The sequence below is a fragment of the Flavobacterium araucananum genome (assembly GCF_002222055.1).
Classification (GTDB): domain Bacteria; phylum Bacteroidota; class Bacteroidia; order Flavobacteriales; family Flavobacteriaceae; genus Flavobacterium; species Flavobacterium araucananum.
In genome coordinates this window covers 57,672-115,206 of sequence record NZ_MUGS01000035.1, presented here as the reverse complement: position 1 = coordinate 115,206, position 57,535 = coordinate 57,672, and the positions used below count along the sequence as shown (strand labels likewise).

The window sequence follows — 57,535 nt, the reverse complement described above, 5'->3', positions numbered from 1 at the left end:
TCTGTAAAAGGTAGATTGCATACGCGTTACGCACCCGTGCGCCGGTCTCTAGTTCCGAAGAACTATACCCCTCGACTTGCATGTGTTAAGCCTGCCGCTAGCGTTCATCCTGAGCCAGGATCAAACTCTTCATCGTATATTGTTTGTTCTAATAAATCAGAACTAAGTATTATGCGACGCTTTCTCTATCGTTTCTTAATTCGAATCTCTCAATTCTATTACTCTTATTCTTTTGTTCCGATTTTCATCGAAACGGCTGTCAATTCAATATGTCTACGAACGTGTCTTCTTATTTTGTGTTTCACTTGTGTTGCAAAGCGGGTGCAAAAGTACAACCTTTATCGAGATCTACAAGGATTATCAAAGAGTTTATACCATTTTTTTTGAAACATTTTCTTAACTTTCTGATAAGAGTATATTTAGATTTTGATACTTAAAATTTAACTGTAATGTTTTTCCTATTTTATTGCTTTTTAAACAAAACACCCACATCAAAAAAGCTCCTTTTTACGAAATTCACAAATGTAATTGTACTGCTATCTAAAAATTTTAAATTGAAATATTCAGAACTACTACTTAGCTTTTTGTGGCAAGATCGTGGCACATGGTCTTTGGAGTAGATACCTTTTTTACCATAAAAAGTTAAGACGATTTTTAAAGGTATTTTACCTGTGTAAGTTTTATTGCATAATCGTGGCGCAATTTGTTTTTAAAAATCAGAACCTCAGCAAACAACTCTCTAAATAGTCTAGGTTCGAATATATTAAAATCACTGCTCTGCAAATATTTAAAACTTAAAGTTCTTCAATTCAGAGATCGGTACTCAAGAGGAGAATATCCGGTTATTTTTTTAAAAGAACGGGTAAAATGCTGTGGATATTTGAATCCTAATTCATAAGCGATCTCATTTACGGACTTGCTTATATCCATGATTTTTTCCTTTGCAAGATCCATAATCTTCAATTGAATATATTCCATTGCCGTTTTTCCGGTTTCTTTTTTAACCATATCACCAAAATAGTTTGGAGAAAGAAATAATTGTTCTGCGCAATACGTGACACTAGGCAGTCCAATTGTTTGGGGTTTGTCTGAATGGAAATACTCTTTTAGTAAATTCTCGAATTTTTCAATATTACTGCGATTGGCATCATTGCGGGTAATGAACTGCCTGTCGTAAAAACGAACACAATAGTCCAGAAACAATTCGATATTTGCTGCAATCAGTTTTTTACTGTGCTTATCTGTTCCCTGCTCTAGTTCGTATTTGATTTTATCAAAACAATCAAGTACAATCTTTCTTTCCTTTTCAGATAAATGTAAAGCTTCTCTGGATTCATACGAAAAAAACGTATAGTCTTCAATATGTTTACCAAGTGATGTTCCGTGAATCAGATCAGGATGAAATAACAATGCAAAACCCTGAGGTCTGTAATCTTTACTAATATTTACATTAATAATTTGGCCGGGCGCAACAAACACTAATGTTCTGTCCTGATAATCGTAAGTATTGCGGCCATACTTAAGATCGCCACACTGAACATCTTTTAAATAAACAGCGTAAAAACCAAAACTCATGCGTGATGCATAAACTTCGGGAAATGTTTCACTAAAATCGATCACACTAACCAGCGGATGCAGATTTTCTTTTTGATAGAATGTATCATGCTCACTTATCGTATCAATTCTTTGTATCTTTTCCATAACCTTTTGCTTTAAAAACAGCATCAAATTTAAAGCAATTTATTCGACCGATTTGTAATTGGAACTCCAAACCTGTAAAAATGGTAGAGGAACCTGTAGATTGTATACGTTTTAATACTCCCAACAGCCTGAACTTTGTACTCTAAATAATTAAAGAAAGAAATTATGGCTATAATGAATAGAAAAGTCGCACTGGTTACAGGTGCAGCATCGGGATTAGGGTATGCAACTGCAGAGGCATTTGCAGCAGCAGGAGCTTCTGTAGCTTTGGCAGATTGGAATGAAAAACAAGTTATAGAAGCTGCTGAAAAATTAGCAGCACAAGGTTACAATACAATTGCAATAAAATGTGATGTATCTGAGGATAAACAGGTAGAAGAAATGGTAAACAAAACGATTACCGCATTTGGACGCCTGGATTATGCTTATAATAATGCCGGAGTTCAAAATGAATTGGCAGAAGCGGCCGACCAGACAATGGAAGATTTTAACCGTGTTACCAGTATTAACTATCAAGGTGTATGGAGTTGCATGAAATACGAACTTCAACACATGCGTAAGCAAGGAAGCGGTGCAATTGTAAACTGCTCTTCTATTGGTGGCATTCGTGCCGGTGCGCAGCGTGGTGTGTATCACGGTGCCAAACATGGTGTAATAGGATTAACTAAAAGCGCTGCTGTAGAATATGCCAGCCAGGGGATCCGAATTAATAGTGTAAGCCCTGGTCTTTTTCAGACTTCAATGTCCGATCAAATGATTGCAGCTGGTCAAAAAGAAGCTCTCGATGGCATGTTAGCAATGGTTCCTATTGGTAGATTAGGACTTCCGGAGGAAATAGCCAGTACTGTTTTATTTCTTTGCAGTGATGCTGCCAGTATGATTGTAGGGCACAATTTGGTTGTAGACGGCGGTTTTACCGTATAATAATGCTATGAAAAAACATCTTATAAAAAGAATACTCAAAACTCTGGCCGTAGTTGTTTTTTTTCAACTGAATGGCTGGGCGCAGAATAAAATGGACAACAATCAAAATTTAGATGCTAAACAACAAAGCATCATCAGTATATCGGCATTAACTGCTACGGGAAATATTGAGCAATTAAAAACTGAATTAAATTCTGGTCTTGATGCCGGATTAACTATTAATGAGATTAAAGATGAGTTGGTACAGCTTTACGCCTATTGTGGTTTTCCAAGAAGCTTAAATGCCATCAACACCTTTATGACTGTCGCTGATGAACGAAAAGCAAACGACAAAAAAGATATTCCGGGTAAAGAAGCAACGCCTATTGTTGACAACCAAAAATACCAAACGGGAAAAAACACTTTGCAAAAATTAACAGGCAGAGAAGAAACAGCACTTTCTGGAGCTAACGCTTTTGCACCTGCTATTGATGTTTTTTTAAAGGAGCATTTATTTGCCGATATTTTTAGCCGGGATGTTCTTAATTATCAGCAGCGGGAACTTATTACAGTTGCAGCATTGGCTGCTATGACCGGTGTTGAGCCTCAATTGCAAGCACATATAGGCATAGCAATGAATACGGGCATCACCGAAATGCAATTATTAGAAGCCTTCACAATTATTGATGAGATAATTTCAAAAAAACAAGGAGATATTGCCCGCTTGGCATTATCAAAAGTGGTACATTAAAATAGTTAAATCTTATAAATTATAGCGGTATACCCTATTGCTGTAGAGATTAAACCTAAACTAATTGAAAAAAAATCGTATGGAGAAAAATAATAATAATCCCTCAAGAAGAGTATTTATAAAACAGACTTCTGCTGCTGGCGCAGGTTTATTACTTGTAGGTCCGTTACAGCTTTTTTCTCAAACAAATAAAACAGAATTTATGAGCCAGAATATAAAAACAAAAGGATTTGCAGGTCATGATACAACCAGTAAATTAACAGCATGGGATTTTGAACGCCGCACGGTTGGAGATAATGATATTCTTATCGAGATAAAATTTTCAGGAATCTGCCATTCGGATATTCATACCATAAGAGGACATTGGGGCAAACAGGTTTATCCGCAAGTTCCCGGGCATGAAATTGCCGGAATTGTAGCTGCTATTGGTAAAAATGTAACGCAATTTAAAGTTGGAGATAAAGCCGGTGTAGGCTGTATGGTTGATAGCTGCATGGAATGCATTAGCTGTAAAAATGGCGAAGAGCACCATTGTGAAACTACGGGAATGGTGGGAACATACGGAGCGCCGGATAAAACATCTCCGTCAGGAATTACACAAGGAGGTTATGCCAATAATATTGTGGTTAAGGAACATTTTGCCATTAAAATTCCTGAAAGTATCAGCCTTCAAAATGCGGCACCTTTGCTTTGTGCAGGTATAACCACTTACTCGCCGCTTATGAAAGCAAATTTCCGTAAAGGAGATAAAGTCGGTGTAGCAGGAATTGGAGGATTAGGACATCTCGCAGTAAAACTTGCTGTCGCTAAAGGTGCTCAGGTATATGCCTTTACCACCAGTGAAAGTAAACGTCAGGATATTTTAAATTTTGGTGCTAAAGAAGTTATTGTAGTAGATTCAATTGACAAACTAAAACCTTATAAAGGGAAACTTGATTACATGATATCGACTATTCCTTATGCTTATGAACTTTCAAATTATGCGGAATGTGTTAAGCCTTATGGCAGTTTTACCCAAGTTGGACAGCCTATAAATGGCGAATTTAAAATAGATAATGCGAAGTTCTTTTTTAGCCGGGTCAATTTTAATGCTTCCTTAATTGGCGGTATTCCAGAGACGCAAGAAGTAATGAACCATTGTGCACAAAATAAGATATATCCACAAATTGAAATAATCAAAGCATCAGAAATTAATGATGCATGGGATAAAGTCCTAAATAAAGAAGCCCGATACCGTTATGTAATTGATATAGCAACACTTTAAAACAAAAAAAGCTATGAATAATAAAGAACAACAAAATACAGCACCAGAAGGATTTGGTCCTGTTGCAGCAGATTATTTTACAGGGACTGCCTGGTTAAAAATGAGGGTTACACCCGATGAAATTACAAACTGCGCAATAGGCGAAGTACTATTCGAACCAAATTGCAGAAACAACTGGCATACTCACCCAAGCAATCAAATACTAATTGTTACTGAAGGTATAGGCTATTATCAGGAAGAAGGTTTGCCTATTCGACAAATAAAAGTGGGCGATGTAATAAATGTACTTCCTGGTATTAAACACTGGCACGGAGCAACACCAAACGGCAGATTTGCTCATTATGCTGTAAGTATAAATACTGAAAAAGGTGTTGTAGACTGGCTTGAACCTGTTACCGATGAACAGTACAACTCGTTTAAATCATAATAATAAATATCAAAATTTAACCCTGAAAATCAGGAGTAAACTGAACGCCACTAAGAGCTTTTTAGCTTTTATTTAGTTATTAGTTTACTCCTTTTTTTAATTATAGTAATTCCATCCTCCTTCGACCAATGATTTAGATCAGTCAATTCCAACTTATTAAATAAAATATTTTCTAAACAGTTATAACTTCCAAATAATTTAAAAACTTATTGCTTTTAAAACCAGATAAAAGTCTAATATTTAAAATTTCACCAAAACAAACCGCTTAATCAGCGGCTTACTTTTTAGATATTGAATGTATTTATAAAGAACCTGCCTTTACAAAAGTCTGCCATCCGCGCATCGTCTCAATAAAACGTTCGCTTAATCCTCCTTGTCTGAGATAATCTGCCATTACAGGCAGCCCGGGGCTATTGTACATGGGGTTTGTTTTTACCTGAAGAGGAAAATCACGCTGCAAAATTGCAGCACGCGCAATAAGGACAAAATCGCAACCCTCGTCCAGAAGTTCTCCGGCACGCTGTGCGCTCATTATTTTTCCTGCTGCGCCAAGACGTACTCCTTTACGAGGAAGCTCTGTAAAAACACTAAGCATGGCTTTTCCTTTAAATGTTCCTTCGCGAACTAATTGTGCTGAATCCCAAAGAGCCAAATCTAAATAATCAATTAATTCGCGATCAAAAATATCAGCTGTAACTTCTCGTAATTCTTCCAAAAGCAGTCCGTAACGTTCAATAGACAATCGCCAGCCAATTTGGAAATCGACACCACAGGCTTTACGAATTCCTTCAATAACTTCAAGGGTAAAACGGGCACGATTCTCCAAATTTCCTCCATATTTATCTGTACGATCGTTCAGATTTGGTGACATATTTTGTGACAGAATCGGGACACTTTTGTCCGCCAAGAAAAACTGAATTATGTTAGAGAACAGTTTTGGGTTAGTTTTCTTTATGAAAATAACCAGCAATGACAGAAAAATTAGCACCGTGTACTTTAGAATTACTGTAGACGGAATTACAAAGGAAGCATTCACCAAACGCAAATGGGAGTATTTAAGGCGGCATCAAAAAACAGAAAGAGCAGTCGGATCTAAAGAAGATGCAAAATCTTTAAACTTCTTTCTTGGTACCTTATGGATCATGCCTGAGTAGCATAATTCAAAAAAATAATTATTTATTTAATAAAACTTTTTAGTAAATTGTATAATAATATAAAAAGCTTCGCCAAGGTGTAAATTTCGTATCAATGCCCCAATATAATAGATCAGGTGTTGAACTAGGCCTCGACCTGCTTACAAAAATCCCTTAAGCTTCGTTTTCGGTTATGACTTATGGAACTTTGTGAATCAAATCCATTGGAATTTTTTGCCCTATTAAAAAAACTAAAAATAACCATAAAATAAAAACTATGAACAAAGAAAACAATGTAAATCAGATTATTGAAAATTTGATTCTATTAGTAACATCCAAAAATTCATCAAACGAATATCAATTAATTACCCAAACAGTTCTAGCTGCAATACAAAATAAAGACAGCTTAATCACTGATATTAAAGCACTAAAAACATCAGACAATAAAAATCTTGTATCTATTATAAACTCAAAGATTGAGGTAAATACAGAGTATTATACCCATATCGTAGAACTTATAGGGAATGCACTGAATCTTATTCTGAATGCTTTATTATACGCAGATGGAGATAAGATAGGTAATGTTATAAATACAATCAGGAACTATATTTTAGTTCTTATTGGTGATTTTAGAAAAAGTCAGGATTATATACAGACATCAGCTTCTTATTCTATTTTTAATCCTGAGCAGAATTTTTGGTTTTTACGTTCGGATACCAATGGTTTACATACGTTCAATACAGATAATAATTATCTTGAAAATACTATCCCGAATGCTTCTGAATCTATATATTCTAATGCTGAAATATATAACAATCCTTACACCAATATTTCGCCCAAATGTGTGATCGCGACTCCTATTCCGGCTGAGAAAATTATTAACGAAAATGAACTGCAAAATTATATAACCGACCTTTTTATGAATATACCTTTTGCGGCTTCCCATAAAGTTGTTTTTGAAGCTCAAATAAAAGTTGAAAACTTAGAAGGTGGATCTAGAGGATGGGGATTCTGGAATACAGATGCTCTACCTATAGTGGGAATGAAAGTAGCTTGGTTTATACAGCAACAGAATCAATCAACTAAAGAAAAACAATTCCAAATTTGGACATTAAATGGTGCAACTATAGATATATATAAAATTCCATTTTCTTTAGATGAAGAATGGCATTCTTATAAAATATCAATGGATAAAAATTCCGTATCTTATTACATCGATAATGAGTTAATACATCATGTACATACAATTTTCCAAAGTCCGATGGCTTTTCATAATTGGGTTGATAATGGTTTTTTCGATATTGCCAATGGGGGGAATAAAGTCCTTCAAAATAGTAGTACTGCCAGAACAAATTATACAAAAGAAATGAAAATTTATACGATAATTTGATCAACAGTGCATCTTATGAATGAAAACAAAAAATTGTGTAAAACCTGCAAATCTTGAGATTTACAGGTTTTTTTCTTTTACAGCAATTTTTTATTTTTTTAATTTATTAGAGTATCTTATCAATTGACTTGGATAAAGCGGAAATTTTTTTTTCTTCAACAAGGCACCTCGAATTCTTGTTTGGTAACCTGACAGTGAGTTTCAGAATTAGAGCACATAAAACAAGATTATAGAAAAAAACAATTTCACAAAAACCATTGAAGTAATTCAATCTTTTTATAAAAAAACAGAGATACCTTGTGTTGCTCAAATAAACACAAAACTTATGAAAAAAATATACTTTTTAATACTGTTCCTTTTGGTATCGGGATCAGTTTCTGCAACTACTTATTACGTGACACCAAACGGTAATGCTTCCAATTCTGGTTCAAGTTTCGCTACCGCCATGAATTTTAAAACCGCGCTCGGTAAAGCCGTTGCCGGCGATGTTGTCTTATTACAAGCCGGAACTTATGCAATTGCGTACACTGCTGGTGCTAAAAACACTATTTCTTTTACAAAATCAGGGACCTCTGCAAATCCTATTAAGGTAGAATGTGTAAACAACGGTAGAGCCATCATAGATTTTTCCTTTCCAGATCAGGAATGGGTACAGGATTCGTATGGTTTTAGCATCACAGGTTCTTATTGGAGTTTTAAAGGAATTGCCATTACAAGAGCAGGCTATCAGGGAGCTTATGTAAAGGGTTCTAATACCACTTTTGAAAATTGTGCTTTTTACAACAATCGGAATACTGGTCTGGAGATTAACGAAGGAGGTTCAAATACAACGGTAAGAAACTGCGATGCGTACAGAAATTACGATCCTAAAAAAAAGGGAAGTATGGCTGATGGTTTTGGACCAAAACAAACACAGGGACCGGGAAATAAATTTATCAACTGCCGTGCCTGGGAAAATTCAGATGACGGATACGATTGTTTTGATAGTACGCAAAAAGTAACTTTCGAAAATTGCTGGGCAATCAGAAATGGAGTAGATGTGTGGAATTATGGAGGATTTACCGGAAACGGAAACGGTTTTAAAGTTGGAGGAAATTCCGTTCCGGCAGATAATGTACTAACCAGATGTGTCGCGATTGGTCATCCCAAAAAAGGATTTGATCAAAATAATAACACTGGAAGTATAACGGTATATAATTGTACAGGTTATGGAAACAACATCAACTTTGGTTTTGGAAATCCGGTGCAATCCGGAAAGAAACATATTTTCAAGAATAATATTTCATTGTCCGGGACAATATCTATTTCAAATGCCACGCAGCAAAACAATTCGTGGAATTTAAGTGTTACAGTAAACACATCTGATTTTACAAGTACAAGTACTTCACTTTCCATTGGAGCCCGACAGTCAAATGGAGATCTTCCTGATAATTTACCATTTAAATTAGTTCAGGGAAGCGATTTGATTGATAAAGGAACTAATGTTAGTCTTTCTTATTCTGGTAGTAATCCTGATTTGGGTTATTCAGAGAGTAATTATTCAACCAGTAAAAAAACAAATACAGAGATAGTTACAGAATCGATAGTAGATGCTTATTCTGGTTCTACATTTAATTACTATCCAAATCCGGTAAAAAATACTCTTACTATAGAATTAGACAATGAAATGGCTAAAGGTTCTGTAATACAGCTGTTTGATCTGTCAGGTAAATTAATTATTGATAAAACAGTAAATGGACAGATACAAAACTTAAACTTAGAAAATCTCCCATCAGGCATCTATATATTTATTCTAACAACTGCTGGAAATAAAATTATTAAGCGTATTATTAAAAGTTAGATGATTTTAAATTTTTCATTATTTTAAGTTTAAAATAGAATTTTTGCACTTGAAACTTATTATAAAGGGAATGATTGTATAAATGAGCCGAGACCTACAACTAATTATCTTCTTCCTTTGAAAATAGGATCAAGAGTGGCAAACTTCTGAAAATTGCCGCCAAAATGCGGCATTGTATTTTTTGCTAATTCCAATACTGTAGCTCCCCCTCTGGATCCCGGTGAAGCAGCTAAAATAAAAACGGGTTTATTGCCAAAAGCCTTGCGCTGGGGAAGAACTGAAATCCAATCGTAAATATTTTTAAAAGCGACCGAAAATCACTGCTGTCTATTTTTTGTGCAAAATCCAAAGCCAGCTGTGGCATTCCGGTTTTTGCTATCTTATCTGTACTGAACACCGGCATTTCGTAATCATTGAGATCCAGAATTTCTACTAAATGATTTTCAAAAAAGGAAGCCGTGTGTGTTATTAATTTTTTATTGATGGAAGAACTGCTGTTACTCTCTGCAAATGCAAGTATTTTCACTTTTTTAATTTTTAGTTTTTAAATCAATTTTATCGTATTTCCCGGCATAAAAGTCCTGATACGCCTGAACGATCTCTTCTGTACTGTTCATAACAAAGGGGCCTTCTGCTACTATTTTCTCTGTATACTCTTCACCGCCAAATAATAATACATCAACAATGGCATGTGAGGTATTTTTTAGTTCAATTTCTCCAGCTTTTCGACTGAATTCAATGAACTCTCCTGCTTGAAACTCGGCATCATTTACTATAAGATTCTGTGTGGTCAAAAAAGCCGCCGCCTCTATTTTATCCGCCAGACTAATAGAAAAGGACTTGCCTGCTTCAAGCTCGATGTGGTACAGAAACTGCTCGGAATAATTAGGGATTTTTGAACTCAGATCCTCATAATTCCCTACAATAACCTTTATGTTCCCACTATTATCAGGTAAAGCTTTTTTGGGCACTTCATTGGCCTGTATAGCCAAATGCTGGGGTTCTTCAGCTTTGTTTTTTGCAGGAAGGTTGATCCAAAATTGAAAACCATGGATAAACTTATTATCTGTTTGAGAATCATAATTTAAATTCTCATCGTGAACTATGCCTGTACCGGCTTTCATCCATTGAATACCACCTGAATGGATTTTCGCATAATTTCCAGCACTGTCAAAATGTTCTTCTTCCCCTTGAAGAATATAAGTTAATGTTGCAATCCCTCTATGTGGATGTGATCCCATTCCAGTTTTATTTACTGTTTCCTTAATAGCAGGTGATAAATAATCCAGGAAGACAAATGGGCCAACTTTGTCCGCATACCTGTTTGGCAGCATTCTATTGATATGCAAAGATCCCATATTCACGGCATTGCCTTTTGTTGAAAAACTTGTTTGCTTTTTCATCGTAATTATGCTTTTAATTTATTGTGAAAAGTATAAGAAACAATCAAAATAACTTGAAAAATTACAGGCATCATAACCACAGAAGCAGTATCGCCAATAGCATAATGTGCAATAAAAGCAGAAATGAAGGTCAGTGTAAATCCGAAATAAGCCAATGCTTTGGTTTTATTAGAAAATATTGGAATTATAAGAACTAAAGCTCCCAGAATTTTTAGAATCCCAAGTTCAATTCTGAAATAATCAGGAAAACCCAGATGTGCAATCGAAGCTTTCATATTTTCATTAGTAAAATAACCCAGTGCACTAAAAAGCATCATACCTGTTATAATTCCTGTCGTTGTCCAATAAATAATTTTGTTTGTTTTCATTTTTACAATTTTTTAAATTTTTACTATTTGTTTGTTAATATCATGGCAAAGTTGCAGCAGAAACCAGTACCCAAACGATGCGATATGATAAAAAAAACCGTTGACAAATGTCAACGGTTTTTCCAGAAGTAAGTTTTTAATAAAAATTATCTTATTGTTTTTTTTCTGATTCGGCTTAAAGTTTCCTTTGTAATTCCCAAAAAAGAGGCTATAATATGCTGAGGAAATCTTTGAATTAGCTCTGGATGGTTTTTCGTAAACTCTTCGTAACGTTTCTCTGCAGAATTGCTGATCGTTGAGCTTAATCTGCGCTGTGAAGCGATAAAACTTTTTTGATCCATTAATCTTGTCATTTCTCCAAATGAAGGTATTTTACCCATCAAATTAAGCATATCTGCCACATTAATTACAAGCATCTCAGTGTCCTCCCAGGCATCAATATTATATTTTGATATTGTAAGCATAACAGCACTTTCACGGTCACATGCCCACCAGTTTTCAATATATAAATGCGTAATATGTTCTACTCCTTTTTCATCTACGCTGTACTGCCTCATGGCACCTTTTGTAATAAAGCCTACATATTTACATACATCTCCCTCTTGCAGAAAGTATTGTTTTTTGCGTAATTTTTTGGGTTGAAAAGCAGCTGTAATTAACTCCTTATCTTCACTCGTTAAAGGTGAAGTAGCATACTGGTTAATGTATGTTATTAATTTTTCATGCATGGATTCGATAATTACATTAAGTCACGTAAGGTATAAAAAAATGTATTCATTATATAGCATCTTCGGCTTGCACACTCCTACCAATTACTTTAAAAGTTCTTATTTCGTTTTAGGTGTTTTCCTGTGCAGCGTGCCCCAATCACTTAATTGAAGACAAATAGGAACGAGTTTTTCTCCAATCTCAGTAAGCTCATACTGCACTCTGGGCGGTACCTCAGGAAAAACGGTTCTAGTGACAATTCCATCATTTTCTAACTCTCTTAATTGAAGGGTAAGCATACGCTCGGTAACTTTTTCAATTTTACGTTTCAATTCTCCATAACGCAATGCACCGCCTGCCAGATTTACCAGAATTAAGATTTTCCATCTCCCCCCGATGAGTTCAACGGCATAGGTCATATCGCAGTCAGACAGGAATCTTCTATTAAGGTTATTAGTTGAATTTTCTTTAATTATACTCATCACGCACTTTTTTGTATGTATCCCACAATTGGCACTTAGTGCTGAACCTGCCAGTTTTCCTGCGTTTGATGTTCTTATGAAAACACCAACTATTAGAGGATATTCTGCAATCGAAGTTTTGGGCAATATTGAAGTGCTGCTGCAAGCCATCACTTTTATAGATAAAGGAGTCACAGAAGGAAAACTCAAACCAATTGTTGATAAAGTTTTTGAATTGGATCAAATTGTTGATGCTCATAACTATTTAGAGTCCAACCAGCAGTTTGGCAAAATTGTGGTACAACTATAATTGTCGTAAAAGACTGTTATAAATACAAGATTAAAAAAAACGATACTAAAAAAGATCAGCGGTTTAAAATAGGATTTAAACCGCTGATCTTTCTATTTACATAAAAAATTATTTTCTAATGAGAAATTACAAGGAGTTCTAGATACTGTTATGGGAAAATGATTTAAACCCTCATTCTTTGAATTACCAGTTTTGAGAAGTTGGACTAATCACAATATCATTGATACTGACATTCTCCGGCTGACTAAAGGCAAATAAAACTGCTTCTGCCACGTCTTGAGACTCAATAGCTCCTTTGTTAAGTTCTGCTGCAATTGCTGCTCCTTCCTTATTGGTTACTTTATCTGCCCATCCGGTATTAATCACTCCGGGGCTTATCAAACTTATCTTGATTCCTTTATGAACAGCTACTTCCTTTCTTAGACTTTCGGTTATAGCTCTTACAAAAAATTTAGTCCCATGATATACACCTGCTCCTTCATTAATATTTATGCCTGCCACAGATCCCATATTAAGTATATGTCCTGATTGCTGTTCGAGTAACTTTGGCAGAACTGCTGCAATCGCGTTTAGGTATCCTTTAATATTGGTATCAATCATCGCGTTCCACTCCTCTATTGCCGCATCTTTCCATTGAGAGAAAAGCATCAAACCTGCATTGTTTACCAGATTATCAATTCTGCCATACTTTTCAATAGCAAATGCTGCCATAGCTTTCATTTGTTCAAAGTTGGTTACATCGGCAATAAATAATTCTGCCTGGCCTCCGTCTTTTTCAATCTCTTGTTTTACCTTTTCAATTTTGTCATCGGCTCTTGCTACCAGGATAATTTTACTTCCGGCCTTTGCGAGTTTTAAAGCTGTAGCAGCTCCAATTCCTGATGAAGCTCCTGTTATAATTGTAACTGATTCATTTAATTTTTTCATCTTCTATTTTTTTGTTTTAAAATAAATTTCGAAAATCCCTAAAAAGATTATTCCGAAAGATAAATTATAGGTTTTTCCTGCAGCTTATCAAACGAGTCAAAAAATACTTTCGAATAAGGCTGTCCGTTATGCAGATCCAGTCCTTCAAGACTTTCCCACTCTTCATTTAGTATAAAGGTATTCTCATCATCAATACTCTGATGAACATCATAGGCGATACAAGCCTTTTCTTTCCTGGATAATTCAGGCAGGCCATATAACATATTTTTTATTTCTTGATGATACTCCTGTTTTGTCTTTACGATTACTGTTAAATAAATACTCATAATAATTTGTGTTTAATTTTAAAAAGCCATTTCATAAGCCTTAGGTGCAGGTATTTCCGAACGAAGTTCTTTTGCTGCTTCCAGAGGGAAATAAGGATTTCTTAAGAGCTCGCGGCCTACAAAAATGAGATCTGCATCACCGTTAATGAGTATTGTCTCTGCTTGTTGTGAACTGGTAATCATTCCTACAGTACCAACCAATAAAGTGTCTTTCACTTCGCGTTTGATAGCACTTGCAAAAGGAAGCTGATAACTTGCTCCAACAGTAATTTTAGCCTCCGGAATGGTTCCTCCTGTTGAAACATCAACAATATCGATTCCTGCTTCTGACAGTTTTGTACTCAACCAGATGGAATCTTCTGATTTCCAGCCTTCTCCACTCCAGTCTGTGGCAGATATACGAACCGCAATTGGTAGATCAGATGGCCAAACTTCTTTTACTTTTTCTATAATCTCAAACAATAATCTGGTACGGTTCTCACGGCTTCCGCCATAATGATCTGTTCTTTTATTTGGAATAGGGGATAAAAATTCATTGAGTAAATAACCATGCGCACTATGAATTTCAATCAATTCAAAACCTGCTTTCAACGCTCTTACTGCTGCATCGACAAAAGCTTGTTTTATGTCCTCAATATCTTCCAGAGTCATTTCCCGCGGAGTCTGATGATCTGATGAAAACGCAATAGCTGAAGGTGCAATGACTTCCCAGCCCTTTTCATCATCTGCCTTTAGAGGACGGCTTTCTCTTCCTGAAGCCCATGTACTTCCTTTTCTTCCTGAGTGTGCTAATTGAATTGCGGCAACACTTCCGCTACTTTTAATAAAGGAAGCAACCTGGGCAAGAAGCGCAATATGTTCGTCTTTCCAGATTCCTAAATCACCTGTTCCAATACGCCCGTCAGCTCTAATGGCTGTGGCTTCCAGCATTACAGTGCCCGCGCCTCCAATAGCTCTTGACCCGTAATGAACCAAGTGCCAATTACTGGCAAAGCCATCTTCGGCCATATACATACACATGGGAGAAGTGACAATTCTATTTCTAAAAGTCACTGATTTTATAGTCAGCGGACTAAATAATTTTGACATATTCAATATTTTTAATTGCAAAGGATCACCGGAAGCAAAAAATTCACTTCCGGTAACACTTGATTGCAATAGTTTTATAAATTATTTATTGTACAGGTGAAATAGTTTGGCAACTACTTTCCACTCCCCGTCAATTTTAATTAATGAATGGTAATCTGTAAAATCTTCGTTGGCCGCATCACTTTCCATTTCTACTCTTACAACTGCTGTAGTAGGTGTTTTATGCAAGACTGTTAAATTGGTTTTAATGTTGGGCGCCGCACCAAATTCCTGTACGTAAGAGTAAAGATTCTCTATACTTCCCTGAGATAAATCATTCGTTAAATGACCGTACATAACGGCATCTTTATGAAATGTTTTTTTTAATTGTTCAACACTTCCTGTTTTCAATCCGTGGACATAACCTTCCACAACGGCTAATACATCTTCATAATCCTGAACCGTATTAATGTTTTTGTTTACTGACATAATTATATTTCTAAAAGTTATGCAGCAAAATTACAACTGAAAGGCAAGAGCGAATTTTCTTTAAAGACCAAATATTTTTTCTATTAAGTCCAATTTAGCATGCAAAAGACAGCATATTTTTTTTAATCCTTTTTAAGTTTAAACCAGATCATTAAAATTGGCATTTATACTTTTGGCAAGATCAGTGGGCTCAATAACAATTTGAAAACCTTTTTTTCCGGCACTTATAATAATGCTGTCTTCTAAAATGGCAAGTTCTTCGATATAGGTCGGAAATATTTTTTTCATTCCTATTGGTGAACAGCCTCCTCTGATATAACCTGTAACAGCCTGTAAATCTTTCATAGCAAGCATTTCACAGCTTTTATTATTTGATGCCCTGGCTATTTTCTTTAAATCTAAATGAGCATTTCCGGGTATAACAGCAACCAAATAAGGATCTTTCTGCCCTTTTAAAACCAGCGTTTTATAAATTTTCTCTGGCGCAACACCAATGGCTTCTGCTACTTCCTGAGCGTTTTGATGATCCGGATCAACCTGATAAGCTCTAAGTTCATAGGAAATATTTAGCCCGTCTAAAATTCTGGCTGCATTGGTTTTGGGAATCATTTATAAAAAGAATATAATGAATTTTTTATCTTAATTGTGTCAAGGCTTCTTTGATAGGAGTTTCTCCATCGTGAATCATCACAACTTTTTTAATGGTCGAATCATTCTCTAAGACAGCCAGCAGCGTATCTACTACATTGGCAATAGAATTAGATCCTGCATTCTTAATGGCAGTAGTAATCTTACCGCTACCGACTTCTTCTTTTAATGCTCCGGGCTGTAAAATGGTATAGTCTAATTTTGTCTGAGTACTCAGGTATAAATCAGCATAATGTTTGGCAATGTTGTAGTCTGTGAGATCCTTAAAAAATGCTTCTTTCCAACGCGTGGGATCTAAAGCAAATACCGAACTTAACATAATATATCTTTTCACGCCTGCTTTTTCAGCTGCCTGCATAGTTTTGACCGCGCCGTGCAGATCGATCTGCAATAAATTTTTCCCACGTGAGCCTGAAACAAAAAATACCGCATCAATATTATCTTTCATAACCTGTGTCATATCTTCTACATCCCACAACAAATCAAAAGAAACTTTTTTTATATTTTTTTGCAAATCTTTTTCTGTACCGGCATCTCTTGATCCTGCCAGAACGGTATAATTGTGATCAGCAAGTTTTTGGACTAACCCAGTACCTACACGACCATTTGATCCTATTACTAATACTCTCATAAGTCTACATTTAAATTGATTTAATTTCTAAATAGCGTTGGTGCCTGCCCATGAAATTCTTTGAATATTCTTGAAAAATGAGATACATTTTCAAAGCCTAAAGTATAACAGATATCCGATACCGGCATTATAGTAGTTTCCAGCATTTCTTTAGCTTTTTCCAATCTTTTTTCACGAATCCACAAGGCGGGTGTCATATTATAAATTCCCTGAAAATCTCTCTTAAAACTAGAAAGGCTTCTTCCTGATAAATAGGCCAATTCTGAAAGTGAAATTGGTGATGCATAATGCTGTTCTACCACATGTGCTATATCTGCTTTTACGGGTTCATGCAATTGAAGAATCTGCAGGAACATATTACGATTACCATCAGCCACATCGTATAACAATTCCATTATTTTCAGGCGCAGCTGCCCGGGATGTACTATCGAATGGTCAAAAAAGTAGGGCTTCATTGAATGTGCAAAGGCAACCAGACATTCATTCATTGGATAAACACCCGTTTTAATTTCACCTTCAATTTTTGGAATCTTAATATCGCTGGTAGCCAGAAATGATTTCAAAAGATCATCTTTAATGCTGAACATCAGGCTGTCATAAATATTATCATTTTCAGGATTCCCGATCTTATCGTACTTAACTGCCGTTGCTTTTTTTAACAGAATCATCTCATTCTTCCCAACTTTATATTCCTGCTTACCATAGGTTAAAGTAACAGATCCATCCAGTACAATAAGCAGTAAATGCTGCTCCAAATACATGGTGCCTTTAACTTCCATACTATGAATACACTGCTCAATAACAGAACAGCCGTCCAGCATTAATGCATTCTGCGGCGCAGGACCGCTGATTAGTGAAGTTGGAACTTTAATCATTTTTTTCATAACCTAAATTTAAAGAATTTAAAGGTACCATTAACCACATTGCAAGCAAATACAATAATTATAGCTCAAGAGCCAATTAATGGTAATGAGCAAAGGTAAATAGTACCTTAGGATATTAGTTTTCTATAAAGTTTAAAATATTTTTCTTTTAAGACCATTTATCAAGCTTGGAAATTTTTACCAGTAATCACTTCTCTATGTTTTACTCCCCATGCATTTAGCGTCATTATAACCTCTACAAGTGATTCACAATACTGCGTTGCGGAATACTCCACCGTTACCGGCTTTGTATTTCTGGTTACACGTAAAACCAAATTATTAATTTCAAGCTCTGCTAATTCCTTTGACAGTATTCGTGGTGAAATACGTAACTCACGAGATAACTGATTGAATTGTTTCTCTCCATCCATCAGCAGTACCGAAATAATGGGCAGTTTCCATTTACCTCCAATTACTGTAAGGGTATCACTTAATGCTACACGCAGCTTATCACAATCTTTAGGTCCGTTAAACTTATTATTATCCATATTTGTTGTTGTTTTAAATTTGTTATTTAGATTTTGTACTATTCCAAAATAATTATAAGAAAAGTAAACTCGTGAACGAACTATCCTTAATGTAAGTACTATTGTTTTTGTAACCCATGATAGTGATTGCAAGCTTTCTTTATAATTTCGAGCATTACTAACAATTAAAAATAAAGATCATGCACAAAGGCGCATTTACACCCGAGAATTCTGCAATTATATTAATAGATCATCAGATTGGTACTATTGGCTGGACTCATTCACATGACATAAATCTTTTGATAGAAAACACAACCAAACTAGCCCAAATAGCCAAGGCAGGAAACATTCCTGTCGTATTAACCAGCAGTATGGAAGACTATGCACAAGGGCTTCTAATTCCTCAATTAAATGAAATTCTTCCAGAAGCTTACGAGGCAAGAATTAAACGTCCCGGTATTGTTAATGCAATGCACCATGAAGGCTTTAATAATGCCGTTAAAGCTTTAGGGCGAAAAAACCTTATTGTTGCTGGCATTGTAACAGAAGTATGTGTACTTTACCCTGTCTTGCAGATGCTTGAAGAAGGATATACGGTACAGGTATCTGCAGATGCTTCTGCTTCCCATACTTTATATGGAGACCAGATCGCTCTTAGTAGAATGCAACAGGCTGGAGCGGTTATTACAACTGTTGATCAAATTATTGCTGAAATAGCCATCGATTGGACTGCTCCCCTTGGTCAACAGCTCGCTGGTATCATCAATTACTAATTTCTCACTTTTAAAAAAGCCCTTTGCAGAGAAAGGGCTTTTTTATATATAGCCTGCTTTACATAACTACGAAAGATGGTTTGGCGGAGGACTTCCTGCCTGTCTGTATATCTCTTTTGGCAATGGTATAAACTCAGTGTTATCTGAAGGCGGTAAAATAATACGCCCCTGTTTCCAGTCTTCTTTGGCCTGCTCGATTCGTTCTTTTCGGCTTGATACAAAATTCCACCAAATATGGCGCTCGCCCAAATGTTCCCCTCCAAGCATCATTAATGTTGTATTTTCCTTTGCAATAATTAAAGGATCTACGCCTTTGGTAAATACCAGCAGTTTGCCTTCAGGATAAGTAATACCACTTACCTCTACACTGCCCTTAACAATGTAAACTCCTCGTTCGCTATGTCCTTTTGGAATCCCAAATCTTGCCCCTTGATCAAGTACGACATGAATATAAAATAATGGAGAGTTGGTCTGTACATGACTTTTGAGTCCATATGCTTCCCCGGCAATTAGTCGCATCCAGTCCGACATGAGGATGCGGCAGCACATCCAGATTTACCTCGGGAGGAACATTAATGGGGTCACCATGATCCATAAAAATAAAAGGTCCTACCATTCTTCTTAACTGATACGGAAGAATACGTTTTACCGAAAAGCCAGGGACTATGATTGCCCGACGGGAATCTATTACAATATCCAGCATTTTATATCTATTTTATATTAAACAATATTTTTAATCCACAGAAATAATAAGGTTGTCTTTATTTAGAGGAATAGCAATTCTCAAAATTGGCCTGTAACCTTCAGCACGGTTTCTTAAAACCGTAAAGGTTAAATTTCAGCCAAAACCATTACTAGGTTCTGATAAGTAATTTGGTTCATTTGTACCAGAGCATTTTTAGTGGTGAATTTCTATCCTGACAACGCACTTCACAATAATTTAAAATTCTATTCTTTAAAAGTTTCATAGTATTTTTATGTAAGCCAAAATTACTACTGTTATATCGCTTCAATAGATGATATAAGGCATATAAATCCATTGACTTTTGTCAACTAAAAAATTTTCAATATGTACTAATTATACTCATAATCCTAGGCATTACTTGCTTTATTCTGTCCCTAACCAACCATAATTGTCCTTTTATGACACAGGTGAACGGGCTGTTGTTTACGTTATCTTGTATTATAGCGCTCAGTAATGATGAAACATATTTTTGTTCTAAATTCATATGAAAGCTATTAACCCTACCTGCAGTTAAGAGTTCAGGCCAGATCCCGGATTCCAGATCTTTAAAAAAGTTACGGGGCGTATATGTTTTTTCTCCGTTTGGGAGCGGGAATCTTTTGCAGGTAGGGGAAAAACCTCTTTTGCTGTTATATATAAATATTGAAAGATTAATAAACGGAAATGCCGAACACCGTTTTACAAAGTAGGCCGATTTAATTAAAATTAAGAAATGAAGAATCAATTTAAATCATTGGTAATGCTATTCACAACGTTACTTTTGATTGCTTGCAACGGCGAAACAAAAACAGAAAAATCAAGTTCACTTTCTGCTTTAAAAGAAGCTGTCAAACCTGTAGTTTCTCATGTAATGACAAAAGAAGAGCAAACCAGACTTACGCCTGATGCAATTTTAAAGGAATTTATAGAAGGAAATAAACGTTTTCAGAGCGGTACCACTACGGTTCGTGATCATAGTAAACAAGCACGAAAATCGGCGCCGGGTCAATTCCCTAAAGCTGTCGTACTAAGTTGTGTCGATAGCCGAGTACCAGTCGAAGATGTATTTGATCAGGGTTTGGGGGATATTTTTGTGGGACGTGTTGCAGGAAATTTTGTAAATGAAGATTTGTTAGGCAGTATGGAATTTGCCTGTAAGGTGTCAGGAGCAAAATTGATTTTAGTAATGGGACACCAGCATTGCGGCGCTATAAAAGGTGCCATCGATGATGTAAAACTTGGAAATATTACAGCAATGCTTTCAAAAATAAAACCAGCTGTAGCAATGAGTCAGGATTTTAATGGTGAAAAAACATCTAAAAATGATAAATTTGTAAAACACGTTTCAGAAAATAACGTGCTTTATGCAATGGATCAAATTCGTAAAAAGAGTCCAATTCTTAAAGAGATGGAAGATAAAGGAGAGATAAAAATTGTAGGTGTGTTTTATAATTTGACAGACGGAACTCTTGAATTCTTAAAATAATGAACAGGAAAAATTATTTTTTAATCCTCATTTTTTTAATTGGTAGTTTACAATCGGTAATCGGACAAAATAATCGTATTACCACAAACAATAGTATTGGCTGGTATAATTTTTTTGGAACATTCAAGATCTCAGAAAAATTTGGAATACATACCGAATATCAATAGCGTAGAAATGAAACCATTACCCAATGGCAGCAAAGTTTATTAAGGGTTGGATTAAATTACAACTTAAATTCAAGAGTGCTGTTTCGGGTTGGTTATGGCTGGATCGAAACCTATCCTTATGGAGAAATACCTATAAATGGCATGGGGCAGAGATTTTACAGAACATAGAATTTTTGAAATGGTAAACTAAATCACAAAGAAGGAATCGTTGATTTCTCGCATAGATTTATGTTAGAACAAAGATTTGTTGGCAGGTACAGTTCCATAAATGAGATTACAAAGTACTTCACTACTATAATAATGTCAAAAAATTGAATATTTTATTTTCGTGGCAACATCGTGACACAAGTAGTCAAAAAAAATTAAAAACGCAGAATATATTCGGGTTTCAAGCTTAAGGCTCAAATCCTGCTCTCCCCACAAAGGGTAAAAGAAATGAAAAAGGTAACTTTATCAAACTTTACAAAAACCCAAAAAAATTGTGTAAAACCTGTAAATCTTAAGATTTACAGGTTTTTTTCTTTTATAGCAATTTTTAATCTTTTTAAAAGCACTCAAAAGTTTTTTGGCACAATCGGGACACATTTGGATTGGAAGGGATTTGAAAACATCCAGAAAAAGGCTGGGCATATCCTACTGCGGTCGTAGACCTTTTTGACCACAAAGTAACAGGCTGGTCCTTGAGCGAAACCATCAAAGCAATTGATAGAACCATTGCCGCCTTTAGCCTTCTTTATTATTTCCAGCGAAGCTGTTAATAACTTTGGATAACTGTTCCGATTTTTCATTCAAATAATCGTAATTTTCCGTGTAAAATACAGTAAATATTTACAAATAAAAAAAGTTTAATTTAAAGTTTAATTGGCTGTAATTGAAACACACGACAATATTTTAGAAATATCCCTCTCTAGTTATCAAAAAATGAGACAAATACATTAGATAACAATACAGGCGAATTAAAAAAAATATAAAAATCATAAAAAAAGAAGTATTTTTTTACAAACAAGTTAATAATAATTGAATATTTAAACAATTTGTAAAAAAATCATTATAAAATTAATTATAATACTTAAAATTTAGAAGAAATTAACTACTTTTACTCTACTATACCACACTAACCAATAGTACCCCAAAAGTCTTTATTATAGTTAGTAAAATTTCCAAATCTTATTTCAATCTCATCGACGTATGAAAAATTTAACCATTTTAGGAGTAACGCCTTTTGAAAAGCCTGATGTCAACCTAATGACAAAACTACTTCAGGCTGGTGCATTCCCCGTATTAAGTTTAGGACATGATATCGCAATTGCTCAGGAAGCATTAAATCAGCTTGACCGGATCAGTATACCTTCTTATGGTATACATCTCACAAATGATACCCTAACATCACTTCAACTGTCCGGGCAGGTAAGTTTTGCTATCGTTCCGTTTGGGATCTCAATAAACGTCTATCCTACCTTATCACGGATTTATCAGGTAAGTAGTATTGAGCAAGCTATAAAGGCGGAACAACTGGGAGCTATTGGAATTATTGTAAAAGGAAACGAAGCTGGAGGATTAGTTGGTTATGAATCCACATTTGTTTTATTTCAACGTATCATACAAGAAATCAACACCATACCTATATGGGTACAAGGAGGTATAGGCCTTCATACCGCCGCCGCTGCAAAAGCACTTGGAGCAAGAGGTATTGTATTAGACAGTCAATTGGCACTCTATCCGGAAAGTAACATTCCGCAAGACCTCAAAAATCTATGTTCAAAATTAAACGGGACAGAAACCAAGATCATCGCGCACCATCGCGTATTGGTTAGACCCAATTCGCCTGTTTTATCCCAAAATGTTTCTATAGAAGAGTTAGAGCACTATTTTAATGACCTTGACCCTACCAAAAGTTACATCCCTATGGGACAAGACATTGCTTTGGCAACAGAGCTGTATGAAAATTTCAAGACCCTAAAAAAATTGATTTTTGGATTTAAAGAAGCCATGTATGGCCATCTGAAACAAGCCAAAGCATCTCCAATTATAGACCAGAACAATCCCTTAGCACAACAACTTGGTCTACGCTACCCTATTGCACAAGGACCAATGACCCGCGTGAGTGATGTTCCGGCATTTGCCAATGCTGTTGCAGAAACTGGGGCGTTACCTTTTATAGCTCTTTCCTTACTCAAAGGCGAGCAAGCAAGAACATTAGTCCTGGAAACTCAAAAACTTGCCGGTGATAAAACTTGGGGTGTAGGTATATTAGGCTTTGCACCACAGGAATTGCGAGAAGAACAAACCGCCTATATCCTTGAAGCCAAGCCTCCGGTAGTACTGATCGCCGGAGGCAGGCCTGCACAGGCCAAAGTATTTGAAAAAGCCGGTATAACAACATTTTTACATGTCCCTTCGCCTGCATTATTGGATATTTTTCTAAAAGAAGGTGCCAAAAATTTCATATTTGAAGGCCGGGAATGTGGCGGACATGTTGGCCCGCTCTCCAGCACTGTACTTTGGGAAATACAAATCGAACGTATCCTAAAAGAAGATCATCCGGAAAATATAAGTGTATTTTTTGCCGGTGGAATTCATAATGCTTTTTCCACAGCTTTTGTATCTATCATGGCCGCTCCTCTGGCTGCCAGAGGTGTAAAGGTTGGTGTATTGATGGGAACAGCCTATTTGTATACACAGGAAGCTGTGAGTACAGGTGCTATTCAGCAAGAGTTCCAGCAACAAGCAATGCAAGCCAAAGATACCGTCCTGCTGGAAACTGCACCAGGTCATGAAACACGTTGCTTAAATACGGCATTCGCCTTACATTTTGATAATGAAAAGAAAAAACTGCTCGCCACTGGAATGGACAAAAAGCAAATTTGGGAACAGCTGGAAAAACTCAATGTAGGACGTCTCAGGATTGCAGCAAAAGGCATTGATCGTCAAGGTGACAACCTTGTCACTATACCTAAAAACCAACAGCTTGATCTGGGCATGTATATGATCGGACAAGTAGCAACCATGCATAACGAGGTGATTACACTTGAATCACTGCATCATGACGTTGCTATCGACAATCAAAAATATATTGAGCAGGCAGTGTTACCACAAAAACCTTCATCGACAGAAAAAGGGCTGGACATCGCTATTATTGGGATGGAATGCGTATTTCCGGGTGCAAAAAATTTAGCCGAATACTGGCGCAATATCATTACTGGAAAAGACTGCGTTACCGAAGTACCGGATGAGCGATGGAATAAAGATATCTATTATAAGCCCGACTCCAATGGTTCAGACATATCACATTCAAAATGGGGCGGTTTTATCCCAAAAATAGATTTTGACCCCTTAGAATTTGGTATTCCACCACAATCACTTGCAGCGATAGAACCCACTCAGCTTTTAACCTTACTGGTTGCCAAACGGGCAATGGAAGATGCCGGTTATGGCGAAAAACAAATCAACAGAGAAAATATATCCGTTATAATTGGTGCTGAAGGCGGAAATGACCTTGCCAACAGTTACAGTTTCAGAGGCTATTATAAACAAGTTTTTGGAGAACTGCATGAAGAAGTAGAAAAAGCATTCCCACACACCACAGAGGATTCGTTCCCGGGTATATTGGCCAATGTTATTGCCGGCAGAATCACCAACCGTCTGGATCTGGGCGGAAGAAATTTTACGGTAGATGCTGCATGTGCCTCATCGATAGCTGCCATTGATCTCGCCTGCCAGGAACTGATACTGGGCAAATCGGATATGGTACTTACCGGAGGAGCAGATTTACATAATGGTATCAACGATTATCTGATGTTTTCCAGTACACATGCTCTCTCCCGCAAAGGACGCTGCGCAACATTCGATAGTGCTGCAGACGGTATTGCTCTTGGCGAAGGGGTCGCTATTTTGGTCTTAAAACGATATGATGATGCCCTGCGTGATGGTGATCGTATTTATTCTGTTATTAAAGGTGTTGGAGGATCCAGCGACGGTAAAGCTCTTGGTCTTACAGCACCGCGAAAAATTGGTCAGGTACGGGCATTAGAACGTGCCTATGATCAGGCAGGTATCAGTGCAGCAGCAGTTGGTTTAATCGAAGCTCATGGCACCGGAACAATAGTTGGAGATAAAACGGAACTTACCGCCCTCACCAATTTATTTAGCAGGTCCGGAGCTTTACCGGCTCAGACCCATCTGGGATCTGTAAAAACCCAAATTGGGCACACCAAATGTGCTGCCGGTTTGGCCGGACTTATCAAAGCCTCTATGGCCGTATTTCATGGCGTAAAACCTCCTACTCTTCATCTCCAACAACCCAACGCCTACTTTAATGCAGATACAAGCCCATTTGCATTTTATGCAGAAACAGGTTTATGGTCAGAAAAAAAACGGTATGCCGGTATTAGTGCCTTCGGCTTTGGTGGTACCAATTTTCATATGGTAATCGAAAATCATCCACAAAAAGAAGAAGCCGTCATTCTACAATCCTGGCCCTCTGAGCTATTCGTCTTTCGTGGTGACAATTATGATCAGGCTAAAGTTCAATTAGAACAAGTAAAAACTTTATTAGAAATCAATGATAGTCTATCCTTAAAAGACATTGCCTACAGCTTAGTCGCGGGTTCAGAAAAACCAATCCAACTAAGCATTGTTGCCGATACAGCCGAAGATTTGATGATGAAAATCGAACTCTTGTTAACGGGCATTGAAAGTAAAGATATCTTTATTGTGAACAAACGAGACGGTAAAACCGCATTTTTGTTCACCGGTCAGGGCAGCCAGCACATTAATATGGCACGAGATCTATTCGTTCTATTTCCGGAGATGCGCAAACTCATATCGCAATATCCTGATTTAGAAAAAGTTCTCTTTCCTTCAGCCACCTTTGATACCGCGACCTTAAAAAAACAAAAGGAAACCATTAAGGATACACGTCTGGCACAACCTCTTTTAGGTATTGTAGATCTTGCCCTGGCTCAATTGCTACAGTCATTTGGGATCCAGCCTGATATGTTGGCAGGACATAGTTATGGAGAGTTACCGGCATTGTGTTTTGCCGGTGTATTTGACGAACAACAGTTGGTTGAACTCAGCAGTAAACGTGCACAAAGCATTTTAGATGCTGTTCAGGATGGTGATCCCGGAACTATGGTAGCCGTAAACAGCGATGCAGATCGCCTGAAAACGATTCTTGACCAACATCAGGACTGTTATCCTGTCAATTACAATTCGCCAACTCAGTGCGTTATTGCCGGAAGCACAGCAGCCATTGACAAATTTATGGAAGCGCTTAAAAACGAACGTATCTCATACAAAAAACTAGAAGTTGCCTGCGCCTTTCACAGTCCACTGGTAAGCAAATCCAAAGATTTGTATACGAATGTCTTAAAAGAAATTCCTTTTCAGGAAATGCAGATTCCGGTTTGGTCAAACACCACAGCAACCTTATACCCAAGTCCGGTCTCTGATATCAAAGTACAATTGACCGATCACTTGGTCCAACCGGTACATTTTGTTGACGAAATCCAAGCGATGTACGCCAGTGGGGCGAGGATATTTATTGAAGTAGGTCCCGGAAAAGTATTGACCGGATTAACAAAAGCCTGCCTAAACAAAGATGAGCTCGCACTACATGTCGAGAATAACAATCATAACAGTCTCACCCACCTCCTTTGTATGTTTGCACAATACCTTGGAACTGGTCGTAGCCTTAATTTAAATAAACTTTTTGAAGACAGACAGGCGAATTTAATTCAGATCGATCAACCCGACCTTTATAAAAAAAGTCCAACGATCTGGCGCGTAAACGGACAAGCCGCTCATCCAACAACAGGCACATTACCTACTCATGGTGCCTTGCCTATAATAACTCCCCTCCAAATGAAAAACTCCCCGATCATCCAGACACCAGTAGCACAACCTGCCCCGGAACACATACTACAGGAATATTTAAACAGCATGAAGATGTTGATCCAGGCGCAACGAGATGTCATGCTTTCCTTTTTAGGACAACAGGAACACCTGCATCCCATCCCTGTTTATTCCAGAACAACAGAGAATACGACGGCAGATCAATTGGTAGCAACACTAATTACCAACGATAAACCAATCTCTACCGTAATCCTGCAAACACCAACAAGAGATATCAAATCGTTGTTGTTAACAGTAGTTTGCGAAAAAACGGGCTATCCGCATGAAATGTTAGGAATGGAAATGGATCTGGAAGCTGACCTCAGCATAGATTCTATTAAAAGAGTTGAAATCATTGGAACACTGCGTAATGAGCTGGGTATACTGAGCAGTGATCACGAAAATGAAGATACGGTCATGGAACAACTAGCCGCAATAAAAACTTTAAACGGACTCGTAACCTGGCTTACTGAATACACCGCCACAATTGATTCTGCTGTAACAAAAATTGAAGTATCGCCCATATCTCCTACAGTAGCAGATAAAACCACGATTACACTTGCAGAACTGCAAATTGCCATTTTAGATATTGTCAGTGAAAAGACCGGCTATCCAAAAGAGATGTTAGGACTGGATCTGGATCTGGAAGCAGATTTAAGTATAGATTCTATTAAACGAATGGAAATTATTAGCGAACTAAAAAACAAAATTGGATTTGGTGCGGACAAGGAGCAAGCTGATGATCTTATGGAAAATTTAGCTGCCATAAAAACGCTAAATGGTTTAGCAACCTGGATAAGCGAAATGAGCACAACGGAACCTGTACAAAGTTTATTAACACGCCTTCGATTTGATTTGATTCCAACCGCTATTTCCGAAGCACAAAACACCGGAATACTGAAAGGAAAGCGATTTGCAATAGCTCCGGACAATGGAACACAAACAGCGGCAATTAAAACGATACTTGAACAACATGGTGCAATTGCACAACTGGTTCATACGGACCAGGATCTGACTAGTTTTGATGGACTGATTATTTCTGATATAGGCTCTGCCACTATCCAACATAGTATCATTGACCACGTTGGTCTGATTAAAAAGATGGATCTTGAAAAAGCGCAATGGATTTATTTGATCTCAGATATTCCGGCACATGTCGAAAAATTAAAAGACACCCGTGCCCTACGTCATTATCAGGGTTATTCCGGCTTATTCAAAAGTTTAGCCCGTGAGTTTGAACAAACCAATTGCAGACTGATCAGTCTCAATACAGAACAGGAAATAGATCAGATAGCCGAAATTACATTACGCGAGATCCTGACAACAGACCAATCTGCTCAAGTCATTTACATACACGATCAACGACATAAAGTCGACATCATACCTTCGCCCTTGTTAACTACGCTTGACCAGGCACATATCCAATTGGATAAAAAATCTGTTGTTTTAGTCCTCGGAGGAGGTCAGGGTATTACTGCCGAACTAGTAAAACACATGTCCGCAGCTTATCCGTGTACCTATATTCTTGTTGGCAGATCAAGAGACCCGAGAGAAGTTACCACCGATTCGAAAGAATTGGAGTTGATGAAATCGAGAGAAGAGATCAGAAACTACCTCATCAAGACCGGTAATTTTAGTACGCCACCCCAAATTGAAAAAGAGACATCGCGAATTTTCAAAAACAATCAAATCCTGCGTACCATTCACCACATGGAGCAATTGGGAAATAAAGTAGTATATCAATCCTTAGATCTTTGTGATGAAGAAGGATTGACGCAACTCATCCATCATATTTATGAACAATATGGACAATTAGATGGTGTCATTCATGGTGCTGGTCTTTTGGAAGATAAACTTTTCAAGCAAAAAACAACCAGTTCTTTTGAACGTGTCTTTGACACAAAAGTAAAACCCTTACGTGTGCTGGCAGAACAATTGCGTTCAGATTGCCAGTTCGTAGTTCTGTTTTCAAGCATCGCTTCTGTCTATGGCAACAAAGGACAGACCGATTATGCAGCGGCAAATAGTGTGTTGGATGATTATGCCAATGTATTAAACAAAAGGTTAAAAGGAAAAGTAATTTCGATCAACTGGGGACCGTGGAAAGGTGCCGGAATGGTTTCCTCATCCTTGGAAAATGAGTACGAACGCCGCGGAATTTCGTTGATCCCACTAGAGGAAGGAAAAGAGCTGTTTCTTAACGAAATCAAGTATGGAACAGAAAGTCAGGTATTAATTATGTCCGGTAAAAATTGGTAAACCGCTGTATTCGTCTATTATGAAAAAAACAGATATTGCTATTATAGGTTTATCCTGTATGTTTCCCGGAGCAAAAGACGCTGAGGCGTTCTGGCAAAATATTATCAATAAAGTCGACTCGACGCAGGTAGCTCCGGCAGATCGCATCGATCCTGTGCACTTTAGCGATAGCAAAGAAGCTATGGACCGCTTTTATTGTAATCGTGGCGGGTTTATTCCTGATTATGAATTTGACCCTACAGCATTTGGTATTTTACCTCTTGCTGTTGAAGGTACTGAACCAGACCACCTCTTAACACTTGATCTCGTTCAAAAAGCATTAGAAGATGCAGGAGTATTCCAGAAAAAAGTTTCATTGGAACGTACCGGAATTATCATTGGAAAAGGAAATTATACCGGTCCCGGAGCTACACGTGCTATTGAAATTGTACGTACAGGCGAGCAGATTTCCTCCCTTTTGCAAGAACTATTACCGGAGGTATCTTCAGCAGATATTGAAAAAATAAAGCAGGCCTACCAGGAACGCAAAGGACGGTTTTCTGCAGATACAGCCATGGGTTTAATCCCCAACCTTGTTGCCTCATTAGTATCCAACCGGTTCAATCTTGGAGGTGTTGCTTTTACCGTTGATGCGGCATGTGCAAGCGCTCTTGTAGCCGTAGATCATGCCGTACAGGAGTTGCAGCGTGGCCGCAGTGATATGATGATTGCAGGAGGGGTACATACAGGTCAAAATGCTGCATTTTGGAGCATCTTTAGCCAATTGGGGGCATTATCACGTCAGCAACAAATCAAGCCCTTTAGCGAAGATGCAGACGGACTACTCATTGGAGAAGGTTGTGGTTTCATTGTCCTGAAGCGGTTGGAAGACGCTGTACGCGATCAGGATAAAATTTATGCGGTCATTAAAGGCGTGGGCATAAGCAGTGATGGCAATGGAACAAGTGTCATGAGCCCTTCGATAAAAGGTCAGTTAAAAGCATTAGAGCAAGCATGGGCACATGCCAATTTAGATAAAGAACAAATTGGTTATCTGGAAGCTCATGGCACGGGAACCCCATTAGGAGATAAAACAGAACTGCAAACTCTGGCTCAATTTTTTGGCAAAGACGAAACAGCTGAACGCGCCGGTATAGGATCTGTCAAATCCAATATAGGTCATGCCATGCCTGCTGCTGGAATAGCAGGTTTAATCAAGACCTGTCTTGCCCTGCATCACGACATATTGCCGCCTACATTATATTGCGAAAACCCCGCTGCCGCCATGCAGCTCACCAGATTTACACCCATACAAGATGCCAAAAACTGGTCGCAAACAGGTTTACCAAAGATTGCAGCAGTAAATGCATTTGGTTTTGGAGGGATCAATGCCCACGTAGTCCTGAAAGGGTATGATATCCCCAAAAAAGACGAAGTATTGTTACTTGCCAGAGCAACACGGGAAGCATTGCTTTCTGCACTCCAGGATAACGATACTGCTGTAGGAGATGGCGATTATCGTATTGCGCTCTTTGATCCAACATCCGAACGCATCCAAAAAGCAATCAAAATTGTGTCTAAAAATGATGCCTGGCGCAATAAACAAGATATCTGGTACACCTCTGCTCCTCTTTTACAGGATAGTGGCAAAGTCGCTTTTGTGTTCCCGGGGCTAGATGGTTTAGCAAAAGGCGAAGTCGCAACAATCAGTCGGTATTTTGACTTAACAGCACCTATAGAAACTGAGGGTGAAGGACTGTTGAACGAGGCATTAGGCATTTTTAACAATTGTGGCATACTGGACAGTGCTTTAAAAAAATTAGGAATCTATCCGGATATGAACGCCGGACATAGTATGGGAGAATGGCTAGCGGGATATGCTTCAGATTTGGCCGAAGCAAGTTCTGTCAAGGATCTAATTGATGTGCTTGATCCAAAAACATTTGAACTAAAAGACTCTAAATTTATTGCTATTGGAGCAGGTCTTGAGGATATAACGCCATTGATCGAAAAAATCCCGAACCTCTACGTTTCAAATGATAATTGCCCACATCAGGTAATTCTGTGCGGTACCCATGATGCGCTTCAGGAATTGACACCTTTATTAAAATCAAAACAGATATTTCATCAGATTTTACCATTTCAATCTGGTTTTCATTCTCCTTTTGTTGCAGATAAACTAGACGTAATCTTAGCAGGCATGGAAAAAGTTCAATTCCAGAAAACAAAAATTCCGTTGTGGTCCGCCACTACACTCCTGCCTTATCCGGCAGATCCGCAGTCTATTCGTCAATTAAGCGCTGAACATCTTGTGCAACCTGTAAGATTTCGGGAACTGACAGAAAAACTTTATGACGAAGGTGTCCGTTTTTTTATTCAGGTAGGTACCGGAGGATTAATTGGTTTTATTGATGATACCTTAAAAGGAAAAGCCTTTAGCACACTTGCCTCAAGTGTAGCCACCAGAACAGCACTTGCCCAGTTGCAACGGGTAGTAGCAGCATTATTTGTAGAAGGTAAAGTTCTGGCACTTGATTTTTTAGACATACAAAATCACAGAAAAAAAGTACCAAACAAAGGTATAAAATTACAATTAGGATCACCCATTGTCCGTGATTTTGAAGCACTAAAAAACGTACGAAAATCTATCGATACCGTGCGGCCAAAACAGGTTTTTACCAAAGCAACAGCAAAAGTAAGTCACCCATTAGTTCTGGCATTTCAGGAGAATATCGCCGATATGATCCGAATGCAGGAAGAAGTATTGGATGTCTTTCAAAATCGTACACAAACTGCTGTTCACACAACTGTCTTACCGAAAAAACAACTAATTGACAGTCGTTTTTTAAAAACACTACAAGTCAATTTAGCTACACATCCTTATCTGATCGATCACAGCCTTTTACGACAACCCATAGGCTGGACAGATGTTGCAGATATGGAACCTGTGATCCCAATGACGATGATCTTCGAATTACTGGCAGAAACAGCACATGCAGAACAACCGGAAACAAAAATTCACAAGATTATGCACGTCAGTGTATTTCAATGGATGAACGTTGCCAAACCTTTTGAAAAAACAATAAAAGGCGTTTGGCGCTCCAACAATCACGCCTATCTGGATATCGAGAATTTTGCCAATGCAGAAATATTTTTAGCAGCAACACATCCTACACTACCTACTTTTGACCTGTCTATAGGGAAACGATTGCCTATCGAGCGAACTCCTTTAGAAATCTATGAGAAGCACATGTTTCATGGAGATGCCTATCAAGGGATTACACTTATATCTGCTGTTGGTGAGAAGGGTATTACAGGACAAATAAAAGGCAATGGCGGTAAGGGTTCCTTATTAGACAATGCAGGACAATTATTTGGATTATGGTTGCAACTTACCTTAACCAAAGACCGCATTGCTTTTCCGGTCAAAATCAAACAAATTGAATTCTTCGAAGATATGCACGATCAGGATGGTGTATTTGAATGTACTTGTGTACTGACGGAATTAAACGATGAATTTGCAATCGCTGACATTGTACTTGAAAGAAACGGAAAAGTTTGGTGTGCAATAAAAGGATGGCAAAACCGGAGATTAGAAATTGACGAAGCTTTATGGAATGTTTCTATGTCGCCACTTCATAACCGACTCTCTGAAGAAATCGCCCCACAGGTCTTTTTCTTTCATCAGGCCTATTCCCGCGTAAGTTCCTGGGATTTTATACTGAAACGTTATTTTAATCAAAAAGAAAAACAGTACTATCAGGAACTCCTGCCCAACCGCCGAAAGAATTGGATGGTAAGTCGCGTAGCGGTAAAAGATGCCGTGAGACATGTATTGAGTCAAGAGAAAAAGCAACACACTTATCCCATAACCTTTGAAATTTGTTCGGATAAAGTTGGCAAACCTTATCTTAAAGGTAATGCCACAGAACAGATCCAGATCTCATTGGCACATAAAGGAAAAGATGCAGTAGCCATTGCGCGGCATGATAAACCTGTTGGTATCGATATGGAAATAATTGCCGAACGCAGTCCTGAATTTTGTCAATTGGTATTTACTGATGCAGAATTAGCCTTATTGAAAGAACGGGATCAAGCCGAATGGACCACGCGATTTTGGGTAGCAAAAGAAGCTTACGGAAAATTACTGGGAACGGGGCTAAAAGGAAACCCAAAAAGATACGAAGTAACACGCATACAAGGAGATCATCTATGGATCGATCAAATAGAAATCAAAATAATCAAACACCTAAATTATATTATCGGATGGACACTTTAAACACGACATTAAAAAGGAATCATGAGGAGTTATTCAACCTGTTAAAGGGTTTTATTACAGAAATTATCGGTGAAGAATTTGTAGAAGAGATGGATATCACTCCAGAAAGTTCGTTTACTAAAGATCTGGAAATGGACAGTATAGAGATTGTTTCCTTTTCGGAAAAAATCAAAACACACTTTGGCGATCAAATTGATTTTACGGGTTGGTTGTCTGCTATGGATCTTGATGAACTGATCAATCTTGATCTGAATAAGATCATCAATTATATCTACGAATGCCAATAATTACTGTTAATAATAAGAAAGTTCACCTACAAGAACTAAATAAAGAAGCTGAAGATACCGTGATACTGATTCACGGTATGTTTAGTAATCTTTCTATTTATTATTTTAATATTGCCCCCATTTTGGCGCAGTATTTTCATGTAGTCATGTATGATCTAAAAAGTCATGGCAGGAGTGAGCCCGCATTAGAAGGATATGATTTAGAAAATATGTCATCCGATTTAATCGCAATGATGGATTACCTCCAAATCAAAAAAGCACAACTTGTTGGCTATAGTTTTGGGGGGCTTATTGCACTCAAAACTGCATTGATAGCCCCAGAACGTTTAAATAAATTGGTGATCATCGAAGCACCGGATCCGCAAGATGAAAAAGCACGGGATATTATCGAAGAGTACAGCAAGGAATTTCTCGAACATTACGTAGCCAATTTTACGGACACCACAAAAGTGAAAATGGGAAAAAGACAGTTGGAAAAAAACCATCGGTTATACGAGTTTTTATTTAACCAGACGAGCATCAAAGCAGATATGGTCAAAGAAAAGCATTTTCTACATCAGCTTTCTATTTCTCAATTAAACATACCCACCCTGTTACTATATGGAGCTGCTTCTAATTGCAAACCTACAGGAGAATGGTTACAATCTCAAATTGGTACGGCTGAGCTAAAACTCATCGACGGAGATCACAATATTCCCATTCAGGATCCCATTCAGATAGCAGAAACTGTTGTTCAATTTTTAACTAACCCTTTATTACAAAACTATGGCTAAATTTGTATTTGTTGTTCCCCCGCTAACAGGTCATGTCAATCCTACATTGAGCATTGGTGCTGAACTTTTAGAAAGAGGACATAAAGTAGCGTGGATCAGTCTTGACCAAAACTTAGAGTCTAAACTTCCTGTAGGCGGAGAATTATTGCTTATTGAATACGATCAGACAGACGAAGAAAAAAAAGAGAGTGAACAATACCTGGATATCATTTCAAAAAAGATTGTTTACGGCATTGATAGTATCAAGTTTTTATACGAAGAAGTATTGATTCCTTTAAACAGACATTGTTACAAAGGAATCGTTAAGTTGCTGGAAGCTTATGAGCCGGATTTAGTAATTGGCGATCATCAATTATTTGCTGCGGCAATTGCGGCAAAAAAAGTTAATCGTCCTTATGCGACCTCCGTAACAGCCCCGGCAGCAATCAAAATTGTCAGTGAGCTGCCTAAAGTGCATGAATGGGAAGTCAGGCAGATCATAGCGCTACAGGAAGAACTTGGTGTCAAAGAAAACCAATCATTGGCTTGTTCAGATCTTCTTACTTTAGTGTTAACATCTCCCTATTTCTTTGGAGAAATGGATCTCGCTTCAAACTATCAGTTTACAGGTCCGGTAGTAACAGAACGCCGTTTATCGTGTGCTTTCGATTGGGAGCGTATGAAAAGTAGTTCAGGGAAAAAAATTTTAGTGAGTATAGGTACAACGTTCGACCACGAGCATAAAAAAGCGTTTTTTCAAAAAGTAATCGATGCATTTCAGGACGAAGACTTAACGGTTGTCGTTGTTTCAGATTCAGCTCTATTTGATAAGTGGCCAGAAAATTTTATGGTCTATGCGCAAATCCCACAATTGGATTTACTACCACATTTGGATGCTGTCGTGTGCCATGGTGGACACAACACCGTCTCAGAAGCCCTAACTCATGGTTTGCCGCTCGTTGTTATTCCAATTGCGTACGATCAATCGCATGTTGCAGGACGTGTCGTACGTACCGGTGCAGGCGAACGTCTCAATTTTAACCGATTTAAAGCAAATCACCTAAGGGACAGTGTTCATAATATCCTGAATCAGGCGCAATATCGTGAAGGCGCCCTCAAAGTTCGTCAATCTTTTATTGATGCAGGCGGAACGAAAACCGCAGCAGATTTACTTGAACAAGCCATAGCTCCAACGCTGTCATCTGTCGAATCTCCGGCCAAATTTCTCATTGTTATTCCACCATTTTTTGGACATATCAGTCCAACATTAAGTTTGGGCGCCAGTTTACTGGCTCGTGGTCATGAAGTCAAATGGTTTGGCATTACACCACTGGCACAGGAACATATACCAACAGGAGGAACCTATATTTATCCTGAGAAAGATATCATACCCTTTGAGCATGAACTTAAGCAACTATTAAAACGACAAGACGATGGTCCTTCTTGTTCCGGACCGGAAGTCATGAAATTGGCGCTGGAAGAAACCTATGTTCCATTGGCCAAAATGATGATGCCGGGATTAGAAACACTACTCAGTCACTGGCAACCTAATGTCATCATCAATGATTGCATCACTTTTGGTGGCGCTTTATTCGCACACAAGCATCGTATACCCTCTGTAACGACAACCCCTGTACCACCAGATGTTATGGGTGACACTGAGAAAAGTGCTCCCAAAATATTCGAATGGCAACAAAACTTAATCAAAGAGCTACAAAAAGAGGTTGGTATCCTTGATGAAGGTATATTTATACATTCTAATCAATTAAACCTCGTGTTTACCTCGCAAGCCTTTGCGGGTTTTGAAACCGTACCCTCACACATGAAATTTGTAGGTCCGGTCAAAGGCCGTCCCAATAACAGCCCTTTTGACTGGGAACGATTAGCTGCCAGCACAACGCCAAAAATATTTGTATCATTGGGTACTTTATTAGTCGATATCCGGAAAGCTTTTTTTGGTAAACTTATTGAAGCATTTGCAGACCAACCCGTTACTATTATTGCAGCAACACCGCCAGAAATATTTGACGAATGGCCCGCTAATTTTATCGTAAATGGTTTTGTGCCACAATCAACTTTGATGCCTTATATGGATATGGTGATCTGTCACGGCGGTTTCAATACCGTCAACGACACCTTTACCAATGGTCTGCCCATGTTGATTACACCAATCGCTTACGATCACTTTCATACTGCAAAGCTGATTGAACAGGCGGGCTGTGGAATCAGTATCCGATACAAACGACTTCGAATAGAAGACCTGAGAGAGACCGTCTTTGAGCTCCTGGAAAATCCTAAATATAGAAATGCGGCCAAAGAAGTTCAGACTGCTTTTCTGGCGGCAGGCGGTAATGATAAGGCGGTTGCATTATTGGAAGATTTTGTAAAACAAGAACGTTCGGTATTAGCTTCACTATAAAATATGAAAAGAAAATTGTTATTTGGAGAGCGCATGCTGTTGGGCGAAGGAAAAGAACCCTTTCATGTCGTTATTCCTTTTCGGCTACGCGGTGTATTTGAGGAAAAAGAGATTCAGTATGCTTTAGGCAGACTTCAGGAAAAACATCCCTGGTTACGGGCATACATCCGTCTTGATGAGAAAAATGTCCCATGGTTTGAAGTGCCTGAACTCCCCAATCCTATTTCTGTACGTATTGTAGATCGAAAAAATGAAGAGGCCTGGCAACAAGAATCTGTGCAGGAGTGGCATACACCCTTTGATTACAAAAACAACCCTTTGATTCGCCTGGTGTGGATTAAAGGAAAAGATCGCTCAGATATGCTACTGGTATTTCATCATTGTTTGTGTGATGGCGCAGCCGGCATGGCTTTACTTTATGAGTTTTTAAAAGTACTGGATGATCCAGCAGCAGATATAGGCATAGAAAATCCTATTTTAGGTATTCAGGATGTTGTTCCTGCCTCTATTTTAAAAAATAACAGGCAAAGGTTTAAGGCAAAAATGATTGGCAATCTGGCAACATTAGCGATTAAATGTATTCCTGTTAACAAAAAAGCGATTGACCGACAAACAGACTATCTGATTCATTGGAAATTAGACCCAACTACGAGTCAACAGCTTATTTCTCATTGCAAATCGCTGGATATTACGGTCAATACTTTTTTAAGTGCTACTGTGTTGGACACCTTCAAAAAAGTACGCGGAGACAAAGCCTTTAATAAGGTTTCTTGTCCGGTAGATATCAGACGTTTAGCTCCTCAGGTAAAAGAAGATCATATTTTTGCCTTTGGCCTGATGATCGTCATATCATCAGACCCTAAACTCGATTTCTTAGACAATTTACGCTTAATGCAGCATTATGTAAATCGCAAAACAGCCAAACTTAATCCCTACATCACCATGATGGTTATGGAATCTGCCCATACGGCATTAAACCATTTTACAAAACTTCTAAAACGAGGTAAGCCATCCAATGATTGTATGTTTTCTAATTTGGGACGCATTACCATACCACAGCAATACCAATCCTTTACATTAGAAACTATTATCAGTCCATCTGTCATTGGGCCACTAGGCAATACAACGACAATGCTCACCTCTACTTATCAAGGTGTTATGGACTTCTCGTTTGTAGGAAGCGAAGGTTATTTGCCTAATCACGAAGCCTTAGCCATTCGGGACGAAATAATTGATTCTATAAAACGCCAATTAAATTATCAAGCAGCCTCATGATCAAGCGAAAACTCTTATTAGTAGAACGAATTATGTATATTGATGCCAACACACCTTTGAACTGTGTATTTACGGCAAAAATAAAAGGTCAAATTTCGAAGGAACACATCGAAATTGCCTTAGCAAAAATCCAAAATAAGCATCCGTTGCTACGTGCAGCAATAGATGTACAGGATAAGCAACACCCTGTTTTTGTCATTAAGGAAAATATGAAACCAATTCCGCTTCGCATCGTAAAACGTCAAACAGATAAAGATTGGTTCGTGCAATCTGAACAGGAATGGTACCGGCAGTTTCAAGATAAAGACTCTCCTTTGGCTCAATTGGTATGGATCAAGGGAGACGAGTTATCCGAATTGTTATGGGTATTGCCCCATTGTGTCTGCGATGGAACCGGCATGGTAACTTTGATGCAGGAATTACTTGCTTTAATAGATGATCCGAATCTTGATCTGGAATCTTATCAACTATTTCAATCCGTAAACCATTTTTTATCGCCACAGTTTGATATTCAAAAAAAAGCACGCAAAGCAAAGCTTTATTTACTTTTGGCAAAATTCTTCTTTTTATTACAACGGAAAAATAAAAAAAGAAATCTCGGAAAAAATTATGCCATTCACTGGAAATTAGATCCAACAAAATCAGCTGTTATAAAACAAAAATGTAAAGACAACGGTGTTTCCGTACATGCCCTTCTTTGTACAGCATTTATGCAGGCTTTTCAAGATGTACAAGGTAAATCAGCAAAAGAAAAAGTAATTAGTCCAATTGATATCCGCCATTTTATTGCTGAAATCAAAAAAGATCACCTGTTTGCCTTTGCTCCAACAGTAGAATTGTCCTTAAAAAAGAAAACTCCTCAGATACTCGACCAGGCAAAACATATTAAAAAAGATCTTACTCAAAAAATAGAAAAAATGGACGCTCGGGAACTTTTATGGATGGGGGAACAGATGCACCCACTGGTCAATCGCATGATTGCGCTGCTAAAATCAAGCCGGGGCGGACACGATCTGACGCTTTCTAATATGGGCAGCCTTCAGATCCGGAATGATTACAAAAATTTTATTCTGGAAGATATCTTTAGTCCAACAGTAGCATTTCCGTGGTTAAACTCAAACACTTTAGTTACGACTACCTATCGGGATCAAATGGACTTTACGCTGATGTCTAATCAAGATTTCCTGCCTGAAGAAGAAGCCTTAAAAATTAAAGATAAGGCCATAGCGTTATTGATTTTATCCTTATAAATTACGTATGAGAACAGCAGATCAGCCCAAAAAAACAACCCTCAAACGCTTTCTGAGAAAGCGTGCGATTTACTATATCCTTCCCAACGTATTTTTCAATTTTATTATTGCTTATGCCAGTTTTCAGGAATTGGGATATACTCATTTTTTTGCCGGACCTCAAAGCTTAGCACGTTTAACCTTGCCAATGGCCATCTTTTTACCAGTAATCCTGACAATGGATATCATTAAACGGGTTATTGTTGCTGCCGAACAAGAAGCGATCGAAGTCGCAATAGACAGTAACCTGAATAAAAACAGGTTTATAGCAAAGTTATGTGTGTTGCACGGCATCATAACCGGTTTACTGGTATTATTTGTATTGCTCATTGCACAGCAGATCCTGACTGTTAACCATAAATTGGACCCTACCATTATGGCAATTCTGGAGGCTGTTCTTGCTGGTTTACTTTCGATATTGTTTACTTATCTTCCAATATACAGGCTAAAAAAACATTTACACAATCCCCTGCCAAAGGTGCCAATAGAGGCTGATGACCTGCCTCGTTTTACACTATAATCAGTTCAAAATTTAAAGATAACAACCCATTAATTACTGGATTGATTTTTGAGAGCGTAAAGCTTACTTCTAAGGTTTTTTAATACTAAGGAATCAGTAGCTTTACCTCTTGCCCCTTCTAAAGAAATAGTCTTTCCTATGGTCATCTTTAGAGAGTGTCCTTGTTTATTAAAAAGTTCCGAGATTAGTTTCGAAGTTTGTAACATAGGATGAATTGATTTGAGCATACTAAAGAAAAAGCCATTATTTCCATGAAAATAAACCGGTAAAATTGGCACGTTTGCCTTGCATATAATTTTTCCCACTACCGGATGCCACTCGGGATCTGTTATTTCACTGGTTTTAAAATTATATGATGAAACTTCTCCTGCAGGGAATATAGCGACCGGAGTTCCTTCTGACAGGGCTTTGAGCGTCATTTTTAATCCTGTAATACTTGCAGAATTTTGCACATTTTCAAAGGGATTTACTGCAATAATGCATTTTTCAAGATTTGGAATTTCTTTTAATAAAAAGTTTCCCATATACATGGTATCGGGACGCACTTTTGCAAGTGTACTTAATAATGCCAATGATTCGATACCACCGTAAGGATGATTTGCAACCACTATAAAGGCTCCCTGGCGGGGAATATTTTGAAATTCGACACTATCAAAATCGACTTTAACACCAATCTTAGATAAGACATAATCTGCAAAATCAGCACCCTCAAGATTACCTCCTTCTTTTACAATAGTATTTAAATTGTTAATTTTCATTACTTTCATTAAGTAAGAAGACAATCCGGGAATTGGAATATTGGAAAGGCCGGCTGCTTCAGAAAATTTTTCTTTGGATATCAATGTCATACGTTATAAATGTTAAGGTTGAATGCGAAAACTAATAAAAAGCCTACAAGGGATTCTAATAAATGATGGTTAATGAATGTTTACTAAATTTATCTAAAACAACTTTGCTGCTCTAAACAAAAATTATGCATGGATAAATAGGCGCTTAGCTTACAATAATAGAGACTTAACATTATAATGGTTATCTCTTTTTCTGTTTTTTGGGAGCAAGGTAACAAATAAAACTATTCTTTTTACTTCCAGCCAAAGATAGAATGAATGCTGTATTTTAAGTGAACTTAGCAATTTTAAATTGCACTCCTTTCAAACACGATAAACCCATCCTTAAATCTAAAAAAATATTATCTATCTGATTTTATCAGCTTATTAATCATACCGTTAAAGATAAAACCATGAAAAGGCAAAACAGCATACCAGTACAATTTTCCTAATATACCCTTAGATTTAAACGTTGCTGCCTGATATAAATTATTATTAAAGATTTTAAATTCAAGCCATGCTTCTCCCGGCAGCTTCATTTCTGCATACAAAATTAATTTTCCCTGTTCTTTATTGGCATATACAACACGCCAAAAATCGAGCACATCTCCGGCATGAATCTCATGTTTATGAGTTCTTCCGCGTCTGGCACCTACACCACCAAAAATCTTATCGATAAAACCGCGTATACTCCATAACCAATCTGCATAATACCAACCCGTTTCTCCGCCTATAGACCATATTTTTTCTATGGTATATGTTCTGTCAATGATCTCTCTTTTTCTTCTGTCAATAAAACAATCCTTTTTAGGAACCTTGAGATAATAAGCTACACTTCCTTTAAACTGTCCGCTGATTTGTGAATCTTTCCAACTCGATACTACAGCATCTTCATTAATTTTTATGAGTGCCTTTTGCAATGCCTGAGCATAACTAATAGGCTTTATACCTAATAAATTATTAATTCGATTATCACTGCATACCACTTCTACTTTCATACTACTTACTAATGCCGAAGCCAGTTTAAACGAGGTTGAAGTTATGAAATACAGCCAATAAGACGATAATTTTGGCGTCATAACAGGCAGTGTATAAATATATCTTTTCAGTTTTTTTGCCTCTGCAAATTGCAATAACATCTCCTTGTAGCTAAGAATGTCGGGGCCACCTATATCAAAACTCTCCTTAAATGTCTTTGGATTTAGCAAGGATCGGATTAAAAATTCTAAAACATCAGAAATAGCAATGGGCTGGCATTTTGTATTAAGCCATTTTGGGGTAATCATAACGGGCAGTTTATGAATCAAATCGCGAATAATTTCAAAAGAAGCGCTACCGGACCCTACTATTATTCCGGCTCTTAGTGTAGTGGTTGGCGTTTCTCCGGTCTTTAAAATTTCCTCTACTGCCTTTCTGGAAGATAAGTGTTTAGATAAAGATTTGTCATTGACAATACCGCTTAAATAAATAACCTGTTTTGCGTTTGTTTTGTTTATTTTGTCCTTGAAATAATGGGCCGAAATACTTTCGAGTTCATCATAATTAGCAGCTCCAGACATCGAATGAATCAGATAATATGCCGCATCAATATCCGCAGGGATATTTTCTACACTTTGAGGGTCCAAAAAGTCGACTTCGATAACTTGTATGTTTCCGGCAGATTTTTCAGGATAATAAAACCTGTTTTTATCCCGTACACAGCAGATTACTTCATGTCCCTGATCTAGTAATAAAGGTAAAAGCCTTTTGCCAATATATCCTGTAGCGCCTGTTAATAGAATTTTCATGTTTTCTATTGCTTATATTTTAAAACTTACCAAACCATAATCCATCTGAAAAATCTGACCCGAGATTGATCCAGCAGCTTTAGAAATAAGATAATCTGCCATTTGGGCAACTTCCTGAGGCTTTAAATAATTTTTAAGGGGATGACGCTCAATCATATTTTCTTTCATACGATCATTTCGCAAAATTGAAGCAGATAATGATGTTTCTGTAATCGTTGGTGCTATGGCATTGATGCGAATTGTGGGAGCCAGCTCTGCCCCAAGTGATTTTACAACACCTTCTACCGCACCTTTTGCAGCAGCAATACTAGCGTGAAAAGGCATTCCTAATTTTGCAGCAACCGTACTGAAAAGTACAATAGATGGATTTGTTCCGTTTTTTAAAGCGGGCAAATAATGCTGTATGACTTTTATAGCGCCAATAACATTGATTTCGAAATCATTTCTGAAATCGTCAATACTCAAACTTAAAATAGGTTTCAGATTTATAGATCCCGGACAATATATAAGAGAATCTATACTTTCAATGTGTGGAAGCGTATCCTGTAAAACATCTGCTTTAAAATGAATCAGGTTAGGATGCGAAATTTCCGGAGCAGTCCTGCTAATATTGTAAACCTGCTTATTTTCTAATTGTTGCAGCATTATAGCACTGCCTATCCCCTTGCTGCCTCCAATAACTAGTATTTTTTCCATTTTTATAAATCTAAATTAAAAAAATCAAATCCTTTTGTTGCACTTATACTTCAACTTATAACAAGTTCATTTTCACCTTAAAGGTAGCTATTGTTTAACTATTTTCAAATAACATTAAACAAAATAAATCCAATTAATTATCTTAGCACTGTTATAGAATTTTTTTAGTCTAAATATCCTGTTGATAGGAACACAAACAAAGTAACTTTTTTGTCCCTGAACTGGACCGTATACTTGAAATGGCATGGGAAGACAGAACCACTTTTGATGGTATAAGATTTGAAAACGATGATGAAAAGAAAATTTCTACATACAAAATACCAGGCAATTTAGGCTCTACATTCAATAAAAAAAGGCTGTTCCATAAGTTATGAAACAGCCCTTTATATTTTGTAAAGACAACTCTAATTCAACTTCTAGTATAAATAATTCAGAGCTGTAACATCATTAGCATTGAAAGCTCCAGTTTCATTTGAACCGAAACATGCTCTCATATAAGAAGTTGCATCATATCCTGAAGGTGTTCCCGGGATTTGGATTGCTCCAACACCAGCTGTTCCTTCATTTGAATTTTGTCCGCAACTTTGACGGCTGAACCAATCGGTGTGACGTAAACCAATACAGTGTCCTATTTCGTGTGCTGCTACGTGTGCATTTACACCTGTCGAATAAGTATCTAATCCGGAATATAAAGTAACTGAATTAAATGGAGCACCTCCTGAAGGGAAACCTGCTACTCCACCGGCAGAGCCAGTCACTCTTTGTACAACAATATTTGCACCTGCAGTACTTGAACTAAAGGTAAGGGTAAAGTTGATAGACAATCCTAAATTATTGTATCTGGTTATTGCCGCTTGCAATCCGGCACGCATATTTGTAGACAGAGCTGATGTACCAGTTCCTGATAATCCAACAACTTTGATTGTTCTTGGAGCAGATACTAAATTTGTAGTACGGTATTGCTCTGTAGTAATACCTCCGTGAAGATCCATTTTGTCTAATTGATCCTGAGTAATTACAATATCGCCTTCTACCAGGAATGCATCCTCTGTAGTACCATCTAATTTTGTATTTTTAATAACTTGAACATCTGAGTTATTTAGAGAAAGTGAGCTAATTTTATTTAACACATCTTCTGTTACTTTAAGAGATCCTTGCTTAGATTGCGTTTGCTCATCTTCTTTGTTACAAGACATAATTGTTAGCGCTATAAAGGACAAGGCTAAAATTGATTTCATTTTTTTCATAATAGGTTTTTTCTTTGGTTGTTAAAATAAGTCGATAAATAGGGGTCTTTACAAAATATTAACAATATTTGTTGCCAAATTTATATAAATTTTAATCTTAAAATACCTATAAATACAAAATTTAACAAAATTAACACTTTTTGTTATATTATTTTATTCTCATTTTTAATCATAATTATCTGATTATTACGGCGAGCCCAGTAAAATCAATAATTGAGTAAAAATCAGATCGTTAAGTACATTTGTAATTTTTATTAATTTATTTTTTAAGCAGGCATCAAAAAATGATTTTACAATTTTGTATCTCATTTAAAACAGAAATAGCATTTAAAAAGCGAATTGTAGTCTTACAAATTTTGAAGATTCCGGATGAAATAAAAACTACTCTTTTTTTTACAAATATTTTAATAACTTTGAATTACCTACAACGGATAAATATTTAAAATAGAAATCATTAAGAACAAATTTCATATTTGATTTGTCTAAATTAAGAAGTAATAAACAACTGCAATAGTCAATTTTGTACCATTGATAAAATGTTTATAATTGCCCTAACATCTATAGTACATGAAGACAAAAATTACTTTTCTCCTTTTTATGATAACAACTATCAGTCTCTCCCAAAGTTCTGAGAAATGGAATCAATACATAAAAAAAGAAAACGAGAGAAAATTGGAGAAATACTATCTTACCTCTTTAGAAAATGCGCATCGCAACAAATACAAGGTTGTAAAAAAACTGGACAGTACTTTTTGTATTGTCGAAAATATAAGTTTAAGATCTAATGCGCTTTTAGAAAAAAATCTCCCGGTCAATAATTTATGGAAATTACCTTCCAATTTTTCAAATCATAAAGAAAACAAACAGTACATAATCGCTACTGATAGTATCAAAGCTTTAATTACAGACCTAAAATCAGGAAACATTTCTGACATAACAATACTGGATAACCATCTTGTACTTGTAAAAAGTGACTCCAAAAAAATTATCGATGAGATTATAGCCTTGAACAGTGTATCGTCGATCTCGCAAGAATCGCTGCAACCAAAAGGGGAATCTAAAATAACAGATCAAAATTTTAGTATAAATTCTATAAATAAAGCCAATACTAACTTTCCTGTTTTAACAGGCGAAAATCAAGTTGTATCGATCAAAGATGATTTTTTTGATGTAAATGATATTGATTTACTAAACAAACATATTGCCTCGACAGTACAATCCTCTATTGTTTCGAGCCACGCAACAGCTATGGCAACTATCGTTTCGGGATTAGGAAACAGTTCTGCATTAGGCAAAGGGGTTGCTCCAAAGGCCAAGATACAATCGTCGGACTTTTTGAGCATTTATCCGGACGAAGTAGCTACTTTAGAAGGTGCTGTCACTCAAAATCATTCTTATGGAACGACGATCGAAAATTTTTATGGTTCGCTCGCTAATGCTTATGATTCTCAATTATTCTTAAATACTAATCTAACTCATTGTTTTTCGTCTGGCAATACCGGACTTCAGGGTTATAAATCTATTACCGGCAATTTTAAACAGTCCAAAAATAGCATTGTAGTGGGCTGTATTGACCAAAACGAAATAATTATGCCATTTTCTTCTAAAGGTCCAGCCTATGATGGTCGCATAAAACCGGAGTTAGTAGCTTTTAGCACTCAGGGAACCTCAAATTCTACAGCTGTGGCTACCGGAGTTATTACACTAATGAAACAACATTACAAAACCATATACAATACCTCTTTGACTAATGCCCTCACAAAAGCAATTTTAATTAATAGTGCAAAAGATTTAGGCAACCCAGGTCCTGATTTTACCTATGGTTATGGGAATATAAATGCAGATAAAAGTTTAAAAACGATCAGCGAAAATAGAATTATATCCGGTAATCTGACATCCGGACAGACAAATTTGCATACTATTACTCTTCCTGCAAATGCAAAAAATTTAAAAATAACTTTGGTCTGGAATGATTTGCCCGCTGCAATCAACAGTAATATAAGTTTGATAAACGATCTGGATATCGAAGTTGTTTCGGCAGACAACACCACTTACTTACCCTGGATTCTTAACCCTGAAATCCCTGGGCAACAAGCCGCAAGAGGAAAAGATAAAATTAATACTGTAGAGCAAGTAACTGTTGAGAACCCCACATCCGGATCTTATAACATCCATATTATTGGCTCCTATATCTCGAATGCATCTCAGGAATACAGTATCGTTTATGGATATGAATTGAAAGATGAATTTGAATGGAATTATCCTGTCAATAATGATAATTTCCCTCATGATGGTAAAACTATTTCCCCTTTCAAATGGAATTCTTCATTTTCTGGTATCCCGGGACAATTATCAATTAGCTACAATAATGGGCAGAGTTGGGAAATTATTGCAAATGACATAAATCTCAATAGCGGGCAATTTACTTATACTCCTGCTACACAAAAATTTTCGAAAGCAAAATTAAAAATGACTATTAATACTATCGATTATATCTCTGACAGCTTTACGATTTCGTATGATTTGAACATCAGGACCAGCTTAGTTTGTGATGGCACTACAGAAATTAATTGGGACAAACCGGCTGGAGTTTCTTCCTTTAATCTGTATCAACTAATAAATGATCAATTAGAATTTAAAGAACAGACAACAAATGCTACTTATGCTTATACAGATGCAAAAATCTACACTGTTGTTCCTGTATTTGACAATAGCGAAGGAATAAAAAGTGAGTCAACATTACCGTATGCTCAAAACTCAAATTGTTATTTTGAATTGACTTTGGCAGAAGTTTATGAGCAAAACAAGGTCAAAATTGATGCGAGCCTTTTTAGCTTGTATAATATCAAAAGAATTGACTTAGTGAAAGTTATTGATACTACCGAAGCGGTTATTAGTACCATAAATGATATCAATTCAAAAACAATTTCTTTTTTTGATGATGCGCCCACAAAAGGCAGCAATAAGTATAAAATAAATATAATTTTAGAAAACAATACTGTAATAAGTTCTCTAATTCTTGATACGAATTATTTAGGCGATAATTTGTTTTTTGTTCACCCAACGATAGTAAGTAAAAATGAAGAATTAAATATTGAAGCCAAAAAGGAGGAAAACGCTATTTTTTATTTGTACAATCTTAGCGGACAAAATACGATTACTTCGCCCCTACTTTCTAAAACCAACAACGTCAGTCTAAAAAATACTGCCTCAGGAATTTATATCTATAAAATAGTTACAAACTCAGGCGAAATACAAACAGGGAAAATTGCAGTTTTTTAAGGAATTATTAGTTCTCTGATTTTTGAAACGGGACAAAATTGGACGCAACAGAATAGCTGAGTTTATTTTTTTTCAAAATATAGATAATGAGTACTGCTGCTGCTTACGTCACGCAAACGTATTTGCGAATTATTAAACTCAAACAATTTCCAATTACTATTTAATTTACTCAGTAGTTCTGAGCTAAAATTGAGTTGCAACTGCTTTACACCATACTGTACTGTACTGCTCCATTGACCCGTTTCTGTAACCGCCCCTTTGGTAGCTACTACAGATTTGTCGCTCTTGAAAACAAATGAATAACCGCTATAGGAAGAAGTTTTTTCTGAGTCAGTAAAAAAATAAGGTATTGACCAGGAACCTTGTGTTATCGTTTGTACAAAATCGAGTGTTACAATGTTATTTTCCGGACAATTATCAATAGCATATTTGATCGCATTTTCGAACTCTGAATTATTCGTAATTGCTTTTGACTGATTGTTGTAATCTGCTATCGAAATTGGATATTTTAATGAAATATACTGACTGCTATTCAAATTTTTTATAAAATTAAAAAAGGTCTGATCACTAATTATTGTTTGAGAACTTGCAATTTGATTGGCGCTGTTATAGATATTAATCGTTATAGGATAATTGATCTTAAGCCCATTAATTTTGGATAACAAATCAGGATAAAGATTCCAATAATCGATTAAAGTATTAAAATCAGATTCAGCCGGAATATTTTTTTCGATGTAATTGTAGTACACCATTGTTACCGGAAAATCTATTTTTACAATATCATCATCGTAAGCATTTGCATTTATATTATCTTTTACTTTTTGATAATCGGCGGTCGAATTAATTGCAATTTTTGCATTATTGACCGTAACGGTATAAGGGAGTTTTATGGTACAGTAACTAGACCTGTCGATTACATTATCCTGCACGGTAGGAACCATTGCAACCCTTTGCAAATAAGTAGTAAGAGGCGAAACATTTGTAACTGTTTCTTGTGTATTAGTCTGCTCATCGATTTCGCTTTGGCAAGACAATAAGAACAGGAAAGCTAGTATTGATACATATTTTTTTAAAGGGAACATAACTATGTTTTTACAAAGATAATAAAATTAAGAGAAATTGTTTTTTTTAATAAATTCGGCATCAGGGATTTTGCTCGCTTCATCTGTACTAAATTATCAAAAGCCAATACCATTTTATTCCTCTATAAAACAATCAGCTTTGCTTTTACCCTACTTAAAGCAAAAACAAATACTTTTGCAATGTAACAACTGAAAAAAGAAATGCCACAAAAAAACCAATCAGATACTTGTGACGAAATAATCTTTTCGTCTTTTTTTAAAAGTCATGTAAAAGCACTTCGTAATTTTCTTTTTTACAAATTTGGCAATTTACAACAGGCAGAAGATTTAGCTCAGGAAGCATTTGTCAAACTTTGGCAAAACTGTGCTTCGGTTCCTCTGGAAAAGGCAAAATCATATCTTTATACGATTGCCAATAACAGCAGTCTGAACGAAATTGCGCATCAGAAAGTTGTTTTGAGGTATGAAAAAAACTTTACCGGTTTAGACAAAACAAATGAAAATCCGGAATATATACTGGAGGAAAAACAGTTTCAGACCAAACTTTTGAAAGCCATAGAAAACTTAAATGAGAAACAGCGTGTTGCTTTCCTGATGCATCGAATCGACGGAAAAAAATACAGCGAAATTGCCCTGGCTTTAGACATTAGCGTAAAGGCTGTCGAAAAGCGGATTCATCTGGCTTTGTTAAGCTTACGTAAAGAAATTGATTTATAAAAGTAGGGTAAATTTAGTTCCAATTGTTTTAATAATATAGTACTGTACAATGAAAAAGAATCGCTTATTAGCAAAATGGCTTAACAATGATTTATCTCCGGATGAATTGGCTGAATTTGAAGCAAGTCCCGATTTTGAAAAATACCAAAAGATAAAAAATTATACGGATCATTTAGCGCTGGATGACTGGGATGAAAACGCTATGTTGTCTACCATTCTAAGTCAGAATAAAGTGGCTCCAAAAGTAGTTCCCCTACATAAAAAATGGATCTTTAGGGCAGCTGCTATCTTTGTTTTAGCACTGGGAATTACGTTTGCAATGAAGACTTTTATGTTTCAGACCCAGAAAGCAGATTTTGGAGAAAAAATCACTTTTTCGTTACCTGATAATTCTGAAGTAGTCCTAAATTCCGGCTCGGAAATAAGGTATAAAAAATGGAACTGGGACAATAACAGGCGTCTTGAACTAAAAGGAGAAGCTTATTTCAGAGTAGCCAAAGGCCGACGCTTTGAAGTGCAGACCAGCCTGGGAAAAGTATCTGTTCTGGGAACTCAATTTAACGTTAAAGCCAGAAAAAACAGGTTTGATGTCGTGTGTTATGAAGGACGTGTGAAGGTAAATTATGCAAACACTCAGATTTTATTAACACACGGACAAAGTATAACTTTCGAAAACGGAAAACAATTTAGCGCTGTTGTAAATTCGTCAAAACCGGAATGGATGGACAATCAGATATGTTTTTATAAAGAAAATATCAAAAGCCTGTTAGACGAAGTTCAAAGGCAGTACAATATTACGATCGAACTGAATGCGAAAGATACAACTTCGCTTTTTACAGGAAAATTGCCCACTAAAGACCTGAATGTCGCTTTGCAAATTATTAGTACAACCTATCATTTGGAGGCTAAAAAAGTCTCCGGAAATAAAATAATTTTTGACGAAAAATAAATGCTCCTCCCCAAATCATTTCATTTTTTGTTTTTCACCTTTTTCCTTGTCCTGAACCTTACTGCTCAGGACAAAGGAAAAGCCATGCCTTTTAAAAAAATTATTATTGATATTGAGCAGCAGCATCAGGTTAGCTTTAATTATACCGAAGAAAATATTGTGGGCTTACAAGTAAACCCGCCTAAAAAATCACTTTCGCTAGAACAAAAATTACAATATCTGGCTAAAAAAACCAATTTGTCTTTTGAAAACCTGGGAAACAAGTTCATTAATATTTATAAAAAAGAAACTGACGGTCCAATAATCTGCGGATATGTTTTTTCCAGCGTAGATAAAAAACCTATAGAAAATGCCAATATTAGTATTCTTAATATTCCTCAGGTAACAACTGATGCAAACGGTTATTTTGAGTTTAAAAAAACGGACGCCACTCCTTTTTTAATTAGTCATGTTGGTTTTATAACCAAAAAAAATATGGCAATCAATACAAATTCCAAAAACTGTATCCAGATACTATTAGAACCTGAAATTACACAACTTCAGGAAATTAAAGCAAATGCTATTCTGGCATCGGGGATTTCAAAAAACAATGATGGTTCCTTTGAGATTAAACCTAAAAAATTTGGTATTCTGCCAGGACTTATAGAGCCTGATGCTTTGCAAACGATGCAACAAATTCCGGGTGTAAACAGTCTTGACGAAAGCGTTTCGAGTATTAATGTACGCGGCGGTACGCACGATCAGAATTTGTTTTTATGGAACGGAATCCGAATGTTTCAAACCGGACATTTTTTTGGTCTGATATCGGTTTTTAATCCCAATTTGGCACACACCATTTCTATCTATAAAAACGGAAGTTCTGCCTTTTACGGAGAGAGTGTTTCCAGTGTAGTAGCGATTTCCTCTACTCCTGAAACAACAGAAAAAAACGCTGTCAGTGTAGGAATAAATATGATAAATGCAGATATTTATGCCAAGTACAATCTTTCGAAAAAGAGTTCTATCGAAATTTCGGCACGTAAATCGATTACTGATTTTGTAGAAACACCTACGTACAAAGAGTATTTTAATAAAGTGTTTCAAAACACTACAATTACCGATTTTTCGGAAAAACAAAATGTCGATTATCGAAGTGACAAAAAATTTGGCTTTTATGATGCTACTCTGAAGTATGCTCAAAAAATAGGCAATAAAGATCAAATCGTACTGGATTTAATTACCATCAAAGACAATCTGGAGGTTTTTCAGAGTGCCACTGTATATGACATAAATAAATCCGAGAACAATATTTTACGCCAGCAAAACTATGGCGGAAATTTGTCGTGGAAAAGGAACTGGAACAACTTTAATACAACCAAAATTAATGTTTACAACTCTGCTTATGAACTTCTGGCAGACCAAAAAACTACTGTTGGAAATCAAATCGTAATTCAGGAAAACAAGGTCAATAATAATGGAATCAATTTAGAGAATAACCATATCCTTACCGATAAATTTAGTTTTAATGATGGATATCAGTATAACGAGATTGGGGTTACAAACTTAGAGCAGGTAAGCAATCCTGATTTCTATCGTAAAGTAAAAGACGTATTAAAAACACATGCCTTAATTGTAGAAGGAAAATACAAAGACACGCTTTCCCGAATCTATTTTAAGGTGGGAATGCGCATGAATTATATCGAAAAATTTAGAAAATACAGTATAGAACCCCGTGTTCAATTTAGTTATGGAATCAGCAAAAGTCTAAATTTAGAATTACTAGGTGAGCTAAAAAGTCAAAATTCGCAGCAAATTATTGATTTGCAAAAAGATTATTTTGGTATTGAAAAAAGGCGCTGGATCATCTCTGATAATACAACAATCCCGATTCAGAAAAGTAGACAGATCTCTTTAAATCTATTCTACAAAAAAAATGACTGGTTGCTGGATATAGAGAATTTCTATAAAAAAGTATCCGGAATTATAACTTCGAGCCAGGGTTTCCAGAACCAATTAGAATTTGTTCGAATGACTGGCGATTATGAAGTTCTGGGGACAGAGATGCTGGTTCAGAAAAAAATGAATCACTTCCTGACCTGGTTAAGTTATACTTATAACCATAATAATTATCACTTTGCCAATTACGAATACCCTAGTTTCCCTAACAACTTTGAGTTAATGCATACGGTATCGTGGGCAGGAATTTATGAAAAAAATAATTTTAAAATAGCCCTGGGTACAAAATGGTCTTCCGGCAGACCAAAGACTTCGCCTGATCTTTCTCAAATTGATCTTTCGGATCCTGTATTGGTATACAACAAACCGAACAATACGAATGTGCATATTTTTTCGCAGGTTAATATTTCCTCTACTTACAAATGGGAAACTGCAAAGGGAATTCAATACAAATTAGGTCTGTCTATTTTGAATATCCTGAACAGAAAAAATGAAATCAGCGAATATTACAGAGTTAGTTCTCTGACAAATTCTATAGAGGAGGTCGAAACTTTCTCCCTGCAAAGAACTCCAAACATGAGTTTTAGAGTTTCATTCTAACCTTAGTTCTGCAAGGCACTCAAGAAATTACTTTTCATTTTTTTCTTTTTTTATAAAATAACAATTCTTTGGTAGGGTAACCTGAATCAAAGCTGTTTTACTATTGGATCCGATCAAACAATAGTAAAATGACCTCATTACAATTAAATTAAATTAAAAAACGATGAAATTAAAACAACTTAAACTCGCTTTGGTTGCTGTTGCAGCAACAACATTTTTTGTAAGCTGCAGTAGCGACAATAGTGATACTCCAACAACTCCTGTTACCCCGGAACTAAAAACAGAAGTAAACCTTTCTACCAGTGCTACATTGGGTTCTTACCTTACGGATAAAAGCGGAAGGTCTTTGTATTTTTTCTCAACAGATGCAAACGGACAAGCATCTTGTACAGGAGGATGTGAACTTGTATGGCCTGCTTTTTCTGTAGATAATTTAACAGCCGATAAATTAGGTACAGGATTAACATTGTCAGATTTTGCTACTATAACCACTACATCTGGCAAAAAACAATTGACCTACAAAGGCTGGCCGTTGTATTACTATGCACCGGTTTCAGGAACTGATGCTTATGGCAACGGAGGTACTAATACAGCAGAAGCTGCCGGTAAAACAACCGGAGACGGAGTTGGCGGCGTTTGGTTTATAGCAAAACCAGATTATTCGATTATGCTGGTACGAAGCCAGCTTGTAGGACACGACGGCAAAAACTACAAGTCTGATTATACGGCTGGAGATGGCTTGACAACTTATTTTACAGATGCTAAAGGATTGACGCTGTATACTTTTAAAAATGATAATTTCAAGAAAAATAATTTTACAAAAGCAGACTTTTCAAACAATGCTGTTTGGCCAATATACGAAACAGACAAAATTGTTGTTCCTTCTGTTCTTGATAAATCTAAGTTTTCTGTAATTACGGTATTTGGTAAATCTCAACTGGCTTACAACGGCTGGCCTTTGTATTATTTTGGACAGGATGCTAGTGTAAGAGGTGCCAATAAAGGAATTAGTTTCCCTAGTCCCGGTGTTTGGCCTGTGCCTGTAAAAGACTCGCCACTTGCGATCTAAAAAACACCATATTCCAATACTATTTATTAATGTGTTTGTGTAACACATTGTTTTTCAAATTAGTTCAATGTTCTGTTGGACTAATTTGATTTTTTTTTACAAAATAACATTTTTTTGGTAGGGTAATTTGCATCAAAGCTGTTTTACTATTGAATCTTATCAAAAGAATAAATATGAAAAGAAAAAAAATAGCATTTGTAATTGCAGCCCTATTGATAGTGGCTTCGGCAGGCATTTATTTTTATTACGGTTTTCTCTTTAAGGAAGCCCGAAATATAGCATCCGAAATGCCGGATTATAGTCTAACAGCAACAAAATTACTTCAGGATTACAACTCAAATCCAGAAAAAGCAAATTTGCTCTATCTCAATAAAACTATTGAAATAACGGGCAGAGTAACCAAAGAAACAGGCTCTGAAATTATAATTGAAAATACTGTTTTTTGCCTTTTTACTCAAAAAATAAACAAAAAGCTTCTCCATACTAATGTAACTGTAAAAGGCAAATGTATTGGTTATGATGAACTGTTTGACGAAGTAAAGCTAGACCAATGCACCCTTAATAATAAATAAACCAATTAATCAATTTATGAAAAAGTTTTTAGTCCCAATCTGCTTTTTTTTAGCCTCGATGGCATATTCGCAAGATGATTTACTAAAGAGTCTTGATTCTACTAAGGTAGAAGACACCTACTCTACAGCAACTTTTAAAGCTTTGCAGCTGGTCACCTTACAAACAACCAAAATGCCTGCAAAAAAAGAGTTTTATTTTGTTGTTTCCCACCGTTTTGGAACTGTCAAAGATGGTTTAGACAGTTTTTTTGGTCTTGACAATGCCACCACAAAACTGGGTGGTATTTATGGTGTTACAGATTGGTTGTCTGTAAGCCTTTCCAGACACACCTTAAACAAAATGTATGAAACCGGGGTAAAATACCGAATGATGAGACAAGATGCCAGTTTTCCTGTAGATATTGTTGGTTATAGTGTTGCGGATATCAATACATTTTTAGAAAAAGATCAATACCCGGGCTTAGAGTTTAAGCATCGTATGACCTACGTACAACAGTTGTTGATATCCAGAAAAATAAACCAAAAACTATCCTTAGAGTTAGTGCCTTCATTTGTGCACAGAAACCTTTACAATCCTGATATAGAAAACGATAATCAGTTTTCTTTTGGCGGAGGCGGACGCTATAAAATCACAAAACGATTGTCTGTCAATTTAGAATACATGCACAATTTTGACAACCCTAACTTTTATGAAAATCCTTTGTCTGTAGGTTTGGATGTAGAAACAGGCGGACACGTTTTTCAACTAATATTTACCAATTCACAATCCATGAGCGAGAGTGGGTATCTAACCAACGCATCCGGAAATTGGGGCAAAGGAGATTTCTTTTTCGGATTTAACTTATACAGGGTATTTTAAAAATTATAAACAACAACTTATGAAAAAAATAATAGCACTTACAATCTTACTGGCTGCATTTGCAAGCTGCAGTGATTCTGACACTTACCAGGATATCGAAACCCCTCCGGTAGTAGTTACACCTCCAGGACCGGTAACTACGCCAGAACCTGTAGTGGCAACTACTTATACTAAAAATGTAAAATCAATTATTGATGCCAATTGCGTAGGCTGTCACCAAAACGGAAGATCTGCTGGTTTTAGACCATTAACGACTTATGCCGAGGTAAAAGTAGCGGTTGAAAACGCCGGTTTATTGAATAGAATTCAATTGCAAAGCGGGCAACAGGGAATCATGCCTCAGGCAGGAAGAATGTCTCAGGCCAATATCGATATTATTGTAAAATGGAATACGGACGGACTTAAAGAAAATTAATCATTATGAAAAAAACGCTTATTAATTTCGTCGTTGTACTGTCCCTTTTTATCTCCGGTACACAAGGATTTGCACAAAAACTAATCACTAAAACGGGTAGTATAAAATTTCAGGCTACTATGCCTTCGTATGAAGAAGTCGCTGCCGAAAACAAAAGTGTATCTGCCGTTTTAGAACAAGCAACAGGAGATTTTGCTGCCTTGGTTTTTATAAAAGGTTTCAGGTTTAAAGTGGCCTTAATGGAGGAGCATTTTAATGAAAATTATATGGAATCTGAAAAATTTTCAAAAGCAACGCTCAAAGGTAAAATAGAAGATTTTGATGTTTCTAAAATTACAAATACGCCCAAAAATTTTACGCTAAACGGAGATCTTACCATTCATGGCAAAACAAAACCCGTATCTGTAATCGTAAAAGTTTCGAAAGCAGCCAACGGAGTTATTGCCATAGGCTCATTTGAAGTAAAACCGGAAGATTATGATATTGAAATCCCAAGCATGGTGAGAAAAAAGATTGCCGATAAAATTAAAATTACCTACAATTTTTTATTAGTTAAATAAACCGTTGGCTGTAATTAATTTTAACACATAGAAACATAGCTTTTGTACTTTTAAAAAAGGCGTTTTACTTATTTTAAATACACATAACCAGCTATTTATCAAAAGATTAATCCCACCCTAAAATAGTAACTAAACAAAGAAACTTTTTGATTTTGGAAGATCAATAAACAGGACTAATGCCATAAAGGTCAGTTTTATCCAAACTGACCTTTTTTAATTTTTCTATCAATAGTAATGCTAAATAAAATTAAAATGACCGGTAAAAAGTATATCGTTACAGGAGAAGACGTAAATGATTTTATGGTAATGGAAAGTACGGCATATGTCTCCTACACACTTAGATTATTGTATCATTTTTTGTTTGCCAACGGATTTTCGAAAGAGAAACTTAATGCCCTGCACCTGGGTTTGCAAGAAAGAAATCATGTTTTAATTTGTTATAAAAATCTAATCTTTACCGAACACTTTTTTGTAGAGATGCAACATTGTTATATCGATGATAAAATCACTATTAAAAGTTGTTTTTTTAATTCGAAAAACGAATGCTGTGCCGAGGTTACCAAAGAAATAGAATGGTTTGACCATAGTCGAAGACAAGTAATCGCAGCTCCCAAACACATCATACAGCATTTTAATCAAAATACCAGCGCATAAACTAAATAAATTATTATATAAATTAAATTGCAAAAACTTTAT

The 57,535-nt window shown here is 36.6% G+C and carries 53 protein-coding genes and 1 rRNA gene (1 of these 54 running past the window's edge); 30 read left to right on the top strand and 24 right to left on the bottom strand.

The genetic code is table 11. The features are described from left to right. A 16S ribosomal RNA gene (locus B0A64_RS16690) occupies positions 1-136 on the bottom strand; the annotation flags it as partial. 668 nt (positions 137-804) lie between these two features. Further along, on the bottom strand, positions 805-1,701 hold the full coding sequence (locus B0A64_RS16685; RefSeq protein ID WP_089480634.1) for a helix-turn-helix domain-containing protein: 897 nt from the start codon (positions 1,699-1,701) through the stop codon (positions 805-807). Positions 1,702-1,875: 174 nt separating this feature from the next. Between B0A64_RS16685 and B0A64_RS16680 the strand changes: the two genes are divergently transcribed. The 4 genes from B0A64_RS16680 (at position 1,876) to B0A64_RS16665 (ending at position 5,046) form a co-directional block, all read left to right on the top strand. Beyond that, positions 1,876-2,625 (top strand): glucose 1-dehydrogenase, encoded by a 750-nt coding sequence (locus B0A64_RS16680; protein WP_211321711.1) that lies wholly within the window; start codon positions 1,876-1,878, stop codon positions 2,623-2,625. A gap of 7 nt (positions 2,626-2,632) precedes the next feature. Then, a complete protein-coding gene (locus B0A64_RS16675) occupies positions 2,633-3,355 on the top strand; it encodes a carboxymuconolactone decarboxylase family protein (protein ID WP_089480632.1) in 723 nt (240 codons plus the stop codon). Between the two features lie 79 nt (positions 3,356-3,434). Further along, positions 3,435-4,619 carry an NAD(P)-dependent alcohol dehydrogenase gene (locus B0A64_RS16670; RefSeq protein WP_089480631.1) on the top strand — a complete coding sequence of 395 codons (1,185 nt, stop codon included), beginning with the start codon at positions 3,435-3,437 and terminating at the stop codon, positions 4,617-4,619. A gap of 13 nt (positions 4,620-4,632) precedes the next feature. Beyond that, a complete protein-coding gene (locus B0A64_RS16665) occupies positions 4,633-5,046 on the top strand; it encodes a cupin domain-containing protein (protein ID WP_089480630.1) in 414 nt (137 codons plus the stop codon). Positions 5,047-5,347: 301 nt separating this feature from the next. Here the strand turns inward: B0A64_RS16665 and B0A64_RS16660 are convergent, their stop codons facing one another. Beyond that, positions 5,348-5,917 (bottom strand): oxidoreductase, encoded by a 570-nt coding sequence (locus B0A64_RS16660; RefSeq protein ID WP_244285437.1) that lies wholly within the window; start codon positions 5,915-5,917, stop codon positions 5,348-5,350. A gap of 49 nt (positions 5,918-5,966) precedes the next feature. Between B0A64_RS16660 and B0A64_RS16655 the strand changes: the two genes are divergently transcribed. The 3 genes from B0A64_RS16655 (at position 5,967) to B0A64_RS16645 (ending at position 9,409) form a co-directional block, all read left to right on the top strand. Further along, positions 5,967-6,200 carry a hypothetical protein gene (locus tag B0A64_RS16655; RefSeq protein WP_089480629.1) on the top strand — a complete coding sequence of 78 codons (234 nt, stop codon included), beginning with the start codon at positions 5,967-5,969 and terminating at the stop codon, positions 6,198-6,200. Positions 6,201-6,456: 256 nt separating this feature from the next. Continuing rightward, positions 6,457-7,569, top strand: coding sequence for a LamG domain-containing protein (locus tag B0A64_RS16650; protein WP_089480628.1), 1,113 nt, complete (start codon positions 6,457-6,459; stop codon positions 7,567-7,569). A gap of 325 nt (positions 7,570-7,894) precedes the next feature. Beyond that, entirely contained in the window at positions 7,895-9,409 is a 1,515-nt protein-coding gene (locus tag B0A64_RS16645) for a T9SS type A sorting domain-containing protein (protein ID WP_089480627.1), read from the top strand. 104 nt (positions 9,410-9,513) lie between these two features. Here the strand turns inward: B0A64_RS16645 and B0A64_RS25775 are convergent, their stop codons facing one another. The 6 genes from B0A64_RS25775 to B0A64_RS16615 all read right to left on the bottom strand — a co-directional run bounded on the left by B0A64_RS25775 (position 9,514) and on the right by B0A64_RS16615 (position 12,370). Beyond that, entirely contained in the window at positions 9,514-9,693 is a 180-nt protein-coding gene (locus B0A64_RS25775) for a hypothetical protein (protein WP_394338361.1), read from the bottom strand. After that, positions 9,639-9,935 (bottom strand): NAD(P)H-dependent oxidoreductase, encoded by a 297-nt coding sequence (locus tag B0A64_RS16635; protein WP_089480625.1) that lies wholly within the window; start codon positions 9,933-9,935, stop codon positions 9,639-9,641. The genes B0A64_RS25775 and B0A64_RS16635 overlap by 55 nt, the downstream gene beginning before the upstream one ends. A gap of 4 nt (positions 9,936-9,939) precedes the next feature. Then, the gene (locus B0A64_RS16630; protein ID WP_089480624.1) at positions 9,940-10,812 is read right to left on the bottom strand and encodes a pirin family protein; all 873 of its coding nucleotides are present in this window, start codon (positions 10,810-10,812) and stop codon (positions 9,940-9,942) included. A 5-nt stretch (positions 10,813-10,817) separates the two neighbouring features. Continuing rightward, complete coding sequence (locus tag B0A64_RS16625; RefSeq protein ID WP_089480623.1) at positions 10,818-11,180, bottom strand: DoxX family protein; 363 nt, start codon at positions 11,178-11,180, stop codon at positions 10,818-10,820. Between the two features lie 146 nt (positions 11,181-11,326). After that, positions 11,327-11,908, bottom strand: coding sequence for a Crp/Fnr family transcriptional regulator (locus B0A64_RS16620; protein ID WP_089480622.1), 582 nt, complete (start codon positions 11,906-11,908; stop codon positions 11,327-11,329). Between the two features lie 99 nt (positions 11,909-12,007). After that, entirely contained in the window at positions 12,008-12,370 is a 363-nt protein-coding gene (locus tag B0A64_RS16615) for a winged helix-turn-helix transcriptional regulator (protein WP_089480621.1), read from the bottom strand. 28 nt (positions 12,371-12,398) lie between these two features. Here B0A64_RS16615 and B0A64_RS16610 point away from each other — a divergent pair, with 28 nt between their 5' ends. Then, positions 12,399-12,659, top strand: a complete 261-nt coding sequence (locus B0A64_RS16610) for a zinc-binding dehydrogenase (RefSeq protein ID WP_244285436.1) — start codon at positions 12,399-12,401, stop codon at positions 12,657-12,659. 183 nt (positions 12,660-12,842) lie between these two features. On the opposite strand, the gene B0A64_RS16605 is transcribed toward B0A64_RS16610, so the two are convergent. The 8 genes from B0A64_RS16605 to B0A64_RS16570 form a co-directional block, all read right to left on the bottom strand. Beyond that, positions 12,843-13,586, bottom strand: coding sequence for an SDR family oxidoreductase (locus B0A64_RS16605; RefSeq protein ID WP_089480620.1), 744 nt, complete (start codon positions 13,584-13,586; stop codon positions 12,843-12,845). A 47-nt stretch (positions 13,587-13,633) separates the two neighbouring features. Further along, positions 13,634-13,912, bottom strand: a complete 279-nt coding sequence (locus tag B0A64_RS16600) for a putative quinol monooxygenase (protein ID WP_089480619.1) — start codon at positions 13,910-13,912, stop codon at positions 13,634-13,636. A gap of 18 nt (positions 13,913-13,930) precedes the next feature. After that, positions 13,931-15,001 carry an NADH:flavin oxidoreductase/NADH oxidase gene (locus B0A64_RS16595; RefSeq protein ID WP_089480641.1) on the bottom strand — a complete coding sequence of 357 codons (1,071 nt, stop codon included), beginning with the start codon at positions 14,999-15,001 and terminating at the stop codon, positions 13,931-13,933. Between the two features lie 81 nt (positions 15,002-15,082). Beyond that, on the bottom strand, positions 15,083-15,469 hold the full coding sequence (locus B0A64_RS16590; protein WP_089480618.1) for a nuclear transport factor 2 family protein: 387 nt from the start codon (positions 15,467-15,469) through the stop codon (positions 15,083-15,085). A 138-nt stretch (positions 15,470-15,607) separates the two neighbouring features. After that, positions 15,608-16,078, bottom strand: coding sequence for a Cys-tRNA(Pro) deacylase (gene ybaK, locus B0A64_RS16585; RefSeq protein ID WP_089480617.1), 471 nt, complete (start codon positions 16,076-16,078; stop codon positions 15,608-15,610). 25 nt (positions 16,079-16,103) lie between these two features. Then, positions 16,104-16,748 carry an NAD(P)H-binding protein gene (locus B0A64_RS16580; protein WP_089480616.1) on the bottom strand — a complete coding sequence of 215 codons (645 nt, stop codon included), beginning with the start codon at positions 16,746-16,748 and terminating at the stop codon, positions 16,104-16,106. Positions 16,749-16,768: 20 nt separating this feature from the next. Beyond that, complete coding sequence (locus tag B0A64_RS16575; RefSeq protein WP_089480615.1) at positions 16,769-17,632, bottom strand: AraC family transcriptional regulator; 864 nt, start codon at positions 17,630-17,632, stop codon at positions 16,769-16,771. A gap of 161 nt (positions 17,633-17,793) precedes the next feature. Continuing rightward, positions 17,794-18,159 carry a winged helix-turn-helix transcriptional regulator gene (locus B0A64_RS16570; RefSeq protein WP_089480640.1) on the bottom strand — a complete coding sequence of 122 codons (366 nt, stop codon included), beginning with the start codon at positions 18,157-18,159 and terminating at the stop codon, positions 17,794-17,796. A 179-nt stretch (positions 18,160-18,338) separates the two neighbouring features. On the opposite strand from B0A64_RS16570, the gene B0A64_RS16565 reads away from it, so the two are divergent. Continuing rightward, complete coding sequence (locus B0A64_RS16565) at positions 18,339-18,911, top strand: isochorismatase family protein (protein WP_089480614.1); 573 nt, start codon at positions 18,339-18,341, stop codon at positions 18,909-18,911. 66 nt (positions 18,912-18,977) lie between these two features. On the opposite strand, the gene B0A64_RS16560 is transcribed toward B0A64_RS16565, so the two are convergent. Continuing rightward, positions 18,978-19,430, bottom strand: a complete 453-nt coding sequence (locus B0A64_RS16560) for a pirin family protein (RefSeq protein ID WP_208863547.1) — start codon at positions 19,428-19,430, stop codon at positions 18,978-18,980. 938 nt (positions 19,431-20,368) lie between these two features. Between B0A64_RS16560 and B0A64_RS16555 the strand changes: the two genes are divergently transcribed. The 10 genes from B0A64_RS16555 to B0A64_RS16515 all read left to right on the top strand — a co-directional run bounded on the left by B0A64_RS16555 (position 20,369) and on the right by B0A64_RS16515 (position 40,242). Next, on the top strand, positions 20,369-21,121 hold the full coding sequence (locus tag B0A64_RS16555) for a carbonic anhydrase family protein (RefSeq protein ID WP_089480613.1): 753 nt from the start codon (positions 20,369-20,371) through the stop codon (positions 21,119-21,121). A 190-nt stretch (positions 21,122-21,311) separates the two neighbouring features. After that, the gene (locus B0A64_RS25230; RefSeq protein WP_165769837.1) at positions 21,312-21,473 is read left to right on the top strand and encodes a hypothetical protein; all 162 of its coding nucleotides are present in this window, start codon (positions 21,312-21,314) and stop codon (positions 21,471-21,473) included. A 1,003-nt stretch (positions 21,474-22,476) separates the two neighbouring features. Next, complete coding sequence (locus B0A64_RS16550; RefSeq protein WP_165769836.1) at positions 22,477-29,442, top strand: type I polyketide synthase; 6,966 nt, start codon at positions 22,477-22,479, stop codon at positions 29,440-29,442. A 19-nt stretch (positions 29,443-29,461) separates the two neighbouring features. After that, positions 29,462-33,700 carry a type I polyketide synthase gene (locus B0A64_RS16545; RefSeq protein ID WP_089480612.1) on the top strand — a complete coding sequence of 1,413 codons (4,239 nt, stop codon included), beginning with the start codon at positions 29,462-29,464 and terminating at the stop codon, positions 33,698-33,700. Then, positions 33,688-33,987 (top strand): acyl carrier protein, encoded by a 300-nt coding sequence (locus B0A64_RS16540; RefSeq protein WP_089480611.1) that lies wholly within the window; start codon positions 33,688-33,690, stop codon positions 33,985-33,987. Before B0A64_RS16545 ends, B0A64_RS16540 begins: the two co-directional genes overlap by 13 nt. Beyond that, positions 33,978-34,760 carry an alpha/beta fold hydrolase gene (locus tag B0A64_RS16535; RefSeq protein WP_089480610.1) on the top strand — a complete coding sequence of 261 codons (783 nt, stop codon included), beginning with the start codon at positions 33,978-33,980 and terminating at the stop codon, positions 34,758-34,760. The genes B0A64_RS16540 and B0A64_RS16535 overlap by 10 nt, the downstream gene beginning before the upstream one ends. After that, positions 34,753-37,158, top strand: a complete 2,406-nt coding sequence (locus tag B0A64_RS16530) for a glycosyltransferase (protein WP_089480609.1) — start codon at positions 34,753-34,755, stop codon at positions 37,156-37,158. Before B0A64_RS16535 ends, B0A64_RS16530 begins: the two co-directional genes overlap by 8 nt. A 3-nt stretch (positions 37,159-37,161) precedes the next feature. After that, positions 37,162-38,433 carry a condensation domain-containing protein gene (locus tag B0A64_RS16525; RefSeq protein ID WP_089480608.1) on the top strand — a complete coding sequence of 424 codons (1,272 nt, stop codon included), beginning with the start codon at positions 37,162-37,164 and terminating at the stop codon, positions 38,431-38,433. Next, positions 38,430-39,683 carry a condensation domain-containing protein gene (locus B0A64_RS16520; RefSeq protein WP_089480607.1) on the top strand — a complete coding sequence of 418 codons (1,254 nt, stop codon included), beginning with the start codon at positions 38,430-38,432 and terminating at the stop codon, positions 39,681-39,683. Before B0A64_RS16525 ends, B0A64_RS16520 begins: the two co-directional genes overlap by 4 nt. Positions 39,684-39,690: 7 nt before the next feature. Next, positions 39,691-40,242, top strand: a complete 552-nt coding sequence (locus B0A64_RS16515; protein ID WP_089480606.1) for a hypothetical protein — start codon at positions 39,691-39,693, stop codon at positions 40,240-40,242. 29 nt (positions 40,243-40,271) lie between these two features. Here B0A64_RS16515 and B0A64_RS16510 read toward each other — a convergent pair whose 3' ends face one another. The 3 genes from B0A64_RS16510 to B0A64_RS16500 all read right to left on the bottom strand — a co-directional run bounded on the left by B0A64_RS16510 (position 40,272) and on the right by B0A64_RS16500 (position 43,552). Next, positions 40,272-41,090, bottom strand: coding sequence for a 1-acyl-sn-glycerol-3-phosphate acyltransferase (locus B0A64_RS16510; RefSeq protein WP_089480605.1), 819 nt, complete (start codon positions 41,088-41,090; stop codon positions 40,272-40,274). 341 nt (positions 41,091-41,431) lie between these two features. Next, positions 41,432-42,856, bottom strand: coding sequence for an SDR family oxidoreductase (locus tag B0A64_RS16505; RefSeq protein ID WP_089480604.1), 1,425 nt, complete (start codon positions 42,854-42,856; stop codon positions 41,432-41,434). Between the two features lie 12 nt (positions 42,857-42,868). After that, positions 42,869-43,552, bottom strand: coding sequence for an SDR family NAD(P)-dependent oxidoreductase (locus B0A64_RS16500; RefSeq protein WP_089480603.1), 684 nt, complete (start codon positions 43,550-43,552; stop codon positions 42,869-42,871). 221 nt (positions 43,553-43,773) lie between these two features. On the opposite strand from B0A64_RS16500, the gene B0A64_RS25770 reads away from it, so the two are divergent. Further along, on the top strand, positions 43,774-43,926 hold the full coding sequence (locus B0A64_RS25770; protein WP_394338359.1) for a DUF2805 domain-containing protein: 153 nt from the start codon (positions 43,774-43,776) through the stop codon (positions 43,924-43,926). 42 nt (positions 43,927-43,968) lie between these two features. On the opposite strand, the gene B0A64_RS16490 is transcribed toward B0A64_RS25770, so the two are convergent. Then, a complete protein-coding gene (locus tag B0A64_RS16490) occupies positions 43,969-44,790 on the bottom strand; it encodes a M57 family metalloprotease (protein ID WP_244285435.1) in 822 nt (273 codons plus the stop codon). A gap of 576 nt (positions 44,791-45,366) precedes the next feature. On the opposite strand from B0A64_RS16490, the gene B0A64_RS16485 reads away from it, so the two are divergent. After that, positions 45,367-48,081 carry a S8 family serine peptidase gene (locus B0A64_RS16485; RefSeq protein WP_089480600.1) on the top strand — a complete coding sequence of 905 codons (2,715 nt, stop codon included), beginning with the start codon at positions 45,367-45,369 and terminating at the stop codon, positions 48,079-48,081. Between the two features lie 62 nt (positions 48,082-48,143). Here the strand turns inward: B0A64_RS16485 and B0A64_RS16480 are convergent, their stop codons facing one another. After that, positions 48,144-49,163 carry a hypothetical protein gene (locus B0A64_RS16480; protein ID WP_089480599.1) on the bottom strand — a complete coding sequence of 340 codons (1,020 nt, stop codon included), beginning with the start codon at positions 49,161-49,163 and terminating at the stop codon, positions 48,144-48,146. 201 nt (positions 49,164-49,364) lie between these two features. Here B0A64_RS16480 and B0A64_RS16475 point away from each other — a divergent pair, with 201 nt between their 5' ends. The 9 genes from B0A64_RS16475 (at position 49,365) to B0A64_RS16435 (ending at position 57,493) form a co-directional block, all read left to right on the top strand. Continuing rightward, entirely contained in the window at positions 49,365-49,880 is a 516-nt protein-coding gene (locus tag B0A64_RS16475) for an RNA polymerase sigma factor (protein WP_089480598.1), read from the top strand. Positions 49,881-49,929: 49 nt separating this feature from the next. Further along, the gene (locus tag B0A64_RS16470; RefSeq protein WP_089480597.1) at positions 49,930-50,829 is read left to right on the top strand and encodes a FecR family protein; all 900 of its coding nucleotides are present in this window, start codon (positions 49,930-49,932) and stop codon (positions 50,827-50,829) included. A 27-nt stretch (positions 50,830-50,856) separates the two neighbouring features. Continuing rightward, complete coding sequence (locus B0A64_RS16465; RefSeq protein WP_244285434.1) at positions 50,857-53,364, top strand: TonB-dependent receptor; 2,508 nt, start codon at positions 50,857-50,859, stop codon at positions 53,362-53,364. Positions 53,365-53,527: 163 nt separating this feature from the next. Continuing rightward, on the top strand, positions 53,528-54,433 hold the full coding sequence (locus B0A64_RS16460) for a COG4315 family predicted lipoprotein (protein WP_089480595.1): 906 nt from the start codon (positions 53,528-53,530) through the stop codon (positions 54,431-54,433). 173 nt (positions 54,434-54,606) lie between these two features. Further along, positions 54,607-55,005 (top strand): OB-fold protein, encoded by a 399-nt coding sequence (locus B0A64_RS16455; RefSeq protein ID WP_089480594.1) that lies wholly within the window; start codon positions 54,607-54,609, stop codon positions 55,003-55,005. 16 nt (positions 55,006-55,021) lie between these two features. After that, a complete protein-coding gene (locus tag B0A64_RS16450; RefSeq protein ID WP_089480593.1) occupies positions 55,022-55,864 on the top strand; it encodes a DUF5777 family beta-barrel protein in 843 nt (280 codons plus the stop codon). A gap of 19 nt (positions 55,865-55,883) precedes the next feature. Beyond that, a complete protein-coding gene (locus tag B0A64_RS16445) occupies positions 55,884-56,279 on the top strand; it encodes a cytochrome c family protein (RefSeq protein WP_089480592.1) in 396 nt (131 codons plus the stop codon). A gap of 5 nt (positions 56,280-56,284) precedes the next feature. Then, positions 56,285-56,839, top strand: coding sequence for a YceI family protein (locus B0A64_RS16440; RefSeq protein ID WP_089480591.1), 555 nt, complete (start codon positions 56,285-56,287; stop codon positions 56,837-56,839). 252 nt (positions 56,840-57,091) lie between these two features. Next, a complete protein-coding gene (locus B0A64_RS16435; RefSeq protein WP_089480638.1) occupies positions 57,092-57,493 on the top strand; it encodes a hypothetical protein in 402 nt (133 codons plus the stop codon). Between the two features lie 38 nt (positions 57,494-57,531). Here B0A64_RS16435 and B0A64_RS16430 read toward each other — a convergent pair whose 3' ends face one another. After that, positions 57,532-57,535, bottom strand: the 3' portion of a protein-coding gene (locus B0A64_RS16430; protein ID WP_089480590.1) for a family 43 glycosylhydrolase. Its footprint extends 1,931 nt past the window's final position; 4 of the gene's 1,935 nt are visible here — the last part of the coding sequence; its start codon lies beyond the right edge, outside the window — the gene reads right to left on this strand; the stop codon is at positions 57,532-57,534.

Excerpts from the sequence above, each read along its gene's own strand:
- B0A64_RS16650 (WP_089480628.1), top strand. The coding sequence starts at position 6,457 with ATGAACAAAGAAAACAATGTAAATCAGATTATTGAAAATTTGATTCTA.
- B0A64_RS16490 (WP_244285435.1), bottom strand. The coding sequence starts at position 44,790 with ATGAAATCAATTTTAGCCTTGTCCTTTATAGCGCTAACAATTATGTCT.
- B0A64_RS16525 (WP_089480608.1), top strand. The coding sequence starts at position 37,162 with ATGAAAAGAAAATTGTTATTTGGAGAGCGCATGCTGTTGGGCGAAGGA.
- B0A64_RS16615 (WP_089480621.1), bottom strand. The coding sequence starts at position 12,370 with ATGAGTATAATTAAAGAAAATTCAACTAATAACCTTAATAGAAGATTC.
- B0A64_RS16580 (WP_089480616.1), bottom strand. The coding sequence starts at position 16,748 with ATGAGAGTATTAGTAATAGGATCAAATGGTCGTGTAGGTACTGGGTTA.
- B0A64_RS16530 (WP_089480609.1), top strand. The coding sequence starts at position 34,753 with ATGGCTAAATTTGTATTTGTTGTTCCCCCGCTAACAGGTCATGTCAAT.
- B0A64_RS16680 (WP_211321711.1), top strand. The coding sequence starts at position 1,876 with ATGAATAGAAAAGTCGCACTGGTTACAGGTGCAGCATCGGGATTAGGG.
- B0A64_RS16545 (WP_089480612.1), top strand. The coding sequence starts at position 29,462 with ATGAAAAAAACAGATATTGCTATTATAGGTTTATCCTGTATGTTTCCC.
- B0A64_RS16625 (WP_089480623.1), bottom strand. The coding sequence starts at position 11,180 with ATGAAAACAAACAAAATTATTTATTGGACAACGACAGGAATTATAACA.
- B0A64_RS16575 (WP_089480615.1), bottom strand. The coding sequence starts at position 17,632 with ATGAAAAAAATGATTAAAGTTCCAACTTCACTAATCAGCGGTCCTGCG.
- B0A64_RS16595 (WP_089480641.1), bottom strand. The coding sequence starts at position 15,001 with ATGTCAAAATTATTTAGTCCGCTGACTATAAAATCAGTGACTTTTAGA.
- B0A64_RS16460 (WP_089480595.1), top strand. The coding sequence starts at position 53,528 with ATGAAATTAAAACAACTTAAACTCGCTTTGGTTGCTGTTGCAGCAACA.
- B0A64_RS16455 (WP_089480594.1), top strand. The coding sequence starts at position 54,607 with ATGAAAAGAAAAAAAATAGCATTTGTAATTGCAGCCCTATTGATAGTG.
- B0A64_RS16670 (WP_089480631.1), top strand. The coding sequence starts at position 3,435 with ATGGAGAAAAATAATAATAATCCCTCAAGAAGAGTATTTATAAAACAG.
- B0A64_RS16565 (WP_089480614.1), top strand. The coding sequence starts at position 18,339 with ATGCACAAAGGCGCATTTACACCCGAGAATTCTGCAATTATATTAATA.
- B0A64_RS16570 (WP_089480640.1), bottom strand. The coding sequence starts at position 18,159 with ATGGATAATAATAAGTTTAACGGACCTAAAGATTGTGATAAGCTGCGT.
- B0A64_RS16535 (WP_089480610.1), top strand. The coding sequence starts at position 33,978 with ATGCCAATAATTACTGTTAATAATAAGAAAGTTCACCTACAAGAACTA.
- B0A64_RS16485 (WP_089480600.1), top strand. The coding sequence starts at position 45,367 with ATGAAGACAAAAATTACTTTTCTCCTTTTTATGATAACAACTATCAGT.
- B0A64_RS16620 (WP_089480622.1), bottom strand. The coding sequence starts at position 11,908 with ATGCATGAAAAATTAATAACATACATTAACCAGTATGCTACTTCACCT.
- ybaK (WP_089480617.1), bottom strand. The coding sequence starts at position 16,078 with ATGATTCCCAAAACCAATGCAGCCAGAATTTTAGACGGGCTAAATATT.
- B0A64_RS16510 (WP_089480605.1), bottom strand. The coding sequence starts at position 41,090 with ATGACATTGATATCCAAAGAAAAATTTTCTGAAGCAGCCGGCCTTTCC.
- B0A64_RS16475 (WP_089480598.1), top strand. The coding sequence starts at position 49,365 with ATGCCACAAAAAAACCAATCAGATACTTGTGACGAAATAATCTTTTCG.
- B0A64_RS16685 (WP_089480634.1), bottom strand. The coding sequence starts at position 1,701 with ATGGAAAAGATACAAAGAATTGATACGATAAGTGAGCATGATACATTC.
- B0A64_RS16445 (WP_089480592.1), top strand. The coding sequence starts at position 55,884 with ATGAAAAAAATAATAGCACTTACAATCTTACTGGCTGCATTTGCAAGC.
- B0A64_RS16550 (WP_165769836.1), top strand. The coding sequence starts at position 22,477 with ATGAAAAATTTAACCATTTTAGGAGTAACGCCTTTTGAAAAGCCTGAT.
- B0A64_RS16675 (WP_089480632.1), top strand. The coding sequence starts at position 2,633 with ATGAAAAAACATCTTATAAAAAGAATACTCAAAACTCTGGCCGTAGTT.
- B0A64_RS16505 (WP_089480604.1), bottom strand. The coding sequence starts at position 42,856 with ATGAAAATTCTATTAACAGGCGCTACAGGATATATTGGCAAAAGGCTT.
- B0A64_RS16660 (WP_244285437.1), bottom strand. The coding sequence starts at position 5,917 with ATGTCACCAAATCTGAACGATCGTACAGATAAATATGGAGGAAATTTG.
- B0A64_RS16480 (WP_089480599.1), bottom strand. The coding sequence starts at position 49,163 with ATGTTCCCTTTAAAAAAATATGTATCAATACTAGCTTTCCTGTTCTTA.
- B0A64_RS16590 (WP_089480618.1), bottom strand. The coding sequence starts at position 15,469 with ATGTCAGTAAACAAAAACATTAATACGGTTCAGGATTATGAAGATGTA.
- B0A64_RS16435 (WP_089480638.1), top strand. The coding sequence starts at position 57,092 with ATGACCGGTAAAAAGTATATCGTTACAGGAGAAGACGTAAATGATTTT.
- B0A64_RS16470 (WP_089480597.1), top strand. The coding sequence starts at position 49,930 with ATGAAAAAGAATCGCTTATTAGCAAAATGGCTTAACAATGATTTATCT.
- B0A64_RS16500 (WP_089480603.1), bottom strand. The coding sequence starts at position 43,552 with ATGGAAAAAATACTAGTTATTGGAGGCAGCAAGGGGATAGGCAGTGCT.
- B0A64_RS16555 (WP_089480613.1), top strand. The coding sequence starts at position 20,369 with ATGAAGAATCAATTTAAATCATTGGTAATGCTATTCACAACGTTACTT.
- B0A64_RS16515 (WP_089480606.1), top strand. The coding sequence starts at position 39,691 with ATGAGAACAGCAGATCAGCCCAAAAAAACAACCCTCAAACGCTTTCTG.
- B0A64_RS16645 (WP_089480627.1), top strand. The coding sequence starts at position 7,895 with ATGAAAAAAATATACTTTTTAATACTGTTCCTTTTGGTATCGGGATCA.
- B0A64_RS16440 (WP_089480591.1), top strand. The coding sequence starts at position 56,285 with ATGAAAAAAACGCTTATTAATTTCGTCGTTGTACTGTCCCTTTTTATC.
- B0A64_RS16665 (WP_089480630.1), top strand. The coding sequence starts at position 4,633 with ATGAATAATAAAGAACAACAAAATACAGCACCAGAAGGATTTGGTCCT.
- B0A64_RS16540 (WP_089480611.1), top strand. The coding sequence starts at position 33,688 with ATGGACACTTTAAACACGACATTAAAAAGGAATCATGAGGAGTTATTC.
- B0A64_RS16560 (WP_208863547.1), bottom strand. The coding sequence starts at position 19,430 with ATGCGACTAATTGCCGGGGAAGCATATGGACTCAAAAGTCATGTACAG.
- B0A64_RS16600 (WP_089480619.1), bottom strand. The coding sequence starts at position 13,912 with ATGAGTATTTATTTAACAGTAATCGTAAAGACAAAACAGGAGTATCAT.
- B0A64_RS16520 (WP_089480607.1), top strand. The coding sequence starts at position 38,430 with ATGATCAAGCGAAAACTCTTATTAGTAGAACGAATTATGTATATTGAT.
- B0A64_RS16450 (WP_089480593.1), top strand. The coding sequence starts at position 55,022 with ATGAAAAAGTTTTTAGTCCCAATCTGCTTTTTTTTAGCCTCGATGGCA.
- B0A64_RS16655 (WP_089480629.1), top strand. The coding sequence starts at position 5,967 with ATGTTAGAGAACAGTTTTGGGTTAGTTTTCTTTATGAAAATAACCAGC.
- B0A64_RS16605 (WP_089480620.1), bottom strand. The coding sequence starts at position 13,586 with ATGAAAAAATTAAATGAATCAGTTACAATTATAACAGGAGCTTCATCA.
- B0A64_RS25230 (WP_165769837.1), top strand. The coding sequence starts at position 21,312 with ATGGCAGCAAAGTTTATTAAGGGTTGGATTAAATTACAACTTAAATTC.
- B0A64_RS16630 (WP_089480624.1), bottom strand. The coding sequence starts at position 10,812 with ATGAAAAAGCAAACAAGTTTTTCAACAAAAGGCAATGCCGTGAATATG.